The following is a 56237-nucleotide window of genomic DNA, read 5'->3' as shown; positions in this document are numbered from 1 at the left end:
AGCACATAGAAATAATTATAAGTGTATTATGTCTCATAGATCAGGGGAAAGTGAAGATACTTTTATAGCTGATTTTGCCGTAGGTTTAAATACAGGTCAAATTAAAACAGGAGCTTTAGCAAGAGGGGAAAGAACTGCTAAATATAATCGTCTATTAGAAATAGAGCTTCAAAATGATGAATATTTAGGAGAGAAACTCTGAGTGATTTATTAAAAGAATATGACGAAAGCACTAAGAAAAAGAGCCTTTATTTTCATATTTTTAAAATGGCCTTATGGGCGATTTTTGTAATTATTGGAGCAATTTATTTTGGTAATATGCTTTTTGGTCAATATTCTTTAGATACTATGTTGTCTTTAGAGACAACAAAAGAAAATTTAAATAAAAAAATTCTTTTATTAAAAGAGCAAAATGCTAAAGCCCAAAAAGAATATTTTGAGTTGAAAGGTTTGTATCCAAATGAAAATTAAATTATTATGTGTTTTATTATTTTTATGTGCTTTTGCAAATGCTAAAACAAATCCTTTTGATACAGAACAAAATTTAAGTAATAATATTATAATCCCAGAATCTTTTCAAAAAGAAGAAGTTAAATTTAATTCAAGTGCAAGAATTCTTAAAGCTATTACTTTTCATTATATTAATCTTGATGGAAGTGAGAGTGATTTAAATCTTGATATCAATAAAAGCATAGATTGGCACGATCGTTATGTATTAACAAGAGTAAAAGCTCCTGATCCTTCTAAAAATTTAGATGTTTCTGTAACTATACCTGAGAAAAATAATTCTAAATCAGATCTAAATACTTCTGTTAGCATAGAACTTCCTATACAAACAGATAAAATATATGATTTTATAGCTTATACAACTTATAAAAATAAGATTAAATTTAATACAAGTGATGAAATATTATCTGATTTTTCAATAGGAAATCCTAGTAAAATTGTTTTAGACTTTAAATCAGATGATATTCAGCCAACTAAAAATATCAGACTTAAAGATTCTTTGTTTAAAAGAATAGATTTTGGATCCCATAAAGGGTATTATCGTTTAGTGATTTATTTGGATGGAAAGTATAGTTATCAAATTCAAAAAGATTCTACTGGTTATATTATCAATTTATTATAAATGAGAAAAATTGTATTTTTAATATTTTTTATTTCTTATTCTAATGCAATTTTATTATTTGATACTTATGATGAAAATTTTTTTGATAAAGAAGATATAAAAACTTATGTAATGAGTGAAAAACTTGATGGTGTAAGAGGGATTTGGGATGGTAAGACATTTAAAACACGCAAAAATAATCCTATCTTTGCTCCTTTATTTTTTACTCAAAATTTTCCAAATTTTGCTCTTGATGGGGAATTATGGATACAAAGAAAAAGTTTTGATGAAATTTCAGCTCTTATACGAACAAATGAAGCCAATAATACACTTTGGAAACAAGTAACTTATAATGTTTTTGATGTTCCAAATGCTTGTGAAGAATTTAAGCTTAAAGAATGCACTTTATTAAATCGTTTAGAAATTTTGCAAGAGTATTTAAAAAAATATCCTAATGCTTACATAAGAATCATTCCTCAAGTTTTTATTAAAGATAAAAAGCATTTAAATGATTATTATAAAAATGTTTTAAAAAACGATGGAGAAGGACTTATCATAAGAAAAAACTCTATGCCTTATGAAAATAAAAGATCAAATTTTTCTTTAAAACTAAAGCCTTTTTTTTTGATGATGAATGTAAAGTTGTAGGCTATATAAAAGGAAAAGGTAAATATGAAAATAAGATCGGAGCTTTATTGTGTGAGCTATCTAGCACAAAAGTTATTAAAATTGGATCAGGGTTAAAAGATAGCGATAGAGAAAATCCTCCAAAAATAGGTTCTATTATCACTTATAAATTTAACGGATTAACAAAAAATTCTTTACCATGTTTTCCTGTATTTTTACGCGTTAGAGAATAATAAATTCTTGACTTGTATTATTTTTTATGCTAGAATGTTAGCTTTTAAATTCGGGGTGTAGCGCAGTCTGGTTAGCGCACTTGGTTTGGGACCAAGGGGCCGAAGGTTCGAATCCTTTCACCCCGACCATTTTTATAAATATTTATAAAAAATGGTGAGTGTAGCTCAGTCGGTTAGAGCATCAGATTGTGGTCCTGAGGGTCGTGGGTTCAATTCCCATCACTCACCCCACTAAGCGCTCGTAGCTCAACTGGATAGAGCGACAGACTTCGGATCTGTAGGTTATGGGTTCGATTCCTATCGGGCGCACCACCACTTCTTATATATGCGTTCATAGCTCAGCTGGATAGAGCAACGGCCTTCTAAGCCGTAGGTCAGAGGTTCGAATCCTCTTGAGCGTACCACTTTTGCGGATGTGGTGAAATTGGCAGACACGCCAGACTTAGGATCTGGTGCAGCAATGCGTGAAGGTTCAAGTCCTTTCATCCGCACCACTTATAATTCTTAAAATACAATCTAATTTCTGAATTTTATGATTAAAATTACTTTTTTAGCTTTGTTAAAAAGATTTGGAATTTAAAAATTTGTGCACAACTTTCATTGTTTTTAGTTTTATTTATTTTAAAAGTTTAAATATAAATTTATAAAATATTTTAGTTTGATAGTTAAATTTATATAATTTTAGATTTAAAATAATTATTCTAATAAATCTTTAATTGGAATTTTTAAGCTTTTAGAAATTTTATATAAATGTTCTAAATTAAAATGTTTATTATATCTATTGCATTCGCAATTTGAATAAAATGCAACTGATTTTATACCTATATCTAGAGCTAATTCAAGTTGTGAAATCCCTTTTTCTTCTCTAAGTTTTCTAATATTTGAAGATATCTTTTTATAAAAATTTAATATTTCTTCTTCACTTGCATTGCTAAAGTTTTCTTTCATTTTTTTATCCCATAGGATTAATATAAAATTAAACTTTACAAAGATATAATCTTTTTAAATATATCCTATAGGATAAATTACAAGGAGAAAAATTGAAAAAAATAATTATGTCAATTGTTTTAGGTTTATTTTTTTGTGCTTGTAGCAAAAATCTCTATAATCAAGAAGCAGATGAAAAAATTGTAGTATCTAAAGCACAAAAAGATATTAAAATAGGTATGAGCTCATCTGAAGTTATAGAAATATTAGGTTCTCCTAATATAATTTCTACTGATAACGAAAGAAGAGAAGTCTGGGTTTATGATAAAATCAGCTCTCAAAGAGCCTATCAAAATTCAGCAGGAGGAATTAGTATTATCATTGCAGGTGCTGGTGGAAATAGTGGAAGTAGTGTGAGTTCTCAAAGAACTTTAACCATCATAATAAAATTTGATAATAAACAAAAAGTTAGAGATGTAGCATATCATACATCAAGTTTTTAAAGGCTAGAAGATGAAGTATGTTGTATTGATTTTTTGTTTTTTATTTTTTTATGGTTGTTCTACGGCAAATGTTAAGGATATGATGAAAATTGAAACATCAACAGCGCAAGAAAGACAATTGCAAATAAAAAGATTTAATACTATCGATAGTGATAAAATATTATTATCTAGTATAGCTACTTTGCAAGATTTGGGATTTAATATTGATGAGATAAATAAAGATTTTGGGTTAGTAAGTGCTTCTAAGATAAGAGATGCTAGAGAGACAAAAACTCAAGTTGGTATTATATTTTTAACTTTATTATCTCCAAGTGCTGCTATTGCTGCATCAAGACAATCTGATAATACGCAAGAAATTAAAGCAAGTGTTGTTATCGCTACCAATAAAAAGAATAAAACAACATTTGTAAGACTTACAGCGCAAAGAATTGTGAAAAATCAAGAAGGTGCTATTAATGAAGTTGAGACTATTAAAGATAAAGAAATTTATCAACAATTTTATGAAAAATTATCTAAATCAGTATTTTTGGAGGCGAATGAATTATGAAAAAATTTTTGTTATTTGTAGTTGTATTTGGAATAATTGGTTGTGGAGTAAATTCAAGACAAATGCTAATAGAAGATACGCAGCAACTTAAAACAAGAACATATCAAACAAAACATTATGAATATTCTAAAGCAGTTATAGCAAAAGCTAGTGTTGCCGCTTTGCAAGATTTAGGGTTTGTTATAGATAAAGCGGATATGCAAACAGGAACTATAACTGCTACTAAGTTATTAAAAGGTGCAACTATGAGAATAACTTTGGTTATCAGATCTGATGATCAAAATAAATCTATTATAAGGACTAATGCTCAGTTTGGATCTAATAATCAAATTCCACAATCTGTAGAAGATCCTGAGGTTTATAATTCTTTTTTTCAGGTATTAGATAAAGCAATATTTTTTGAGAAGGAAAATATAAATTAAATTTTTAAATAATTAATCTTGTGATTTTGATTTAGAGCAAGATTAATTAATATTTTAATTTAAAATGAAATTATCTTCGTAAATTTAATTAAAAATATAATTAACTTAATAAATGTAAAAAACTTAAAATTTAACTAGATAAGAAGCTAAACAACATCAAAACAATTCTAAAGAGCAATTAAAATAAATTGCAATTTAATTAATAAACTATTAATTATTATTTAATTTTATTAAAAATATAATGATAATTCATTTAATGTTTAGGAGTAAAAATGAAAAATACAATTAAATTAGGTTTATTAAGTGCAATGATTATAGGCGTTTTTTCTGCTTGTTCTAGTGAGCCAAAATCACTAGATTACTATAAAGATCCAAAAAATGCTAAAGAATTAGAAGCCAAAATTAAAGAATGTGAAGAAAAATTCCCAAAAGGAAGCAAGAAACTTGATGAAGAGCAGTTAAAATATCTTAATGGTAATCCAAGTAAGGTGTATTTAGAATGTGAAAATGCCTATAAAGCAAATTATTCTAGATCATTTGATTATAAACCAACTACTAGTACAAAGGAATTAATGCAAAAGGCTAGAGAGCAAAATAAACAATGAGCAGTCTTTTCCAAATTCTAGTAAATTATTGGTGTGATTAGGTAAGTAAAGTCTAATATAAATACTGATAATTTTTAATATATAAAAAGATTTTAATACAATAAAAATCTTTTTATAAAATTTTATATTTTAATTTCCTTAGTTTTTAAAATCGCAATGTTTGTAAAAGCATTTTGATCTTTTTAGATATTTAGTTAATAAATATAGTTTTATCCGTTGTTTCTTACTATCAAAGATTTTGGGAGTTTGAAAAAATTTATTAATTCTTTTTCTTTTTCTCTCATCTCTCCTTTATCTGTTTCGTGATCAAGACCTATTAAGTGAAGCATAGCATGGATAAAAAGTAAGCTTATTTCTTCTTCGTAGCTATGATTTAATTCTTTTGCCTTTTCTTTGGCTAATTCAAAATTTATTACTATAGATCCTAGGGGTAAATTTTTAGCTATATCTACAAGTGGAAAAGAAAGCACATCGGTACTTTTATCAATCCCTCTTTGTTCTAAATTTAAATTACGCATTTGTTCATTGTCTAAAAAAATAAGTTCAACATCTTTAGAACTTATTTTTTGAGCAATTTTTTCTAAGAAATCAACATTTTCATCACAAATTATCATTTTAAAATCCTTCTTTGATAATAGAATAAATTTTTTCTATTTCATCATCATTAAAAATGCTAGAATTTTTATATTTGTAAAATTCTTTGAGTTTTGTTTGGTTAAATGTATAACCTAAAGCACAATGATGATGAGAGGGTAAAAAAGCTCTTAGAAGTGTAACTTCATCTTTTATGGCTTCTTCACAGGAAAAACAAATAAAATTTTGATGAAGTCTGCCCTCAAATTCTAAGATTTTTACATAAGCATCTATAATAACACGTTTTGGATTTTGCTTTAAAAATTTTATAGCACTTTCATTTAAAAGTTCAAAATAAAAAGGATCAAGTTCCTCTATGCCTTTTAAATGCTGGTAAAAAAGACGTATAAATTCTTGCCATAGAAACATTTTTTCTCTTTGCAAGATCCAAGTAAAACTAAGATGCATAACATCTTTAAGACGTGGCAAAAAATTAGGATTTTCATCTAGAGCAAAATCAATTTTGTATCCATTCAAAATACTTGAATGTCTAAGCCCATAAAAGCGATAAGTTTTAATTAAAGCTTTGGAGCTTAGGATATAAACGATTAAATCTTCATCTTTGATTTTTTGAGTATGTAAAATAAAACCTTGCATAAGTTAAATTAAGTCTTTGCATTTTAAATAAAGTGAATTTGCAATTTTTTTAATTTCTTTTTTTAGTTTTAAATCATCAATAAAGCAAGAATTATCTTGATAAACTTGGGCTCCTTCTAAAGTATAAAAGTGAAGTTTTGCTTTTAAAATCGCTTCTTTTTTGATTTCATCATTTTTTTTAATTTTTTCTACTTGAGCGATATTTGATTTATCTCCATAATGCCCTCCGCCTTGAAATTCTAAAATGGCAAATGGTTTTGTAGATTTATTTTTAAAATCTTTAATAACAAATAAAAAATCAACTACTAAATCAGAATATGCTTTCCAAACTTCATTCTCTTCACTATTTTCTAAAAAACTTTTTAAAGAAATTTGCGGAAAAACTATAAAATTATTTTTAATATCTTCACAAAAAATTAATTCTTTATAAATTAGAAATTCTCCAATGCCCATAAGCCTATCTTTGCTTAAGATATTAGATTTTTTAACTAAATTAAGCTTATATTCTTTGCTTTTTTTGTATTCTAATATTTTTTCTTCTTGTTTTTTTTTCTCTAAAAAAATTTGATTTTTAATTTTTTTATCTTCTTCTTTTTGGATCTGTTTTAAAATGCTTTGATTTAATTTTTTATTAACTTTGCTTTGATTATATATTTTAAAAACCAAAACAAAAATAATCACAATTAAAGCTATTATAAATATAATCATTAACTAAGCCTATATTATTTTAATTCCATATGCTTTTAAAAGATTATAAGAAGACTCTTCTAAATTTACATCAAAACTAGCACTAGCTTCTTGATATAAAAAAAGTTTCGCATCAGGCTTTGCGCTAAAAGCTAAAATAATATTACAAAAAACACAAATATGCGAAACAAGTCCGCAAAAATAAAGTTCTTTATAAGTACTTTTGTTAATAAAATTTGCAAGCTCTAAACTTCCAAAAGTATTTTTGTAAAATATTTTTTTAGCCTTTGGTATATATTTTTGTAAATTTTTAGGCATTTGCCATCCCAGTGTATTTTGAATGCAATGTTTTATAGGTAGTAATTTTCCTTCATTGGAATTTAAGTAATCATTATCGTGTGTATCAAAAGTAATAAGTAAATCTGTATCATTAAAATTAATATTATTTAATAAATTTAAAATTTTATTTTCTATTTTTAAAGCTTTTTCAAATCCTAAACTTCCTGTAATAAAGTCATTTTGGTAATCTATAAGCACAAAAGCTTTTTTCATATATTTTTAAGCCAAAAACTCTCTGTATGTAGATTTTCAAATGCAGTTTTTAAGCTCGTAAAAAGCTTGGGATAATCTTTTTCTAGATTGGCTAAAATTTGTTTTGCTTCCTCTCTAGCATGTGGAAATTTAACATTTTTTTCACTTAGCTTCATACCTGGACAAAATTCATTACCAATAACTTCAAGCTCATTTTGTAAAGCATTATCTCTAAGTTGTCTTTCTCTTACAAAAATCAAAGGACGTATTACTATAACACCGCGTTTGCTTTTATAAATTGGAGCTAAAGTTCTTAAAGCTCCATTGTGGATAAAATTCATAAAAAAACTTTCAGCCGCGTCATCTAAATGGTGAGCTATGGCAAGCTTATTGAAATTATTTTCTAAAGCATAAGTATATAAAGCCCCTCGACGCATTCTTGAAAAATAACTACAAAAACTAGAATTTTTTCTTATAGTATCTTCAGAAACTTCATAAATATTAGAATCAAGTACGCTATGATCAATGCCGTTTTCTTTGCAATGATGATTTAAGCTAGAATAATCTTCGCCCATACCATAGCTTAGAGTGACAGCCTTAAGTTCAAATTTAAAAGGAGCGTGAGCTTGCATACGTTTTAAAAGATGAGCTAAGGCTAAAGAGTCTTTCCCGCCACTTAATCCCAAAAGAACTCTATCTCCTTCTTTTATAAGATTAAATTGAGCATTAGCTTTAGCTACTTGACGGATAAGTTTTTTACTAAGATTTATCATAGTTTATCGCACATTTTAAGCACAAAATTAGCTGAAATTTTAGCAGAATTAACAACAAATTCGTCAAAATCAAATTCAGCTTTTTCTCCAGCTTTATCACTCATTGCTCTTAAAATAAAACAAGGTATATTTAAAGCATCACAAACCAAAGCTACGCTTGCTCCTTCCATTTCACAAGCATCAGCATTGAAAATTTCTTTAATTTTTGCTTTTTTTATCTCATCGCAAATAAATTCATCTCCAGTTGCAATAATACCTGCTTTAAGTTTTATGTTTAATTCTTTGGCTACTTCTAGAGCAATATTGTTTAATTTTTCATTGGTTTGAATAAAAATTTCATTTCCTGGAACAAAACCTAAAGGATGACCAAAAGCAGTAATATCTAAATCATATTGGACAAGTTTTGTAGCATAAAGCAAATCGCCTATTTCAAGTTCAGGATTAAAAGCACCAGCAACTCCTGTAAAAAGTAAAGCTTGAGCTTTAAATTTCTCTATCATTATACTTGCACTTAGGGTTGAATTTACTTTACCTATTTTAGAATAAGCTAAAATCAATTCGTGATTTTTATAATTTGCTGTATAGTAAGTATTATTAGCATATTTTATGCTTTTATAATCTTTTAAAATTTCAAGCAAAGGAGTTATTTCCTCTTCCATTGCACCTAAAATCGCTATTTTCATAGTTTAATTTCCTTTAAAAAAGATTCTATATCATTGAAATTAGTTAAAGAATAAGTTGTTTTGGTAGTAATTTTTTTATTAAGTCCTTGTAAAATTTTAGAGCCAAATTCTACAAAATAGGAAGTTTCATTTTCTATTGCTTTTATGCTTTGTTTATAAAGCACAGGAGATACAAGCTGAGCTTTTAATAAATTTAAAGCTTCTTCTTTACTTGAATAAGCTTTAGCATTTACATTTGAAATAACTATTCCAAAATTTGGTTTTAAAACATTTTGAAGCTCTTTATAAAGTTTTAAAGAGGCATTTTCTAAAAGAGGGCAATGACTTGCTACACTCATATTTAAAAGCATAACTCTTTTAGCTCCTGTATTTTTAAATTCATTTTCATAAGCTAATAAATCAGCTTTTAAACCAGCAATAACAATTTGTCCTTCACAATTATAATTTGCTGCAAAAATTTGTTTATTTTCTTCTCTTGCTTGTTTGCATAATTTTTCTATTTTATCATCATCAAGTCCTAGAATAACCATCATTCCAGCTTCAACTTTAGAACAATCTTCTTGCATAAAAAGTCCTCTTTGATGTACAAGTTTAAGTGCTTCTAAAAAATCAAGACCTCCGCTTATTGCTATAGCGGAAAACTCACCCAAAGAATGTCCTAAAGAAATTTTAGCCTTTAAATTTGGTTCCAGTTCATTTAAAGCATTATAAGCCATTAAAGAAGTTAAAAGTATTGCAGGTTGAGTAAATTGACTTTTATTTAAATCATCGTTTTCTTCAAATAAAAGATGCTTAAAATCAATTTTTAAAAAATCACTTGCATGTTCTAAGAGTTCTTTAGCACTTTTAGAATTTTCATAGAAATCTTTACCCATACCAAGGCTTTGAGAGCCCTGGCCTGGAAAAATAAATGTATAGTTCATATTAATGGCAGCCACATCCACCGCTATGACCCCCACAACATCCACCGCTTCTGTCGTGCTCATGATGATGTTTATGTTCGTGGTTGTGACCACAGCCACAACTATGACTTCCTGCAATAATGCCTGTAAGAATTTCATCTTCACTTGCTGGTCTTACATCAACAAGGTTAAGAGAAAAAAGCAAATCACGTCCAGCGTATGGATGATTATAATCGATAGTTACACTATCTTCTTTTATATCTTTAACGCTAACGCGAACGCTTTCTCCATTTTCACCTTCTCCAAATAGCTCCATTCCTATTTTAAGATCAATTCCTGCAAATTGTTCTTTTGGTAAAGTTTGAATAGCATTTGTATCATATTCTCCTAAGGCTTTATCTTTTTTGATAAGAATCTCAGTGTTTGAAGGGCAGTCTAATTTTGCAATTTCTTCTTCTAAAGAGTCTAAAATCTGTCCTTTTCCAAGTATAAAAGAAATAGGTTGAGCATAAAGATTTGACTCTAAAATTTCATTTGTATTAGCATCTTTTAGTTCATAAAACATGGAAACAACATTATTTTTTTCAATAGCCATTATTTTCTCCTTATTTGCGATTTGGTGAAGCTTTTGCCTCAGGTGAATTAGGGTAATTAGTCTTTAAAGCTTTATAAAAACCATTTGCTGTTTTAGGATCTCCTATCTTATCTAAAGATATTGCAGTATGATAAAGCAATTTTGGAAAATAATCCCCTTTGGTGCTTATGGCTGAACTTTTTTTATAAAAAACAATTGCATTATTATAATTTTTTTGTTTATATTCTATTTCTCCAAAATAAAAATTAACTCTAGCTGGTTTATAATGTTTTTGAAGAAGATAATTTAATTTAAGTTTCATTTCTTCAAATTTATTTTGATTTAAATCTAAAATAGCAAGATCTAAAATTTTATTATTATTTTCTTTTTTCCAGCTTTCATCATATGCTATTTCTTTTTGTTCTTCTGGAGTTATTTTAGAACTTTGATTATTCTCTATGGTGCTAGTAGTATTTATATCTTTTTGTGGTATAACATTTATATTGTTATAGTTTTTTTCCATTTCTTTTTTTGAAACGTAATCTGTATTTATAGAATCAACTAAAGTGCTTAATTCTGCTAAAACTTTTTTAAATTGTTTATTGTTGTTTTCTTGGATTTTTCTACTTTCTTCTACATAAGATTTTAAATTATTTATTTCTTGTGTAAGATTATTTTCTAAATTTTCATAATTTTCTTCTGATTGATTAAGGCGTGAATTTATTTTTGTATATTGTGAATTAATGCCCTCAATAGCACTTTGTAAACCTTCTATCCTTTCATTTGCTTCATTTATTCTTGCGTTAATTTCAGAATAGTTATTGTTTAAGGTATCAAGTTTTTGCTTGATTGTCTTTTCATTTTGTGTTAGACCATAAGAATTATTTGTTAAATCACCTGCACCAAAAGCAGAATTTTCTGCATAAACAAAAGTAGCTCCTATTAAAAGAGCTACTGATAATATTTTTTTCATTGATTTTATTTTGCTAATTTAAATTCTGCACGTCTATTTTGTGCATCGCAAGCTTTTGTTTTTTCTGTACATACAGGATTAGTTTCTCCATAGCTTTTAATAGAAATTCTATCTGCATTTACACCTTGAGAAACTAAAGCTTCTTTCACAGCTTTTGCTCTTTTTAAGCCTAAAGCTTGATTATATTCATCTGTTCCCCATTCATCACAGTTTCCTTCAACTGTTATACTAACTCCGCTTACTTCAGTATTAAAAATATTTGCATTATCTTGAACTACTGATTGCATATCAGGTCTGATATTAAATTTATCAAAATCAAAATAAACTTTATTTAAAGTATCATTTAATCTATTGATTTTACTGTCAATACTTTCAAAAGTATCGTTACTTCCACTACCCGGTCTAGAATCAACAGAACTATCACTCTCTACAGTGGTACTTTTTGTACTACAACCAGTAATGATTACTGCAAAAGCGGCAATCGAAGTTAAAAGAATTTTTTTCATTTTGCAACCTTTCAAAAATTAATGAATTCTTTAGATTATATCTAAAATTTTAAATTATTTCAACACTATATTTACCAGTCTATCGACTGAATTTTACCTAGTTTTAATGGAAAATAAAAAGCTTTATTAGCATTTACTCTTATAACTCCTAAAGCACTTTGAGAGCCTAAATATTTAATAAAAACGATACTTCCTCCATCATTTGAAAATCTTGGAAATAAATTTTTACCATTAGCGGTTAATTGTCTAATATAATCACTTTTAATTGACATAAGATAAATGTTAAAAACACCAAATTGATTTGCTTCTCTGCTTGAATAAACTAAAAAATCTTTATAAGTTGAAACTGATGAATTATTTTTTCCATGAAAAACTACTTGTTCTGCAACATTGCTACCTAGTGTTTGCATAAAGATATTTGGATATCCTAAGCGATCTGAAACATAAACAATTTTAGAATCATCATCCCCGATGAAATTTCCATTAACATCAATTCCTGAATAGTTTGTTAATTTTTCTAATTTTTTAGTATTTAGTTCATATAGATAAACATCAGGCTGATCTTTAGGAGCCATAGTGATAAGAAGTTTGTTTCCATCTTCGCTTACATCACTTGCTACAACCATTCCTCCACTTGATAGTATTTTTGTTGCACGATTGTTTTTTAAATTATAAGAATAAAGGGTTGGCATTTCTGAATCATATGCTGTATAGTAAAATAATGTTTGCTCTTTATCTCCCCATTTTGGAAATAAATTTAACCCCCCGTCTATAATAACTTTTTGATAAGTTAGCGTATAATCTGCCATAATGATTTGGCTTTTTTTAGAGCTATTTGTTCTTGAGATTAAAATTTTATGATCCATCCAATCAACAGGTGCAAGGCCTAAAGCATTAACAGAATCTTTAACACTTTTATGCGCTAAAAATGGATATTGCTCTATAGATGATGAATAATTTTTATTTGATTTTTCAATATTGCCAGCCTTAATTTTAACATTAAGTTCTAAACTATTCGTATTTTTTGATAAAGAATATTCAAAAGTATAATTTGTTGATTCATTTCCGTTATTTGCAATTTCAAAATTTGAACTTACTTTTAAGTCATTAACAAGAATATTATAAAAATTTCTTTTTAAATTTTCATCACTTAAATTTGATGTATCTTTTACGATGATTTTTGGTAAAGCAATATCTTTATTGATTACATCAATAATTGGATCTTCTGCCCAAAGCGAGGTAAAAAAAATTAAAAAAATTAAAAAAAGTTTATTCATTTTATTTTCTCCATCTATTGTTTAATTTCAATTAGCTCATCACTTAAATTCATTGTAATATTGATACTTTGATTTTTAGGAGGATAAGCTATAAATTTACCTTGTAAATTTTCTAAAAAATCCATTACTTTTTTATCAAATGCTATATCATTACTTTTTTCTACAGAAGTATAACCAAATTTTCCATTACTATCTATAAAAATTTTTACCCTAACACTAAGATTTCCTTGTGATTTGTTTAATTTCCAACGTTCTTCTATAATACGTGTAATTTTGCCTAAAAACTCATCATAAATTCCTGTGCGTTGAGTTTGTTGTATATTGTTAGTATTGCTATTTTGGGTAAGAAGAGTATTGTCTAAATTTTGCACCAATTGTGAAGCATTTTGATCATTTGGCAATCTACTTTGTTCATTTGATTTAGTCGATGATTGAATTTTTGTTGTTTTTTCAGTTTGAATATCTTTAACATTTCCAAATAAATCATTAAAATTAGTTTCTTTTTGATCAATATTTTCAGTTTTAACAAATTGATTTGTTGTTTTTTCGAAGAGTTTAGCAATATCTATTTCTTCTTTAGTATCTGGATTTGCTATTTTATCTGAGTTTTGAGCTAATTCTATATCGATAAAACTATCTTCTAAATCAGTATATTTGATAGCAGGATCTTTAAAAACTACTATTCTAAAAAAAACAATTAAAACAATTAGAAAATAAACTACTAAAGCTAATAAAAAAGAATTAAGATTGCTAAAACCGCTATTTTTCATAGTTTATTCAGTTTGTAGAGCAACTTTATTAAAACCAAGATTTTTTATATTTTTTAATACAAAAATCACATCATCATATTTTAAGCTTTTGTCTGCTCTTATAAAAACTGGGTCTTGAATATTAAATTCATTTCTTATTTGAGCTAGATTGTCTGCAAAACTTATAAAATCAAATTTTTTTTGATTAATGATAATTTCTCTTTTTGCATTAATACTTACAATTAAACTTTTAATAGTTGGAGAACTAGTTGTTTTTTGAGAGCCTTGTGGTAAATTTATCTTTTCTTCATAACTTATAGAAGGAGCAGTTACCATTAAAATGGCCAGCAAAACAAGCATAATATCAACCAAGGGAGTAATATTAAGTTCTGGTTTATCATCATCAAAATTCATTTTAATCTCTATTTGAATTTAAAATTTTAATTTCACTATCAATAGTATTTATAACTTCATAAGCTCTTCTTTTAATGATTAAGTGAAAAGTATAAGCAGGGATAGCTACTAAGATCCCACATCCTGTTGCAATTAAAGCTTCACTAATTTTAGGGGCAATGATGCTAAGTGAATTTTGAGTACCAAGACCACCAAAAGTTTCAAGTATAGAAATTACAGTTCCAAAAAGTCCTATAAAAGGTGAAGTAGAAGCTATAATACTAAGCCAAGTCAATCCTATAGAAGACTTTTTTTGGGCTAAATTTTTATAAATTTCTAAATGATTTTGGCTATATTCAGTGCATTTTCTTAATATAGAATCTGTTTTACTAAGATCTTTTTCTCCAGATAAAAGTATTTCTAAGCTTTTTTGTTCTTTAGTTTTCCAAATATTTAAATTAGTAATTCTTGAAAAAAGTATAGAAAAAGATAAAATAAAATATAAAGAAAGCCATATTAAAACAATATAAGTAATCATACTAGAGTTATTAAAAAAATGAAAAATAGATTCAAGATTCATAGTTAGTAGCCTTTATTATCTAATTTTGATAATGTTGCGGCTAAAGCAGCATTATCCGAGCTTACTGATTTTATAAGTTCTTTAGCCTTTGTAAGATTTTTTTCAATTTCACTTTGATTGTCTCCACTTATCCAGATGGCTTCTTTGGCTAAAACGCAAACTTTATTTTCATTTACTTCACTATATCCTTCATTAATAGCTATTAGTTCGTGATTTAAGTCTTTTTTTTCAATATCAATTATTCCAGATTTTAATGACGAAATTAAACAAGCATGCCCTTTTAAAACACCAAATTCACCCTCACTTCCAGGGAGAGTGACTGATTTAATTTGATCTTTATAAATTAGACCAAGCGGAGTTACAATTTCAAAATTGATTAAATCATCCATAATTAACCTTTAAGCTTATCTGCTTTTGCAATTGCTTCTTCTATATTTCCAACCATATAAAAAGCATTTTCTGGTAAATGATCATATTTGCCTTCTAGAATTCCTTTAAATCCTAGGATGGTTTCTTCGAGAGAAACATATTTTCCAGGACTTCCTGTAAAAACTTCGGCGACAAAGAATGGCTGAGATAAGAATTTTTCAATTTTTCTTGCTCTTTCAACGATAAGTTTATCTTCTTCACTAAGCTCATCCATACCCAAAATAGCAATAATATCTTGTAGATCTTTATATTTTTGAAGAACAGATTGAACGCCACGTGCAACTTCATAATGCTCTTTTCCTATAATTTGAGGATCTAGCATTCTAGAAGTAGAGTCAAGAGGATCAACAGCAGGATAAATTCCTTTTTCAGCTATAGCTCTATTTAGAACAGTTGTAGCATCTAAATGTGCGAAAACAGTTGCAGGGGCAGGATCTGTTAAGTCATCAGCTGGTACATAAACAGCTTGAACTGAAGTAATAGATCCTTTTTTAGTTGAGGTAATTCTTTCTTGGAATTTTCCCATCTCGCTTGCTAAAGTTGGCTGATAACCCACAGCAGAAGGAATTCTTCCTAAAAGAGCTGACATTTCAGAGCCTGATTGAGAAAATCTAAAAATATTATCAATAAACATTAAAACATCAAGACCCATTTCATCTCTAAAATATTCTGCCATAGTAAGACCTGTTAAAGCAATACGATTTCTTGCTCCTGGTGGTTCATTCATTTGTCCATAACATAAAGCAACTTTATCTAATACGTTGCTTTCTTTCATTTCGTTGTATAAGTCATTTCCTTCACGCGTTCTTTCTCCAACTCCTGCAAATACAGAATAACCACTATGTTTAAAAGCAACATTATGAATAAGTTCCATAATAATAACGGTTTTCCCTACTCCTGCTCCTCCAAAAAGTCCTACTTTTCCACCCTTAGCATAAGGAGCTAATAAATCAACAACTTTAATTCCTGTTTCAAAAATTTCGCTTTTTGTGCTTTGTTCTTCAAAAGCTGGTGGATCTCTATGTATAGACCATTTTTTATCAAAATTGATTTCTTCTCCTTCATCAATTAGATCACCAGTTACGTTAAAAATTCTTCCTAAAACTTTTTCTCCAACAGGAACACTAATAGGACTTCCTAAAGCTTTAACTTCAAGTCCTCTTGTGAGTCCATCTGTCATATCCATAGCAATAGTTCTTACTCTATTATCTCCTAAATGTGCAGCAACTTCTAAAATAAGTTTTTGTTTTTTACCTTCATTTTCAAAATCAACTAATATTGCTTCATTAATTTTAGGTAAGTATTCATTAAAATCAATATCAACAACAGGTCCTAAAACTTGTGAAATAAATCCTTGCATTATATTAATTCTCCTTCAATTCTATTTCATTGACTCAACACCACTGATAATTTCAATCAGTTCTGTAGTAATTGATTCTTGTCTTGCTTTATTGTAAGCTAAATTAAGCTGTTTTACTTTGATTTTTGCATTATTTGTTGCATTATCCATTGCTTGCATTCTAGCACTATGTTCTGCTGCTAAAGAATCAATTAGTGCATAATACATATTGTATTCAAAATAAGTTTTTAATAAATCTTCTAAAAGATCTGTATTTTCTGGTTCTAAATCTATGAGCGAATTAGAACCTATATCAAGATCTTTTGAAGGCTCAACAGGTATAAGATGATTGATGAATAATTCTTGAGTAATCATATTTTTATATCCATTATGAATCAATATAACTTCATCAGTCAATCCATTTAAATAATCTTCTACAATATCTTTAATTACAAGCGATGCTTTTTCATAATTAGGGCTTGAACTTAATCCAAGGTATTCTTTAAAAAGTTTTTTTCCTTGAAAATTAAAATATTCAATTCCAGTTTTACCAATAGCTCTTAATCTAACATTAATATTTTTATTTTTATAATCATTTAAAATCTGATTTACAGCTTTAATGGTTTTAATATTAAAACCACCGCAAAGTCCTTTATCTGCTGTTATAAAAACTATATCAGAAGTTTTTATTTGATCTTTTTTATGGAAAAATTTAAATCTTGAATCATTTTCATCATATGTAATTTTATTAATTTCAAATGATATTTCACTTAACATTTGTTCAATTTTTTGAGCATAAATTTTTGCTCTACTTGCAACTTCTTCAGCTTTTTTAAGTTTAGCAGTAGAAACAAGCTTCATTGCATTTGTAGTTTTTTGAGTGTTATTAACACTCTTAATTTTTCTTTTTATTTCTTTTAAGCTAGACATTAAGAACCTTATAAGTTATTTGATTTAAATTCATTAATAGCTTTGATTATTTTTTCTTCTAATTCTTTATCTAAAGCTTTTTTTGAACGAATTTCTTCAAAAATTTCTGGATATTTTGATTCAATGAATGTATAAATTCCTTCTTCGAAATTTTTAATCTCAGAAACAGCAATATCATCTAAAAATCCTTTAGTTCCAGCAAAAATAATAATAATTTGTTTTTCGATAGCTAAAGGAGAATAAGGGGGTTGTTTTAAAACTTCTACCATTCTTTGACCACGTTCAAGCTGTTTTCTACTTGATTCATCTAGATCACTTGCAAATTGTGCAAAAGCTTGTAATTCTCTATATTGAGCAAGATCAAGTCTTAAAGTTCCTGAAACTTGCTTAGTTGCTTTAATTTGTGCAGCACCACCAACCCTAGAAACTGATAATCCAACGTTAATAGCTGGACGAATTCCTGAGTTAAAAAGATCTGTTTCAAGGAAAATTTGTCCATCAGTAATTGAAATAACATTAGTAGGAATATAAGCTGAAACATCTCCTGCTTGAGTTTCTATAATTGGCAAAGCTGTTAATGAACCTGCACCTAATTCATCATTTAATTTACTTGCTCTTTCAAGTAGTCTTGAGTGGAGATAGAAAACATCACCTGGATAAGCTTCACGTCCTGGAGGTCTTCGTAAAATCAAAGACATTTCACGATAAGCTACGGCATGTTTGCTAAGATCATCATAAATAATTAAAGCATGTTTAGAATTATCTCTAAAATATTCTCCCATTGTTACACCTGAATAAGGAGCAAGATATTGTAATGCTGCTGGATCAGAGGCGCCAGCATTTACAACAATAGTATATTCCATTGCGCCATGTTCTTCTAGTTTTTTAACTACTTGAGCTACATTACTTTGCTTTTGACCTATAGCTACATAGATACAAATAACATTTTGTCCTTTTTGGTTTATAATAGCATCTACTGCAACCGTTGTTTTTCCCGTTTGTCTATCTCCTATGATAAGCTCTCTTTGACCACGGCCAATTGGAACAAGGGCATCAATAGCTTTAATACCTGTTTGTAAAGGCTCATGCACGCTTTTTCTAGCCATAATTCCTTTTGCTTTTTCTTCTACAAAACGTGATTCATTGCTAGAAATAGAACCTTTACCATCAATTGGTTCTCCTAAAGCATTGACTACACGACCTATTAGAGCTTCTCCTACAGGAACTTTTAAAAGTTTTTTTAGTCTCTTAACACTACTTCCTTCTTTTAAGGTTTCACCTTTACCAAGAATAACAATACCAACACTACTTTCTTCAAGGTTTAAAGCCATTCCTTTTTCGCCATTTTCAAACTCAACCATTTCTCCGGCCATAATATTTTTAAGCCCATAAACTTTAGCAACCCCATCTGCAATAGAAATAATTTTTCCAGTTTCTTCAATTTCAAGGTTTAAATCAAAGTTTTCAATTTTTTCTTTAATTATTGAGCTGATTTCATCGGCTTTAAATTTCATTCATTCTCCTTAAATAGTTTTCAATATAAATTCACTTATTTTATTTTGGAAAGTTTTTATAGAAAAAGATATTTCATAATTTAAATCTTCTATATCAATTTTAATTTCATTGTTATTTGTAATTTTATTTTCTAGTTTAATTTGAGCTTCTAGTTTAGATTTAAGTTTTTCTTCAATTTCTTTTAAAATTTCTGTATCAAGTTTTTTTTCAGAATAAATAATTCCTTTATAGGTATTATTTTGAAAAGATTTTTGTTTTTGAAGCTCTTCGATAATCTCAGGAATAAATAAAAGTCTAGAATTATCTGCTAAAAGTTTTATAAAATTTTCAAAATAAGTATTTTTTTGATCAAGAAAAGAAAGTATAAAATTAACTTTTTTTTCTTTATGTATTTGTGTATTTTCCAATATATTTATAAAACGAGGAATGCAAAAAGCTTGGTAAATTATACATAAATTTTTATAAAATTTATCGAAATCTTTTCTTGATACAATAGCTTTTGCATATTTTTTAGCTATAAGTTTATCAGCCATTAAGATACCTTTTTCATAACAATATCAATCATATCATTTTGTTTTAAAATAGTATTTGACTCTTTAAAGAGTTCAGATAATATTTGAGATATAATTTCTTTTTCTATTTTTTTAGTTTCATAATTTTTTTGTTCTTCAAAATATTTATTAAGCAAATCAATTTCGTTTTGAGTTTCATTTTTGATTTTTTGAACTAAAAGTTCTGCTTCTTTTTTTGCATGATTTAATGCATTAACTGCTTCAGCTTTTGTTTCTTCAAGTTTTTTAGTCATTTCAAATTTTTTAGTTTTACTTTCTAATAGTTTTCTTTGAATTTCATCTAATTTTGAAGAAATTTGAAAAATACGATTTTTATAGAAATTTTTAAGTGGAGTAGCAATAAAATAATACAATATGGCAATAAATATTAAGAAATTAATCACTCTTGGTATTATGTCATAATCCCCATTATTAGAGCTTGCTAATGCATAGACTGGGAGTAAAAAAAATAAAAATTTTAACTTTTGCATTATTATCCTTAGATTCTTTTGATACTATTTTGTAGACTTTGTTTTAACTCTGGTAAATGTTCTAGTAAGCTTTCTTTTAATTGCTGTTTTTGATTTTCTAAATCTTTATAAAATTCTTGCATTTTATTTTCTATTTTTTCTTTCTCAAGTTTTATAAGCTCATTAGCTTCTTCTTTAGCTTTGTTTAGAGCTTCTTGTTTAATTTTATAAATTTCTTCCCTTGTATTTTTATGAATTTCTTCTACTTCTTTATTAACATCTAAAATTTCTTGTGAGTTTTCTTTTACTTTATTTTCATCATTTTTTATAGAACTGTTTCTTTCATCTATAAATTTTAAAAGGGGTTTATAAAGCATAGAATTCAAAATAACTATCATAGCTAAAAATATAAAAATAGTTGCTAATATTATGGAAAGATGGACATCATCAAACATAAAGCTCCTTGATTATTTTAATTTTTAAGCTTTTTATTATATCTTAGAAAAAATAATTTTTCAACTAATTTTTTCAATCATTTGTCTTAGTTTTTTTATTATATCGATATTTTTTAAATGTATGATAAGGTTTTTTTTATTTTTTTCACATCTAAAACCTTTGTTATTTAATGATTTTATAAGTTCTTTAAGCTCATTTTCAAATTCAGTATTATTTTCTAAATTAGCATTTTCTTGATTTTTGATTTTTTTAACAATTTTTTCAGTATCATGAACGCTTAGTTGTTGCCCAATAATGCTACTTGCAATCATTTTTTCATCTTTTTTGTTTAATCCTACAAGAATTTTAGCATGTCCTTGTGAAATTTTTCCTTCGATAATAAGATTTTGCGTACTTGGATCTAAATTTAGAAGTCTTAAAGTATTAGTGATTTGCGTGCGACTTTTATTAACAAGTGATGCAAGATTTTCTTGGGTAATTTTGTGAATTTCTATTAGATCTTTATATGAATTTGCAAGTTCAATAGGATTTAAATTTTCTCTTTGAATATTTTCTATAAGTGCCAATTCTCTTAACTTTTCTTCTTTGGCATCAGAAACTAAAGCAAGTATATTTTCATATCCTAATATTTTATAAGCTCTAAGTCTTCTTTCTCCTGCAACAAGAATATAATGATTTTCTTGTTTTAAAACTATAATAGGTTGGATAAGTCCATATTGTTTAATAGAATTTGCTAATTCATTTAAAGCTTCTTTGTCAAAATATTTTCTTGGCTGAAAAGGATTGACTTTAATTTTTTCAACCGGAATTTGAATGGTTTTGTTTTTATCAAGCCCTAATTCTTTGCTATAAACTTCATCTATATCGCCGATAAGTGTTGCTAAACCTTTATTTTTATTTAATCCCATTTATTTATCCTAAAATTGAATAAGCTAAATTCTGATATGCTAAAGAACCAGGAGATTTAATATCATAAAGTATGATAGGTTTACCAAAACTAGGACTTTCAGCAAGTTTTACATTTCTTGGTATAACTATGAAATCATCTTCGTTTCCATTGATTGTAAAAAGTTGTTTTTTAAAATTTTGTTTTAAATCTTCAACTACATCTTTAGAGAGATTATTTTGAGAACTATACATTGTTGGTAAAAATCCTCTCACTTTTAATTTAGGGTTGATTGTTTTTTTGATTACTTTAATAGTGTTTAAAACCATTGCAACACCCTCTAGAGCATAAAATTCACATTGTATAGGGATGATTACACTATCACTTGCAGCAAATGCATTGATAGTAATACTTCCTAAAGCAGGAGGAGAATCTATAATAATAAAATCATATTCATTTTCTACTTCTTTAAGTTGGTTTTTAAGAACAATTTTTTTTTCATTACTTTCACCTTTAGCAAGTTCTTGTTCTATGCCAACTAATCCTATATTAGAAGGGGCAAGATGAAGTTGATTGAGTTCGGTTTTTAAAATAATATCAGAAAGCTTTTTTTTGCCTATAAAAACATGATAGATATTATATTCATAATTATTTCTATTAAATCCCAGTCCAGTGGTTGCATTTGCTTGAGGATCAACATCTATTAATAAAACCTTTTTTTCAGCAACAGCCAAAGAAGCAGCTAAATTAACGGCGGTTGTTGTTTTTCCTACTCCACCTTTTTGGTTTGCAATTGTTATAACTTCGCTCATCTTAAACTATATACCCTTTTATTATTTAATAATATCGATCCATCTTCATATAAGAAAGCATCTTTTAAAGAAAAGATTTTTCCTTCATAATGGACATTAAATTGTTTTGATTTTTCAAATTCTATCATATACTTGCTAAAAATATTCTTCCATAATTTTTTTTGCATTAAAGTTTCTATAAATTTTAAAACTAATTCATCTAATTTTATATCAATATCCAATAAGGAGCTATTTTCAGGGCAATATTTTAAATTTAGTCCTATCCCGCCTATAATAAAATTTTTAATTTTTGTGCTTATTATTCCTCCAATTTTTTTATTTTCTATGTATAAATCATTAGGCCATTTAAGCCAAGTTTTTGATCCTTTTTGAGCTAAGATTTCTTTTAATAAATAAGCAAAATAAATACTTATAGAAGCTAAAGGTAAGTCTTTAGGAAGATCTTGCTTATCAATACAAAAGGAAAGATGTAAATTTCCTTTAGAGCTTTGCCAAGAATTTTCTCTACTCCCAATACCATTTGTTTGTTCAAGTGCATAAATAGCTAGATTTTTTTCTATTTTATTTTTACGAATTTCATCACATAAAAAAAGATGAGTTGAGGCTATTTTGTCAATACAAATAATTTCCACATTTTAACCTTTTTCCATTAAGGTAAGTGCGTCCATCTAAGATCTTTTTACCATTTTCTTGGATTTTTTTAATACGCAAAATTCCTTGTTTGCAAGTAAGTAAAAAACTTTCTTTTTCTAATTCTAAAATTTGTCCCTCTTTAGTGTGCTGTGTTGATTCATCTATAAGTTCAAGTTCTAGAAATTTTAAACCTTTATCTAAAAAAATTCCAGGCCAAGACATAAAGGCTAAATATTTTTGATAAATTTTTTTTGCATTATCTAGAGTGATTAAACCATCTTCTTTTTTAATTTTTTTACAATATGTTGCTAAATTTTCATCTTGCACTATAGGAACAATAGAGTTATAATTTTTTAAAGTGCTAACACAAAGTTTTGCCGCCAAATGAGCCAAAAGTTCAAAAACTTCTACAGCATTTTTATCTTTTATATCACACTCTATGCTTTCAAGTATAGCTCCAGTATCAAGTCCAGCATCCATTAACATTGTGCAAACTCCGCTTTTTTCATCTCCATTTAAAATGGCACTTTGTATAGGAGAAGCACCACGGTATTTTGGTAAAAGCGAAGCGTGTAGATTAATACAAGGTGCAATATCTAGGATATTTTTAGGCAAGATTTTTCCATAAGCAGCAACGACTATAAAATCAGGTTTTAAATCTTTTATCTCATCAATAATTTTTTCATCTTTTAAGCTTTTTGGTGTAAAAATAGGAATATGCGGTGCATTTTGACTTAAAAATATTTTTGTATCACTAGGTGTTAAAATTTGTTTTCTTCCTACTGCTTTATCAGGTTGAGTAAAAAGAGCTAAGATATTAAATTTTTTATCTATTAATTCTTTTAAAATACAAGTTGCATAAGAAGGTGTTCCCATAAAAATAATGTTTTTCATATTTAATTTACCTATATTAAAATACTTTGAATTATAATAAATATAGGTAAATTATATATTTAGTTAAAATTAAAATTCCATGTTCCTTGATTTGTTTCGATTTCAACTTCTAAAATTTTATTACAGCCTGAAAGTGGAACTTGCCAACTTTGACCATAAGATAGAGTTTTTTCTATTTTTATATCTTTTTATCCAATAATCCACCCGCTCTGCAATCTCCCTTTCCTCTATTAGGTATTATCTTTGTAATTTCTATAGTATTTACCAAAGAAGTGATCTCTAAATACTGGGTATTGTATTAAAAATAGGGTTATATCTTTCGCCTAGTGAAATTTCAATTGGAGCTTCTTTATCGCTACAAGCAATAAATAATAAAGCACAAAATAGGGCTAAAAACATTTTTTAATATATTTTCTCCTTTTTTAATCTATTATAATAGAGTGAAATAAAATTATAAAACAAATATACCTTAATCTATCATAATAGATTAAGGTATAAAATTTGGCTTATCAGTTTAATCAAAATGAAATAGATAATTTTTATAAAAAAATTGCAAAAAATGTTTCTAGATTAAGGAGAGAAAAAGGTTTGTCTCAACTTGAATTAAGTCTTGAAATAGGTTATAAGTCTTGCTCTTTAGTAGGTGGAGCTGAAGCAGGATATAAAAATATACATTTTAATCTTGAACATCTTTATAAAATTTCAAAAGTCTTAGATATAGAAATGGCAGAATTTTTTAAAGAGTTTTAAATCAACTTTTACTAATCATTGATAAAATCCTATTTAATAAAAAGTTATTTTACATTATAAGTTTTTATGATTTGAAGAGAAAACAAAATGTTGTTTTTGTTAATTTTCAAATAAAGTTCCGCCTATTTGTTTATTTTCAAGTAAAAATGCCTTAATAACACTTAAGTCAAAGCCACTTGCTAAAAACATTTTTTTATTATTTTCAAGTAAAAATTTAGCAGCTTTTAATTTGGTGATAATGCCTCCAGTTCCATGCTCGCTTCCAGTTTTTACTGACATATCAAGCCAAGAATCAAGAATTTTATCGACTTTATCTAATCTTTTAGCATCTTTAAATTCGCTAGGATTTTTATCATAAAAACCATCAATATCACTTAAGATTACAAGTAAGTTGGCTCCAAAATAATATGTTGCATAAGCACTTAAGCTATCATTATCTCCAAAAACTATTTCTTCTATGGCTGTGGCATCATTTTCGTTAATAATAGGCAAAATCCCTAAATTTATCATAGCATCAATAGCATTTTTAGCGTGTTTTGTGGCTTTTCTTGAATCAAAATCTTTAGCAGTTAGTAAAATTTGTCCGCCTATTTTATTGAATTTAGATAAAAATTCATTATAAACACTCATTAAATAAGGCTGTCCAATAGCAGCTAAAACTTGTTTATTGATTAAATTTTTCCTATCAATGTTAAGTTTTGTATATCCAGCTGATATAGCAGCTGAAGTTACTAAAATCACTTCATATTTTTTCATCAAAGTTGTTAAAAACTCAACTAAATTGCCTAAACGTTTAAGGCTTAAAGCATTATCTTCGCTAATAACGTGAGAACCTACTTTGATGATTATTCTTTGCATTTTTTTTCCTTATAAAAATCAGATAAAATCCATATAATTTTGTTTAAAAGTTCTAAATTTTCCACATCTAAAATATACCATTGTTTAGCTTTGGGAAAAGGAAATCCAAGCTCATTTTCTCTTAATAATTCTTCAAGACACGGAAGTTTTTTTGTATATAAAGTATTATTGCAAATTAAAAATGCTGAGTTAGAATTTATATATATACAGTATTCTCCAAACATTTTTTTTGCGTTAAAATTAAAAGGCGTATCGCAAGCTTTTAAACATTCTAAAACAAAATCTTTAAAATCATTACTACTTGACACATTTTAATCCTAAAATTTTATAAAATTTACCATTTTATTTTTAAGTTTTAAAAATTTATTTTATTTAATCATTTAAATTTTTATCTTTTCTTAAATTTTTGATTTCTTTTAAAAGAATAAATTTAAGCTCTTTAAGCCCTGTTTTTTCAAGACTTGAAACGTTAATCAAAAAGCTTTGGATATTGTTTATTTCTTTTAAATAATTTTTTAAATTTTCTAAATTTAGGGTTATTTGCTTAGCAAATTCTTCTCCTAAATTTACACTATCACTTTTTGAAATCATTATGCCAAATTTTCTTTCATAAAGTTTAGATGAAAATTGTTTAAGTTCATTTCTTAAGATGATAAATTGTTCCTTTAAACTCATTTCTCTCATAGGATCAAGCACAAAAAGTAAAAAACTTGTTCTTTCAATATGTTTTAAAAATTCAAGTCCTAAGCCTTTTCCATTGCTTGCCCCTTCAATAATACCTGGAATATCCGCCATTACAAAAGAATTGTATTCATCTACATCTACAAGCCCTAATTTTGGAGTAAGTGTTGTAAATTCATAATTTGCAATCTCAGGTTTGGCATTAGATACTACGCTTATAAGGGTCGATTTTCCTACATTTGGAAAGCCAACAAGTCCTACATCTGCAATAAGTTTTAATTCAAGTCTTACAAAACGACTTTCCCCTTTTATGCCTGGTTGTGCATAATCAGGTCTTTGGTTGGTTGCGTGTTTAAAATGTGTATTCCCAAGCCCGCCTTTTCCACCTTTTAAAAATAATTCTTTTTGTCCTTCTTTGGTTAAATCAAGCAAAACTTCATTTGTGTTTGCATCAATAATTTGAGTTCCTTCGGGCACTATAAGATTTAAATCTTCACCTTTTTTACCATTTTTATTGCGTCCCATTCCTGCAGATCCATTTTGAGCACGTAATTCTTTTTTTCCTTTAAAATTAGCTAAAGTATGTGTATTGTTATCACATATAAAATAAATATTTCCACCATTTCCACCATCGCCACCATCAGGACCACCTAAAGGCACGTGTTTTTCACGTCGAAAGCTTACAGCTCCTTTGCCTCCATTACCAGAGGTTAGGGTAATTTTAACACTATCAATAAACATTTATAACCTTAAAAATTTTTGAAAAAGTATATCAAAATAAAATAAAATTCAAAAATTTAACTTTTATAATGTTAATTATTTAAATTTTAAACCTTTATTTGTATTTATATTTAAGGTATTATTTTTTATTATTAAATATTATTAAAATGTAATATTAATAATAAAGAATTTAAATAAAAAATTATAAAATATTTTATGGTTTAATATCAATTCTTATAAGTTTTTGTTTAATGATAAATTTGAAGTGAAATTTTAAAAAATACAAAAATTGAATTTTTGTTACATTTATATTAATATCTAAAAGATTTTTTTGATATTTTAATTATATTTTGTTTCTCTTATTTTAAAAAATAAATAAAAGAGTATTTTTTATTTATATGATTAAAAATAATTTCTATTAAATTTTTAAAATACCAAATAAACTATTTATAATTAAAATTATAAATTATTATTAGTTTTTTTAATTTCGTTTTTATTGTTTTGCTTGGCAAGTTGTTATTTTAGGTCTTATTTAGAATTTTAAAATTTGATTTATATAAGTAATTTCTAGACTTTAGTCTAGAAATTAAGCAGGATAAACAGAAACTTTTTTTCTGTCTTTATCTTTTCTTTCAAATTTTACAAAGCCATCAATTAAGGCAAAAAGAGTATGATCTTTTCCCATACCTACATTATTTCCAGCGTGAGTTGCAGTTCCTCTTTGACGAATGATGATATTTCCAGCTCTAACAAATTCGCCACCAAATTTTTTAACACCTAAACGACGTCCTATAGAATCGCGATTATTTTGAGTTGAACCTTGACCTTTCTTGTGTGCCATTCTTTTACTCCTTAAGCTTTAATATCTATAACTTTAACACGGGTAAATTGTCTTCTAAAACCGCGTTTGAGTTTAGAGTCTTTTCTACGTCTTTTTTTATAAATAATAACTTTTTTATCTTTTCCGTGGCATATAACTTCTAAGACAACTTTTGCACCTGCTATAAAAGGCGCACCTACCTTTAAATCCTTATCGTTGATAGCTAAAACTTCATTAATTTCTACGCTTGATTTAATTTCTGCTTCAAAATGATCAAGCTTTAACTCATCTCCAATACTAACTTTATATTGTTTTCCACTATGTTTAATAATAGCATACATATTACTTTTCCTTTTTAAGGTAAGTTACCATAAAGCACCAAATTTTTGGTTTAAAAGCTTTATTGGCCGATTAAAAGTTTTAATTCTAGCTAATTTTTCTTTAATTTTTAATGAATTTAAAAACCTAAATTTACTCCACCACCTTGTTCTATTTTATAATTTGCATCACGTCCTATTGTATAACCATTTCCATTATTTCCACTATTTAAAGGTCTGCAAATATCGCCTACTTTTACACTTCCTTCTATAATTTTTGCATAAGAAAGCTTTGGGCTGGTGCGTGTGATTTCAATATTTCCTGTTTTAGTTTCTACTCTTGCTGTATTTTCTTTGGTATAGGCATCTTTTATAACTTTTCCAAGTGAAAAACACTCATAAGTATCACCTTGATTTAAACTTTGAGAAAATACAACTTCATTGTTTTCAACGCTAGCAACTTTTAAAGGATAAATAGCATTTAAAATATCTCCTGAAATACGATTTGCTATTTGTTTAAGAACAGATTCATTGGCACTTAGACTATTATCTTTAAGATTTACTTTCATGCTTAAAGTATTGGAAAATTTAATTTGTCTTGTAGCAAATAAAAGCACACGATAATCTATTACTACTTCAACTTCTGTTTTAGTTTTTCCTGTAAGATTACTTGTTTTTTGTTTGCCATCAAGCCCTGAAATAGAAAATAATAAAATATAATCTGTGGCTAATACATTTTTAAGTTTATAAATTTCATCACTTGCTGTATCGCTACTTTTGATAATAGCTTTTTCCATTTCATAATATCCATTTGAGTCACGATCTAAAACGTTAAATTTACGACTTTGCAATAAATCAGAAATAATTTTTTGTTGCAAGCTTGCACCTATGCCACGTTTTATAGGATCTGGCGTTGAGTCAAATACTACTATGCTTCTTCTATTATCCGCACTGAGTCCAGGGGTTTGGTATTTTTTGGTTGTTGTGGTTTTTTTGATTATAACTTTAACATTAAATCCATTATCAGTTTGGGTTTTAGAAATAACTTCATAAGAATCAAAATTTCCTTTTGTTACACGACGAATTTCACCATTATAAGTTTTTTCTAAATTCTGTCCATTTTTATCTTTTTTGCTATGGGTTTTAAAATTTGTACTCTGACTTAAAGTGCCACCATACATACGAGATATAGCATCAGCTAAAGCTTTACCTATAGCTTGTTCATAAGTGCTACCATAGCCTTCGCCTTGTGTTTGTTTTGTTGTGCTAGTTGTAACAACTTTGGCATCTAAAAATGCCAAAAAAGTTAATAATATAAATAAAACTCTCATAAATTTCCTTTAAAAATCATCTACATCAAGGTTTGATGAATGTTTTACACTAGGTTTAACTTGCTTTGGGGTATTGTTAGATTTTATTGTCTCATAATTTGAATCAAATCTTTTATTAGCAGCTTCTATGCTATCCATAGAATAATATCGTATCACACCTACTATTCTATAATCACCCTTATCTATATCCCATATTCTTGCATCTTCAATTCCTCTTAAACTCATACTTGAATCAGCACTAAAATCTTTTGACATTTCTTTTATTAGTGAGGTTTGGGGTCCTGTTTTTTTAGCATTATAATTAGTAGTATCTCCTTGAGAAACAGCTTTCATCATAGCTTTTTTTACTTTTTCTTTTGTTGAACTATCTTTTATATTTGCCGATATACTTGAAGATAGAAATGCTGATATAAAAGCATCTGCTCTATTTCTAGCGCGATCTTCGGATTCATTTTGATACTCTGTATTCATTCCCTCTTCTTTTATAAAAGAGTCCATACCATAAGCTAAAATTGAAGGGCGACAATTTTCATTATAAAAATATTTTATACCTAAATGTGAAAGTAGATCTTCATCTTCTAAAGCATCTGCTATTTCATCAGGATTTTTACATTGTTCTTTTTTTTCTGTAGGTTTTGATTGATGACCTTGTTTTAAATCCCTAGCAAGTTGTAAAGAATTTGGTGTAGTATAAGCTAAAACACCCACTTGATATCCATCTTCATCATTTACTATAAAAGTTTCATAAGGAATTAAACCTGTAATTTCATCCATAGCAGTTTTTGAAAAAGCTTGATTATAAGTATTTTCAAAAATTTTATCTTCTATTTCTGCTATAAATTTAGGATCTTTTTTTTCAGGTGGTAATTTTTGCGTAAATGTAGATATAAGATTTTCTAAAACTTTAAAAATTTTATCTGCATTTTCTTGTGCATCTTTTAATTTTTTCAATTCTTTATCTGCTTCAGCTTGTAATTGTTGATTTAACTTATCATCTGGAATAGTTTTGTGAAAATAAGATAAAGTTTCTTTAATGGCAATAGTTCCTGCTTTTGATAAAACCATATTTGCTTTAAGATTTAAAACCGCTTCAGAATAAGACATAGCTAAATAATCATAATATTGTGGATCTTCAGGTCCTACGCCAATAGATGCTTTTGCAGTATAAACCATAGCTTGTGGATTTTTCTTTTTAAGAGCTTTGGCTGATTTATTCATAAGATCTGACAAATTTATCTTTTTTGGTTTTGTAACCGGTGTTTGTTCTGATTTATCCGGCTCGATAATTTCGACAGGTTGCGAACCTTGTCCATAAAGCAAACTTGCCACAACTAAAGAGCTAATTAATAATAATTTTTTCATTTTTTTCCTTTATAAATGTTATAAAAAAAGCCCAAGTTTGTTTTTGCAAACTCAGGCTAAAATTTTTTAAATAAATTTATTTTTACCAAGTAACTGATTTGCTTGAACCTGTTTTGTCAATAGTTTTTTCATCTTCCCAATATACAAGACCTGAATTTAAGTCAGTAACTCTTAATAAAAAGAAATATTCTACTTGAGTTTTACCATTGCTAAGTTTAACATTGTCTTGTCTTATTTTGCCTGCTAATGAAAAATCAGGTGAAACAAGTGTTCCTTTTTTGGCTATGGTGCTTTGATTAAATTCATCATTATCTCTTAATTCTCTAACATCTTCGCTCATACTATCAAGCGCTCCACCTGCTGCAACAGCTGAAGTTAATACAAATTTGCCTGAACGTCTTAATGCTGAGGTGATTTTTGCAGTAAGTTTTTCTGTATCAATTCTTTGAGGAGTATCATTTACTACTCTACCAATAGCAATAACTTTTCTTTGACCTGCTTTAATATTTGCAAAAGCTGGATCGCTAAGCATACTATTTATCATAGTTTCAGCTGCATTTTCAAAATCTTCTCTATCAAGACCTAAAGTAAGCGCGTCACCTTTTTTTACTTGACTTGCTTTTCCATCTGTATAAGTTGTTTGCACACAACCACTGAAAAATAATGCTCCTGCAAGAGCTGTAACTAAAATTTTTGTTTTTTTCATTTTTTATCCTTTAATTTTTTGTTTTAATATTAATTCTAAAATCTTTTGCTCTAAGATCAGCTGAAATTTTATGAATAATTACCTCTTGTTTGGCTGGAATTCTTAAATATTGGTATTCTTCATTTAAGACATCACGCAACACAAAGCCATTGCTATCTAACCAATCCACCTTATACATAATATCTTTAGAAAAAGTACTATATAAAATTACTTCAAATTCTAAATAACCATTATTGTTGATACGTTTATTAAATTGTTTTACCAAGCTTTTTGGTAAATTTGAATTTATTATTGCATTGTTAGAAGTGCTTGTATCAGCTTTGTAAGAAGCACAAGCACTAAAAAGCATTACTATAATAAGTAAAAGCCATTTTTTCATTTTTTAACCTTATTTTTGGATCAAATCTACACTAGTTGGTAAATAAGGTGCAAAAGAACGCACTATAATTAGAGCATTTTTATTTTTATCAATATTATTTTGATAAATTTCTTGCCTTTGTGGATCTTTTATGCTAATACTGCCTGAATTTTCAATCATAGCCACAGAAATACTTTTAGGCAAACCTCTCCAAGAACGCACATCAGCTTTATTTGTCGCTGCAGTTGCAACTGAGCTTGCTAAAGAAAACCAACCGCCGCTTGAGTCATTATTTGCCACAGCTGCATTTAAAGTAATTTTAATAATAGTTTGAGCTAAGGCTTTGCTAATCATTGCTGGCATATTGATTTTAAATTCAGTTGCTACAATATCATCTAAATCTACAACTTCAGTAGTATTAATACCATTGATATTTAAATTTTCAAAAGAAGCTTCTCTTTTTTTCAAAGTTTGCAAAGCAAGACTTGTACTAATGATATTTTTATTTACTATAAAAGGTAAAGTTATGCTAAATTCATCTTTTACTACACCCATACCATTTTCATAAACAACAAAAATATATTTTTTATTATTTTTAGAATTGATTTTTTTTGCATAATTGTTAAAAATTTTAGCTTCTTTTTGAATTTCTTTATTTTTAGGATTGATGATTGCTACTTCTCTAAATAAATCAGCCGCTTTTCTATAATCTTGATCCATAAAGAAAAATACAGAAGCAATATAAGTTGCATAAGGATTTACAAATTTTTTGGTTGTATCAAATTCTTTAAATAAACTATTATATTGTTCTTCGATAACTTTTGAGTTTTCATTCATATTTTTAGTATAATTTGGATCTTCTTTTTTAGCTTTTTCTAAATCTTCTCTATTTTGTGCAATTTGAGCTGCAAAATATTCTTTAGCCTTATCTTGACGCATTAAAGCACGATTAAATTCAACTCTAGCATTGGTATAATCATTTAAATTCATAAAATTAAGCCCTTTATAGACATTTACCATAATTCTTTCATATAAAGAACCATCATAATCAACAATACTATCATTTATTAAAGTAGTAGCTGCGAGTTTTGCACCCTTTTTTCCAACACTTTCTAAATCTACATCATATTTGTAAGCATCTTCTGCTGCATCGAAAAATTCATTGCTTTTGTTAAATTCTTTACAATTTCTTGCGATTAAACCTGTATTGATGCCTGTATAAATAATATCATCATTTTTTTGGATTTTTTCTAAATTTTCATTAAAAAAATCAGCACCGCAATATTTTTGAACTAAAGCATTTTCGAAATTTGAATTTACTTTAGCTTGATTAGCACAAGCTCCTAAAAATAAACAACTTAAACCTATTAAGGTAGTTTTTAAAGGTATTTTTGTCATAAGATTCCTTGAAAAGTAAATTAAATTAAACGAAACATTATAAAAAAATAAAAATACATTGAAAACAATCTTTAAATTTTTAACAAATTTTATTTACAAGATCAATACAATAAAAAAAAGGGGGAAATCCCCTTAAATTAAATAAGTAAAGGCGCGATAAAAAATCCTAAAGTAACAGCAATTACGATAGCTAAAACGCCTGGAATGAAAAAAGAGTGATTGAAAATAAATTTTCCAATTTTTGTTGATCCTGTATCATCCATTTGCACTGCACCCAAAAGAGTTGGATAGGTTGGAAGAACAAAAAGAGCAGAAACAGCCGCAAAACAAGCTACTAACATATAAGAATCGTGTGGATTAGTAGCTGAAATTCCTAAAGCAGCCATAATAACTGGCACAATAGCTTTTGCAGTAGCTGCTTGAGAGTATAAAAGCATACTAGCAAAGAAAAATGCAACTGCAAGCATAGCTGGAGTTTGTTTAACCCAATCACCTGCTATTTCTTTAATCCCTGCTTCGTGAGCACTTACAAAAGTATTGCCAAGCCAAGCTACGCCAAATACACAAACACAAGCTGTCATACCTGATTTAAAAACGCTTGTTTCAATTATTTTAGATGGTTCAACTTTGCAAAGCCAAGTGATTAAAGTTGCTGCAGTAAGTAAGAAACTCATAATAGCTGCATCTCTTGGTATAATCACTGGATCGATCCATTTGATATTATTTGATATTGCTGTGGCATAAAGAACTACAGCTAATACAGCGATTAAAAAGATTGCCACAGAAAGTTTAGCACCCGGTTTATTTTCAGCATGTAAAACCTCATTTGGATCTTTAACAAGACCTGCTTTTAATCTTTCTTGATAGATTGAACATTTGCTTAAATCTAGAGGTGTTATAAGACTTATTATTAAAGCTGTAACCATACAAGCAATAAAAGTTGTTGCAATCCAAATTCCTAATAAAGTAGGGTAATTCCAACCTAGTGGTTCTAATACCCCACTCATATAAACAACAGCAGCACTTACAGGACTTGCGGTAATTCCAATTTGAGATGAAACAACCATTAATGATAAAGGAACACTTGGTTTTATGTTTTGAGATTTTGCTACGTCTATAACCACAGGCATTAAAGAAAATACAGCATTTCCAGTTCCTGCAAGAATGGTTAATAACCAACCGCAAGCTGGAGAAAGATAGTTTATAAATTTAGGGTTAGCTCTTAAAAGCCTTTCTGTCATTTTTACCATGTAATCAAGACCGCCTGCTTGTTGCATAGCAGAGATTGCTGCAATAGCAGCAGCAATAATTAAAATAACATCCCAAGGAATACTTCCTGGTTTAAGCCCTAGGAAAAGTCCTAAAATCACAACTCCTAATCCACCAGCATAGCCTATGGCGATTCCACCTAAGCGAATACCAATAAATATTGCACCAAGAAGAACAACTATTTGCAAGATTATATCTAAGCCCATAGAAATCCTTTATTTCTCTATACTTGGATTTAACATATGTTCAGGAGTTAGATATTCATCTAACTTTTCTTTGGTTAAAAGTTTTCTTTCTAAAACAATATCAGCTACTTTTTTTCCAGTTTGCAAAGCTTCTTTAGCAACTGATGCTGAGTTTTCATAACCTATATAAGGATTTAAAGCTGTTACTAAACATACAGAATTTAGCATAGTTTCTTTGCAATTTTCTGGATTAGCTGTTAAATGTTTTATAGCTTTATTTGCTAAAGTTAGCATTGCATTTTCTAATAAAACCAAAGAATTAAATAAAGCATAAGCAATTCCTGGTTCAAAGGCGTTAAGTTCGAATTCTCCTCTTTCTGAGCAAAGCGAAATTGTAACATCATTTCCTATTACTTCATAGCAAGCTTCTCCAACAACTTCAGGAATAACTGGATTTACTTTTCCTGGCATAATAGAACTTCCTGGTTGTAATTGAGGTAAGTTAATTTCACTTAAACCACATCTTGGACCAGAATTCATAAGTCTTAAATCATTCACAAGTTTAGAAAGTCTAACTGCAGCAGTTTTTAAAGCACCACTAACATGAACAAAATCACCTGTATCTTGAGTGGCTGCTATAAAATCTTCAGCGGGTTTAAAAGTAGTTCCTGTAATTTCGCTAAGATATTTTTCAACTAAATTTTTATAGTCTGGATGACAGCAAATTCCAGTTCCTATAGCAGTTGCGCCTAGATTAAGATAAGTCATTGACTCTCTTGCTTTTGTTATTTTTTCTATATCACTTTTTATATAAGTTGCAAAAGCGTTAAAAGTATTTCCTAAAGTAGTTGGAACCGCATCTTCAAGCTCTGTTCTTCCTATTTTTAAAATATTTTTATATTCTTTAGCTTTGATTTCTAATTCATTTTTTAAAATTTCCATAGCTTTTAATAAATCACCCATTTTAGCATGAACTGCAACTTTAATAGAGCTTGGATAAGTATCATTTGTTGATTGTCCGAAATTTGTATTATCATTTGGATGAAGATATTGATATTCTCCTTTTTTATGTCCCATCATTTCAAGAGCAACATTTGTTATAACTTCATTTACATTCATATTGGTGCTTGTTCCAGCTCCACCTTGTATCATATCAACAACAAATTGATCTAAAAATTCTCCATTGATAATTCTATCACAAGCCTTTGCTATAAAATCAGCTCTATTGGCTTCAATCATTCCTAAATCTTTATTAGCTAAAGCAGCTGCTTTTTTAACTTGTGCAAAAGCTTTAACAAAATAAGGATATTCTTTTAGTTTTCTTCCGCTCATTTGGAAATTTTCCAAAGCTCTATAAGTTTGAATTCCATAATAAACATCATTAGGAATTTCTAGTTCTCCGATAAAATCATGTTCTTTTCTTAAACTCATTGTCAAGCCTTTCTTTTGGAATAATTTATTATAAAAAATAGATTTATAATAAATATTATAATAGAATCATAGTTAATAATTAATTAATAAAAAATTAATTATTAATTTTTTATTGTATTAATAAAAAAATAATTTAATAATAAATATTTTTTTTACAGATATAAAAACTATTTTTATTTTGCTACAATTTTATTAAATTTTTCAAAGTATTTTTTAAGGATAATAATGGAAAATTTAAATATTAAACTCCACCAAATTAAAATGAATGATGATTGGAAAGAATTTTTAAAAGATGAATTTTATAAACCATATTTTTTAGAGCTTAAAAGAAAATATATAGAAGCTATAAAAGAAAATAAAATTATATATCCACCATCTAATTTAACTTTTAATGCTTTTAATCTTACTCCTTTGCATTCTTTAAAAGTTATTTTAATCGGACAAGATCCTTATCATCAACCAAATCAGGCTATGGGTCTTAGTTTTTCTGTTCCAAATGGGGTTAGAATTCCTCCAAGTTTAATAAATATTTATAAAGAATTAAATAATGATTTAGGTATAAGTATCCCAAAAAGTGGCGATTTAAGTTCTTGGGCTAAACAAGGAGTTTTGTTATTAAATTCTATTCTTAGTGTAGAAGCAGGAAAAGCAGCAAGTCATAGTCAGTGGGGATGGCAAGAATTTAGTGATGCTGTAATTTCTAATTTAAATGATAGAAGAGAAAATCTTATATTTTTACTTTGGGGTAATTTTGCTAAAAGCAAGAAAAGATTAATTGATTCACAAAAACATTTTATACTAGAAGCTGCTCATCCTAGTCCTTTGGCTGGAAATAAATTTTTAGGATGTAAGCATTTTTCTAAAGTTAATGAAATTTTAAAAAAACTAGGAAAAACACCTATAAACTGGGATTTAAATTTCTAAAAATTATTTTAAAAAATTCTTAATAGAATTTCTATTAAGAATTTATCTAAATAAATTTTTAAAATCTGTAGTTTGTGTATTGTAGATTGTATTATTACCTATAGATCCAGTAGCTATAATACTTGCTAGTTGTGCGAGAATGGTTTTAATCTCATCTCTTTTATCTTCTATATAAGATAAAATTCCTTCATATCCGTTATTTTCGAGCATTAATAAAGGATTTGTGATTTCAAATTCAAACAATTGTTCTCCAGCATAGACATTAAAAATATTTCCAAATAAAGTCACACTCATAAAAGAGCAATTTTGAATTAAAGATGCAACATTAGCATCTAAGGTTCTTTTTTGTATGTCGTCAAGATGATTAAGCTCTAATCTTTGATTTATATTTTGAGAAACTTTTTTTAAGGTTAGATCTAAAACTTGCAAAGCCCCGATAAAATCATTAGCATCATTAATTTGAGAGCAAATTCGTTTTGCTTCAAAACGACTCATTTCTTTTACTTCACCTAGATGTTTTTTAAGTGTATTTAATCCATCCATTTTTGTCCTTCAATTAATATTTCTAAAAATAGAAAGCAAATACTATTCCTTTATTTGTATAGAATCATTAATCCATATAATTACTTCATTGCTTAATTTATTACAACCTATTTCAAAGGCTTTAAGAATTTCTCTTGGAGTATTATTTGTAATTTTTTCTTTGATGGTAAAATACTTATGAGATATTAAAGCATTATTTTTTACATCAATTAAATTAAGACTTATATTTATTTTTGCGTAATTATCATTTTCTTTTAGAATTTGTTCAAAAGAGTCTATACGTCCTTCTAGTACAATATCAGCATTTATTTTGCTATGTTTTCCAATTAAAGTTTTAAAAAGATGACTTCTTTCTAATTTATCTAATAACATAAAACGTAATAAATTATTAGGAGTATCCGCCCAAAAATGATAAGCATAAATGTCACTTATATCATCTTTTATATAAGTTATATTTTTTGAATTTAAATATAAAGGAAGATCAAGATCTAAAATTTTTAGGGTTTTATCTGTGGTTTTAAAACTTTGATTAAAATCTTGTTCATTGCTTTTTAGTATAAATTCTTGAGATATATCTGTAGTTTTAATTGAGCAAGCACTTAAAAATACCAATATAAATAATAATATAGCTTTCATTTATTCTCCTGGTCCCAATTTTGGTTTATTGTTTTTAAATATCAAATCTGATGGACTTCTTCTTAAATCTTTTAAGAGTTGATTACTTTCTAAAAGTAAGATTTTAAAAAGTTCTAAATTAGAGAGCAAAGAAAAACGTAGATCATCAAAGTTTTCAAGTTTATCATCGGTTTTTTTAATAAGATTATTAAACAAAGTAGAACTATTATTGATATTTTCAAGACTTAATCTAGCATTTTTAGATAAAATACTCACTTCATCTGCCATTATCCCTAGTTTTTTGCTTGTGGTTATGAGATTTTCATTTAAAAGATCAAAATTTTGATTGATATTTGAGCTTAGTGTAGCTAAATTTTGCAAAATAAGTTCTACGTTTTTTAAATTTTTATCACTCAGTAAAATTTTTGATTTATTATCGGCTGTTTTTACAAGAGAAAAAATATGCTCACTTTGTTTATCGATCGCTGTAAAAAAGCTTTCTTTAAATTTTATAATAGGAATGTATGTTTTTGTACTTATTAATTTTTTAGAATTTTTACTTCCGCCTTGAAGTTGGATAAATTTAAGCCCTGTTATGCCTTGAAGTTGTAAAGTAGCGAAAGTGTCTTCTTTTATAGGAGTATTTTTTCTCACTTTAATAAGTATATTAACACTTAAATTATCTTTTTCATCAATACTAATTTTTTCAACATTTCCTATCTCAACCCCTAAAAGTCTTACAGGTGCTTTTACGCTTAATCCTGCCACAGATTCTTGAGTGTGAATTTCATAAAAGCTAAATTCTTCATCTTTTGAATATCCTTCAAACCATATTATAAAAATAAAACTAAAAAAGAATACACCAAAGACAAAAAATCCTATCCAAAAATAACTTGCCTTATTTTCCATAATTACTCCATAAATCTTTGATAAAGCTTTTTATTTTGGGTTTTAAGTTCTTCACAAGTTCCCATAAAAGCGACTTTTTTATCTTCTAAAATGATAAAGCGATCAAGTAGGGTTTTCATACTATCTTTATCGTGGGTTACTAAAATAATATTTAAATTAAAACTTTTTTTCAAATTTAAGATGAGTTCATCAAAAGCACGGCTACTATAAGGATCTAATCCTGAAGTTGGTTCATCTAAAAATAAAAGTTTAGAATCAAGTGCTAAAGCTCTGGCAATAGCTACTCTTTTTTGCATACCTCCACTTAATTCGCTAGGGTAAAGATTTAAAACATTTTCATCAAGACCTACCATTTTAATTTTCATATGAACAATTTCTTCAATTGCATTATAATCAAGCTTTGTGTATTCTCTTAAAGGAGTAGCTATATTTTCAAAAACAGAAAAAAAACTAAAAAGTGCAGCAAATTGAAAAACAACTCCCCATTTTTTTTGTAAAATTAGAGCATTTTTTTCACTAATACCTTTTAATTTGAAGCCTAAAATTTCGTATTCTCCCCCATCAAAATGCTCTAAAAGAAGCATTTGTTTTAAAAGAACTGACTTTCCGCTTCCACTTCCGCCCAAAATTCCAAAAATTTCATTTTCTTTAATTTCAAAATTAACTTTATCGTGGATAAGTTTTGTTCCAAAATAGGTTGTGATATTATGAGCTTTTATTATCATTAAAATCCAATTTTAGTTAAAAATACAGAAAATAGAGCATTAAATGCTATAATCCAAAAAATAGTATCAACAACACTTTTTGTTGTAAAAATTCCAATACTTTGAGTTGTTTTTGCTACATTAAATCCCCTAAAATTAGAAATAATCCCTATTAAAAATCCAAATATAGGAGCTTTAATAATCCCTATAAGTATATTTTTAAAATCAATAGCTTCTCTAAAGCGTCTTAAAAATTCTCCTGCATTTATATCAAGACTAAGTTTTGCAACAATTATACCTCCTAAAACACTTACAATATCGCTTATAATAACTATTAAGGGCATAGCGCAGACTAAAGCCATAACTCTTGGAATAACAATAAATTCAAAAGAATTAAATCCCATGGTATTCATAGCAGCAATTTCATCTGTAATCTTCATAACACCAATTTGTGCTGTATAAGAGCTTGCACTGCGTCCTGCTATAATAATTGCTGCTATAAGGGGTGCTAATTCTCTTGTAGCTGAAATTCCTATTAAATCAACAATAAAAATATTAGCTCCAAATTGAGCAAGTTGATAAGCAGCTTGATAAGCTAAAACAACTCCTACTAAAAAAGCGGTTAAAATTACAATAGGGAGAGCTTTTAATATAGAATCTTCTATGTGATATAAAAAGGCAATAAATCTAAATTTTTTAGGCTTAGCAATACAAAAGGCTAAAGAGCTAAAAAATGCACCTAGGAAATAAAAGAATTGTTTAAACGTCTTAAATAAATTTACACTTAATCTGCCAATATTTATAAAATAGTCTTTATAAGAGAATTTGTTTTGTTCTTTTGGGTAAATTCTTTTATAATTTTTTTCGCACAAATTAAAAAAATGAGAAAAATTAGAACTTAAGTTGAGTCTTTGAACTTTTATATTTTTTTGTGCTAAATCATATTCTAAAGCAAGAAAAAATCTTACTCCAGCAGTATCTATAAATTCTAAATGCGTAAAATCAATGATAATATTTTTTTGACCTAATTGTTTATGAAGTTTAATTTTTGGAAGATTTGTTTTATCCCAAATTCCAAAAATTAAAAGTCTATCTAAATTTTCTTCTTCTTTAAGTTTAAAATAACAAGACATTTTATAATTTAAGTAAAAAGTCACAAAGCTTTGAAACGCTAAAACCAAAATGTTCAAATACTTCTTTTTCTTTACCGCTTTCTCCAAAATCTTTTATGGTGTAAAGTTCATCACAAAATTCGTAAAGCTCATTAGAATTAGCTGCTTCTACGCCTATAACTTTACCTTTTAAAAGTCTTTCTTGATAATCTTTGTTTTGTTTTTTAAAAAGTTCATAGCAAGGCATAGAAATAACATTGCACGCGATCCCATTTTTTTCAAGCTCATTTGCACTTTCTAAACAAAGACTAACTTCACTACCACTTGCTAAAAGGGTAAATTTAGCATTTTCATTTTCTTTAATTAAATAAGCTCCATTTTCTACATCTCCAAAAACAGGTTCTTTTAATGCTTTTAATTTTTGACGCGATAATACAAAAGCACTTGGAGTATCAGCTTTTAAAGCAATTTTCCAAGCTTTTACATTTTCAACTCCATCTGCAGGACGAAAAGTTAAAAAATTTGGCATAGCTCTAAAGGTGCTAAGTTGTTCTATAGGCTGGTGAGTTGGGCCATCTTCTCCAACTCCTATACTATCGTGAGTAAAGATAAAAAAATGTTTTATTTTCATTAAAGCTGCTATTCTTGCAGCAGGTTTTAGATATTCGCTAAAGATAAAAAATGTAGCAGAAAAAGGTAAAAATAATCCATATCTTGCAAAAGCGTTATTAATTGCTGCCATTGCGTGTTCTCTTATACCAAAATGGATATTTTTACCTTCTACAAAATCTCCCATATTGTGAAGTTCTGTTTTATTTGAAGGACCTAAATCTGCACTTCCGCCTAAAAATCCTTTTAAATTTTTAGCTAAGATATTTAAAATTTCTCCATTACTATCTCTTGTGGCTAAGTCTTTATCTTTGAAATCAGGAAAAGTAATTTTTGAAAAATCTGGATTTAAAAGTTTTTCTAATAATTCTTTTTTATCGCTATTTTTTAATTTTGCTTTCCATTTAGCTTCTTCTAAATCTCCAAGTTCTATAGCCCCTTCAAAACGAATTTTTACTTCTTGTGGAATTTCAAAACTAAGTTCAGGATTAAAACCTGAATTTATTTTAGCTCTTTTAATAATATCTATTCCTAAAGGAGCTCCGTGACTTTTATGCGATCCTTCAAGTTCTAAGGCTTTTTTTGCTATTTTTGTATTGGCTATGATAAGACTTGGTTTTTTACAATTTTTAGCCCAAATTAAAGCTTCATTAATAGCATTAAAATCGTGTCCGTCTATTTCTTGGACTTCAAAATTTTGTGCTTTAAAACGCATTTTTACATTTTCGTTAAAAGCCAAAGCAGTATCACCTTCTATGGATATATTATTGCTATCATAAATTAAAATAAGATTGTCTAGTTTATGCACTCCTGCCAAAGAACAAGCTTCATAAGAAATTCCTTCTTGTAAATCCCCATCTCCTAAAAAGCAATAAATTTTATGATCAATAAGATCTTCTCCTAGCAAAAAAGCTGCTTTTTTTGCTGCCATTGCAAAACCTACAGCATTAGCCACTCCTTGTCCTAATGGACCTGTGGCAATTTCTATACCTGGAGTTGAGATTTCTGGATGTCCTGGTGTTTTAGAATGAATTTGTCTAAAATTTTTAAGATCTTTTAAGCTTAAATCATAGCCACAAAGATGAAGGAAGCTATAAATTAAAGCACTTGCGTGTCCACCTGAAAAAATAAGTCTATCGCGATTAAGCCAATTAGGATTTTTAGGATTATGTTTTAGATGAAGACTAAGAGTTGTTAAAATATCAGCTAAACCTAAGGCTACTCCTGGATGCCCTGAGTTGGCTTTTTCTATCATATCAGCACTTAAAAATCTTAAAGTATCTGCTTGTTTTTGAAGAATTTGTATATCCATATTTTACCTTTATTGCAAATATTGCGTAATTAAATTAAATAGTAATTTTGCTAAATTTTTATCTAGAGTTTGAAGATTGTTTTTACATTCTTTGATTAGTTTTTCTTTATGTGAAATAGCTTGTTCAAGCCCTAATAAATTAACAAAAGAATTTTTATTAATATCAGATTTTGAAGATTTTCCACTTTCTTTTTCATTCATTATAACATCAATAATATCATCATTAATTTGAAAGATAAGACCAAGTTTTAAACCTATATTATAAATTTGTTCTGTTTCTTGTGGATCTAATTCACAAATTTCACAACCCATTTTTAAACTAGCGGCTATTAATCTAGCAGTTTTGTGTATATGTAAAAATTCAAGTTCTTCTAAATTTAGTTTTTGATTTTCAAAAAAACAATCAATAGCCTGTCCTATAATCATACCATTAATTCCTGCATTAAAGGCTAGGGTTTGTATTAGATTAATTTTAATGCTATCTTTTAATTTTAAACGCGAGAGCAATAAAAAGGCTTCTGTGTTTAAAGCATCGCCTACTAAAATAGCTGTAGCTTCATCATAGGCTTTATGCAAAGTTTTAAGATTGCGACGTAAATCAGCATTATCCATAGCAGGTAGATCATCGTGGATCAAAGAATAAGTATGCATAAATTCTAAAGCCAAAGCAGCATCTAGTGCATCAGATAAAAGTTTTGGATTTTTAGCTTCTACTACTCCTAAAAGGAGTTGGGCACGAAAATGTTTTCCTCCCGCTTTAAGCATTGAAGCTAGGGCTTCATTGAAAAAAGGATGGAAACTTTTTACATTTGGAAGATGGTTATTTAAGTGTTTTGTAAAAAGTTCTTTCACTTCCTAAGCCTTATGAAAAATTGAAATTCTCCATCTGCTCTAGAGTTAATATCGGTTGCTAAATTATCATAAAAGCGACTTAAAGGCAGTTTATCACTTTTTCTTTGGATTAAAACATTAAAATCATTTCCTTTTATAAGAATATCTTGTAAATTTTTAAAGTCTTTAATAATTTGATTATTAACACGTAAAATTTGATCGCCAACCATAAATCCTGCTGTTGCTGCTTTAGAATTTGGTTCAACTTTTGTTATGATAAGAGCTTTATTAACACTTAGGCCTAAATTACTTTTAAAACTTGTTGGAGCTGGTTTTGGTTTATTGCTTGGAAGATTAAAATGACTTATATCTTTTTCAAAGACAACGCTTGAGATATTAAGTTCTTGATTATCTCTTAAAACATTAAAATAAAGTGTACTTCCCCTGTCGGCAAAAAGAATTTTTTCATTAAGTTTTCTTAAATCTTTTATGTTTTCTCCATCAACGCTAAGGATCTGATCATTGATTAAAAATTGACCATTTTTTCTTACATTTTGAACATATATTTTATTTTCTCTAAGATCAAAATCTACCCCAATATCTCCCCAATAAACATCATTATATTTCATAAAATGTTTTAAATAACGATTTCCAATAAAAGCATTGTTATTGAGTGCAATACCTAGCATATTACAACAAGGAGTGCTTAAAATTCCAATTTTTGAGTTAAAATCAAGTTGATCTCTTTCATTTAGATTTTGTGCTAAATATTTAATATGCCCTATGTAAGCTTTATCTGGATCTAAAATTCCTACCCAATCATTACGTGTTAAATTTTGTTCATCTACCATTTTTGTAGGGATAAGACTAAAATCTGTTCTTACAAGATATAAATTTAAAAATGGATCATATTTTACATATTTGTTAAGCTTTGTATCAGGTTTTTTTATAACAGCAAGTAAATTTTCACCTAAAACAAAAGCATCCATACCTTCATAATTTAATTTACTTGCTTTATTTCTTTCGTAACAAGCTACAAAATCTTCAAATCTTGGTCTTTCTATCGCAAAAGATAAAGAAAGCAAAATAAAAAAACTTAATAAAATTTTAATCATAATTTTAACCCTCCTAAAACATCTGTGGCTAAAGAATTACGATTTCTTGCAACCATAGATAAAACATCGTTAGTGGCAGAAATAAGTAAAATTTGCAAAGATTCTTTATCTTCAAGTAAAGAATCATCTATATTAATGTCAATAATTTCACCTTTTCCATTTGCACTGACCTTAACAAGTCCTGCACCACTTTTTGCACAAAATTCTTTTTTATCAAGTTCTGATTCCATGGCTTTTGCTTTTTCTTGAACCTTGTTTAAAAGTTCTCCCATTTTTGAAAGATCTAAATTATCAAACATTTATTTTCCTTGATTTTTATAAAATTCTTGAATAATAATTTTATCACTAAAAGGATATTTTATACCTTTAATCTCTTGGTAGTTCTCATCTCCTTTGCCTAAAATTAAAACCAAATCATCTTGTTCTTTTAGTTTTAAAGCTTTATAAATAGCTTCTTTGCGATCTGTTATTGTTAAAACTTTTGATTTATTTTCAAATCCTTGCAAAATATCTTCTATAATTTTATTGGGCTCTTCATCTCTTGGATTATCACTTGTAATAATAGCTAATTTAGCATAGTGTTCAACAATTTTTCCCATTAAAGGACGTTTGCTTTTGTCTCTATTTCCTCCCGCACCAAAAACAACAATCATTTTTTTATCTTTAAAGGTATCAAGGATTTTTTCAATTCCATCTGGAGTATGAGCAAAATCGACAATTACATTTTTTTCTATCTCTTCAACTCTTCCACAAACTCCTCCAAAATTTGAAATAGCAGCTTCTAGTTTTTTTATATCAGGTTTTAAAAGTTCATTAATAAGAGCACTTGCAGCTAAAAGATTATAAAGATTAAAAAGACCAAGCAAAGAAGAGTTGATATGGAAACTTTTTTGATTTCCGGCCATTACAATAGCTGAAACACCTTCATTTAAAGAATAAGCTTTAATATGATAATAAGAAGGACTTTCTATGCCATAAGTAAAAGAATTTTTTACATTAAAACGAATAGTTTTTGCATCTTTATTGATAAATTTTATACTTTCATCTGTAAAAAAACTTTCTTTGGCTAAAAGATAATTGTTAAAATTTTGATGAAAATCTAGATGATCTATTGTGATATTGGTAAAAATTTTTGCTTTAAATTTTAAACCTTCAATGCGATTTTGAACTAAAGCATGTGAGCTTACTTCCATCACAAAAAAATCACATCTTTCTTTACTTGCCTTGCTTAAATATTCTAAAGTTTTTAATATAGGCTCTGTGGTAAGAGATTTTTCATTAATTTGTTTATCATTTATAAAAGCACCTCTTGTTCCACAAAGAGCACATTTATATCCTAAATCTAGTAAAATAGAATAAATAGCAGCTGCAGTTGTTGTTTTGCCATTTGTTCCTGTTATACCTATAATTTGAATATTTTCATCAATATCTAAAAGTTTTTTACATTCCTCTACATTGATGATTTTTGCACCTTGTTTTTTAGCTTGATCAATAAATTGTTTGTTTTGACTATTGCATAAGAAAAAACAATCTTTTTGACATTCTAAAGAATTATCGGTTATAAAAGTGTCTTTAAATTTTAGAATCATTTTTCATCTTTAATAATTTTTTTTGAATTTTAATAAATTTTTTATTTGCCCAAAAATGTAAGAAAACATCTTCTATATAATTTAAAGTAAAATCTTTATAACCATTATCAAGAAGCTTTTCTAAAAATTCTAAAAAATCTTCTTTATCATTGATGACTAATTTTCCAGAATAAATAATATTTTCAAAAGATTTTTTAAAGCCAATTTTTTCTTCGCTTATTAAAAAATCTTTATAATTAAGGGCATAACCATCTTCAAATTCACTTTCTTTTGGTAATGCATTTTTAAATTCAATAGAGTTCAAAATTTGATCAAAATCTTTATCGATGAATTTTAAGCGATAATTGTCTATATAGAATTCAAAAAGCAAAAGAGCTTCTTGAGGATGATTTAAGGCTAAATCACAAAGATTTATGAAATTTAATAAACGTTTATTTTTTCTTTTTTCATAAGCTAAAGAAAAATAAGTTTTTGCAGTTTTAAAATCTTTCCTATAAAAATGATCAATGCCAAGCTGTTTATAATTTTGCAAATTCTTGTGCTCCACCATCTAAATTAATAAGAGTTATATCAGGATGAATGTCAATTTTTAATTGTCTTTCAAGCCCATATTTTAAAGTTGTTCCACTTGCTGAACAACCTTTACAAGCACCAATTAGATGAACATAAACTACGCCTTTTTTTATTCCTAAAAATTCTAACCCCCCGCCATCTCTTTCTAAAATGTGTATATTTTTTTCCAAACAAGCTTTAACAGGATTTACAAGCTCTTCATCACTAAAAGGCATCATGCTTTTACCCTTTTATTTGAAATTTTTAAAAATACTTTAGCACGATTGTATTTAAAAAAAGGTAAATTAAACCTTATTTTATTCTTCTTCCCTAGCAAGATTTTCAAGACTTTTTAATCCTTCTTCTCCTATAAGATTTTTTCCTTTTAAAGTTCCAAATATAGCATTTAAAGAGCCTACGATAGAATGAGAATTAAAACTCAAACTTTCTATAGCTCTTGCTCTTTTTTTCCATATGTTTTGCATAGCTCTCATTTCACTTTCTAAATCTTCTTTCATATTTTGATAAGTTTTTAAAATCAAAGTCATTTGAGTGCTAAATTCTTTAGAATTTAAATATTCGTATAAAAGATGATTTTTTTCTTCTTTATTTTCTAAAGAATTTTTAAGTCTATGAAAATTTATAATGCTTTCTCTAATAACGCAAATTGCACTTTTAAATTCATTGAAAGTGCAAATTAAAATTCCTTCTTTAAAATGAATTTTTTGTTGATCTTTTGGCATAGTTTTTGTGAGCAAAACAGCAATATCTACTTTTGTTTTAATACTATCTTGTTTAAGTTTATCAAGCCATTCTTTATTAAATTCTTTAGTTCTTTTACTTTCATATAAAATACTTCCACAAATATTTCCAAAATGATCTTTAACAATATGCAAGCAATCTGCTCCATTGATGCCTTTTGGAACCTCTTTAATTTCATCTGTTAAAAATTCATTTTTTAAAAATTCTTCTATAAGAAGTTCTTGTGCTTCTCCTTGAAGTTGTTGCGATCCTTGTTCTGCTTTTCTTTTTGCGGCATCAAGTTCTTTTTTGATGCTTTCTAGTTGTAGCTTTAGTTCTTGTTGCTTTAATTCTTCTTCGTTTTTTTTATGTTCAAATTCAATACGTAAACGTTCTTTTTCAAATTCTAAATTTTTCTTTTCTTGTTCTTTAAATTCTTTAAAAGCTTCTTGTTTAGCTAAAAATTTGATTTTTTCTTCATTTTCTTTTTGTTCTCTTTTTAATTGTTCATTTTCAGCCTTTAGAAAAATTAATTCACTTAATTCTTTACTTTTTTTCTCTAATTCATCTTGCATTAATTGTTTTTCTTTCTCGTGTTCTTTAATAAAATTTTGAATGAATTGCTTTTTAAAGTTGTCTTGTTCTTTTTGTATTGACTTTTCTATTTGATCTATTTGATTTTTCAAACCCTCTTGAATTTTTTGCTTAATAATTTCTTCTTGTTTTACCTTTTCTTCTTCAAGTTTGGCTAAATGTTTTTTATACTCCAATCTTTTTTCTTCTACTTCTTTATTAAATTCTTGTTTTTGTTTTTGAATTTCTAAATTTGCTTGATTTAAAACTTGAGTATAAAGTGCTTGATTGATATTTATAAATTCATTACATTTTGGACATTGAATTTGTTTTTCATAAATTTGCATAATATTTCCTTTATGGTATTTTAAATATTTTAACATATAATAAAAGCTTTGTTTTAGGAATATAGTTTGTATTGATAGAATTTATGTTAAATTTTTGTTTTAAGGAAAATTAATGCAAAAACCTACTTCAATTCAAGGATTTAAAAAATTTAAACTCATTATAATTTTAGCTTTAATGTCTAGTATAGCCCCACTTTCTACAGATATGTATTTACCAGCTTTAACTCACGTAGAACAAAGTTTTAAAACAAGTACTTTTTTAACACAACTTTCTTTAGCAAGTTTTTTTATAGCCTTTTCTTTAGGACAGCTTATATATGGTCCTTTAAGTGATATTTTTGGGCGTAAAAAACCTGTTATTTTTGGAATTTTACTTTTTATGATTTCTAGTTTTGCTTGTGTTATGGTGGATAATATTTTTCTTTTTATTTTATTAAGATTTTTACAAGCTCTTGGTGGGTGTGCAGGTATTGTGATAGCAAGAGCTATTGTTAATGATTTATTTGAAATCAAAGAAGCAACGGGGATTTTTGCATTAATGATGGTTTTTTCATCTTTAGCTCCTATGATTTCTCCTACTTTTGGAGGAATACTTCTTGATTATTTTTCTTGGCATAGTATTTTTATCACCTTATTTATTCTTGGGATCATTTTATTTTTTATGATAATTTTTGGACTTCAAGAAAGTGCAAATTTAACCCAAAGTCAAAAATTTTCATTTAGGCAAACTTTAAGTGCTTATAGTATTGTTTTGAAAGATAAGATTTTTTTAACTTATGTATTGTCTGCTTCATTAGCTCTTAGTGCTATGTTTGCATATATTACAGGATCTAGTTTTATTTTTACAAAATTTTTTGATTTAAGTGAGCAAAAATTCGCAATACTTTTTGGTTTAAATGCCTTTGGTTTTGTTCTTTGCGCAAATATTAATGCAAGATTAGTTTTAAAATTTAATTCTGAGAAAATTTTATCTTATGCATTATTTTTAATGCTTGTTGCAACTTTAATTTTATTTTTAAGTGCTTTTTTAAATCCTAATTTTTATCTTTTTGAGATATTGATTTTTATAAGCATAGCTTGTTTAGGTTTTATAGCGCCAAATACTACAACTTTAGCTATGGCGAGATTTAAGCAATGTTCTGGCACAGCTTCTGCTATACTTGGAACTATGCAGTTTGCTTTGGCTGGATTTATTTCATTTTTTGTTGGAATTATGAATGCAAATACTCCTATAGTTTTGGCATTTTTAATGTGTATATGTGTTTTTTTGGCAAATATGGTTTATTTTATTACAAAATTAAAAAATTATTCTGTTACGAAAATACTCAATTAAATTTAAATATATATTAAAACTCCTACTTTAATTTATCGTTTTGCTAAAATCTAAAAAGATAAAATCAAAAAGGATGAAAATATGTGGGAACAAGTTTATGATCCGCTAGGAAATATTTGGCTTAGTGCTTTATTTGCCTTTTTGCCTATATTTTGTTTTTTAATATGTTTAGTCTTTTTTAAACTTAAAGGCTATCAGGCAGGATTTTTAACAGTTGTGTTGGCTTCTTTAGTAGCTTTAATAATTTATAAAATGCCTTGGAATTTAGTTGGAGCTAGTTTTATACAAGGTTTTATAAATGGAATGTGGCCTATTGCTTGGATTATTATTGCAGCAATTTTTCTTTATAAGCTTTCAATTAAATCAGGTTCTTTTGAAATCATTAAACAAAGTGTTATGAGCATTACTCCTGATCATAGAATACAAGTTATTTTAATAGGTTTTTGTTTTGGCTCTTTTTTAGAGGGGGCCATTGGTTTTGGTGGTCCCATTGCTATTACGGCTGCACTTTTAGTAGGGCTTGGTTTTAAACCTTTACAAGCTGCTGGGCTTTGTTTGATAGCAAATACTGCTCCTGTTGCTTTTGGAGCAGTAGGAATCCCAGTAACTGCTATGTGTGATCTTTTAGGAATTCAAGGAGGAGCTATTTCTGCTATGATAGGGCGTATGCTTGTGCCACTTTCTTTTATAGTTCCTTTTTTTGTAGTTTTTTTAATGGATGGATTTAAAGGTATTAAAGAAACTTTTGCACCTGTTTTAGTAGCGTCAATTAGTTTTACTTTAACTCAATTTTTGAGTTCAAATTATTTGGGTGCTGAGCTTCCGAGTATTATTTCGGCAGTTGTTTCTCTTGCTCTTACTATAGTTTTTCTAAAATTTTATAAAATTAAAAATATATATCGTGTAGATGGAAAAACAGATTTTAAAAATGATTTAAATTTGAATATGGGTTTAATAATCAAAGCTTGGACTCCTTTTATTTTACTTATTGTATGTATAATTTTTTGGACTCAGCCATTTTTTAAAGAACTTTTTACAAAAGATGGAATTTTAGCTTTTACAAGTATTAGTTTGGCTTTTAATAATATAAGTGGAGGAATCCTGAGTCCTTCTATAGTGGATAATACAATATTAAAACCTATAAATTTAGGACTTGGAATAGATTTAATTAATGGAAAAAATGTTGCTCAGGCTGGAACAGCTATACTTTTTGCGGCTTTTTTAACTATTGTTATATTAAAAATTAAAGCAAATGATGCTGTTGAATGTTTTAATACAACTTTAAAAGAAATGGCTATACCTTGTCTTACCATAGGTCTTGTTGTGGCTTTTGCTTTTGTGTCTAAAAATAGTGGCATGAGTTCAACTTTAGGACTTGCTTTTGCACATACAGGAGGAGCCTTTTCTTTCTTTTCTCCTATTATTGGTTGGATAGGAGTTTTCTTAACAGGATCGGATACTAGTGCAAATTTACTTTTTGGAGCCCTTCAGCAAATTAGTGCACAAAAACTTGGAGTAAGCGAAGCTTTATTTTTAGCAGCTAACTCAGTTGGTGGAGTAGTTGGAAAAATGATTAGTCCTCAAAGTATAGCTGTTGCTTGTGCTGCAGTAGGCCTTGTAGGAAGAGAATCAGAGCTTTTTAAATTCACTCTTAAGTATTCTATAGCTTTTGTTATTTTGGTAGGAATTTGGACTTGTATAATAGCTTTCTTTTTGCAAGGTATCATTCCTCCTGTAGTTTTAAAATAGAAAGGTTAAAATATGAAAAAAGTATATTTTTATGCGACTTGTTTAGGAACAGCTGCTATGCAAGATACAATTTTAAATGCTTTAAAGCTTTTGCGTAGAGAAGGTGTTGAGGTAATATTTAAGAAAAAACAAACTTGTTGTTCTCAGCCTTCATTTAATTCAGGATATTTTAAAGAAAGTAAAGAAATAGCCCTTTATAATGTAAATTTATTTGATGAACCTTATCCTATAGTGGTTCCAAGTGGATCTTGTGCAGGAATGATGAGCCATGATTATTTAGAACTTTTTAAAGATGATGTGCATTTTGAAAAAGTAAAAGATTTTTCTCAAAGAGTTATAGAGCTTTCGCAATATTTAGATGAAGTTTTAAATGTTGATTATGAAGATAAAGGAGAGCCTATAAAAATTACTTGGCATTCTAATTGTCACGCTTTAAGAGTTCAAAAAAGTATTGATGCTAATAAAAATTTAATTAAAAGACTTAAAAATGTAGAACTTGTTCCTTTAGAATATGAAGAAGAATGTTGTGGTTTTGGAGGAACTTTTTGCGTAAAAGAACCAGAAATTTCAAATGCTATGGCTAGAAGTAAGATTAAAGATATACAAAACTCAGGAGTTAAATATTTAGTTAGTGCAGATGGGGGTTGTCTTTTAAATATTAGTGGAACGATGCAAAAAATGGGACTTGATATAAAGGCTATTCATTTGTACGATTTTCTAAATAAACGCTTACAAGGAGAGAGTCTATGAATAAAATTCCTCATGAAGAAATGGTTAAAATCAAACTTAATGATAAACAAATGCAAGAAAATCTCATAAATGCTATGCATACTTTGCAAAGAAATCGTCTTAAGGTAATTGATGATAAATTTAAAGATTGGCAAGGCTTGAGATCTAAAGCCAAACAAGCTAAAAACAATGCTTTAATGAATTTGGAAGATAGACTTTTAGAATTTGAAAAAAATGCTAGTGCAAATGGCATGATAGTGCATTGGGCTGATACCAAAGAAGAAGCTTGTGAATTAATTTATGAACTAATGATGCAAAAAAATATCACAAAGATTCTTAAGGGAAAGTCTATGGCAAGTGAGGAAATAGGCTTAAATCATTACTTAGAAAATAAAGGCTTTAAAGCAATTGAAACAGATTTAGGAGAACTTATTTTACAATTAAATGGTGAAAATCCTGTTCATATAGTTGTTCCTGCAATTCACAGAAATCGTTATGAGATTGGAAAAATTTTTGAAGAAAAATTAGGCGCTACTTTAGAGAGTGAGCCTGAAAAACTTAATGCTATAGCAAGAAAACATTTAAGAAATGAATTTGAGGGATTAAAACTGGGTTTAAGTGGAGTAAATTTTGCTATGTCTAAAGAAGGAGCTTTTTGGCTTATAGAAAATGAAGGAAATGGTAGAATGTGTACCACAGCTCCTGATATCCATATAGCACTTTGCGGAATTGAAAAAGTAATGGAAAGTTTTGAAGATGCTGCTACTATGGTATCTTTACTCACCCCTTCTGCAACAGGACAATTTATTCCAACTTATAATAATATCATTACGGGTCCTAGAAAAAATGGGGAATTAGATGGGCCTAAAGAAGTACATATAATACTTTTTAATAACAACCGCACCAATATGCTTTCAAATGAAGATTATTATGAAGCGCTAAGATGTATAAGATGTGGAGCTTGTATGAATTTTTGTCCTGTTTATGATCAAATAGGAGGACATACTTATCAAACAACTTATCCAGGACCCATAGGAGAAGTAATTAGTCCTAATATTTTTGGTATTGATTATACAGGAGATATTTTAACATTCTGTTCGCTTTGTGGACGTTGCTCTGAAGTTTGTCCTGTTAAAATTCCTTTAGCAGATTTGATTAGAAAATTAAGAAGAGATAAGGTGGGACAAGGAGATAATCCGCCAATAGGTGCAAATTTAGTTAAACACAATAAAGCAGAAGCTTTTACTTTTGCAAGATTTAAGGATCTAGCTACAAATGGAAATTTATGGAGATTTTCTTTATCAAAGGCCCATTATTTTAATTCTTTATTGCATAGTTTTAAAGATTCTTTACCTGTGATTAAAAATTGGAGTACTTTTAAAGAGTTGCCACAAATTAAGAAAGATTTATATAAAGAGATAGAAAAGCTTGAAGGAGTGATTTATGAGTAATAGAATTTTAGAACTTTCTTCAAAAAGCAAAGAGAGTATTTTAAATAAAATTAAAAATGCTTATAGCAAAAAAGATTTTACTTTTATTCCAAGTATTGATCCAATAGATCATATAAATACTAAAGATGATATGCTTAGTGAATTAAAACAAAAAATGAGTGATAATAAATACATAGTAGAAGAATGCTCCAAAGATAAGCTTGAAGAAAAGATCAATGAAATTGTAGCAAAGTATGATTATCAAAAAATGATTTATGGAAAAAGCTTAAATTTAGATTTATCAAAAATAAAAGCTAATGAAAAAATTTGTTTTGATAAAAATATAGAAGAGTTAAGAACTGAAGTTTTTCAAAGTGATTTTTCTGTAATACACGCAAGAGTAGGGGTTAGTTCCCATGGGGTAGCCTTAGTGCTTTCAAGCAAAGATCAACCTAGAATGCTTTCTTTAGCTCCAAAACTTTGCATAGTTTTACTTCAAAAGCAAAATATAGTAAAAAGTCTTAGTGAAGCTTTAAATTTAGCAAAAGAAGAAAATAAAACTTTACCAAGTAATATTTTATTTATTGCAGGACCATCAAGAACAGCTGATATAGAACTTATAACTGTTTTTGGAGTGCATGGGCCTCAGCAAGCTCATATTATCTTGTATTGATTTTTTTAAAATCAATACAAGATTTAAATCGCAATAGCTTTAATTTAAAATCTTTTTTAAATAAACGAAACATTATTTTAAATCTTAGTCTAAGATTTAACTTTTGAAGTAGTTCTTTTGTATGCAAATAAGAAAGAGGATAAAATTCAAGCATGTAAAAATCTGTGTAATAAGAACAAGCTTTAATCAAAAAACGATCTTTTTTATATTTTTGGTTTTGGCAAATGAAGTTAAAAATATTAACGGCAATAACACATAAACAATGTGCCTTAAAATAAGATCTTAAATCATTGTAATTATTAAAATATTCTCTTAAAAATTCTTGATTTTTGGGTAATTTCTTTGGAAATTTAGTATCTTGTTGGCTTTGAGTGATGGAATTTTCTCTAATTCTATAAACCATTAATTTTATATTTTCATAATAAATATTTTTGGCATTTAAAAACAAAATCGTTCCAAAGTCATGATCTTCATGATAAATACCATAAGTAAAACGAAGTTTATAAGAATTTAACATTTCGCTTTTAAAACTTCCTTGCCAAGCAAAATAAAAAAGATATAATGAATTATCTTTTAACAAATCAAGGCCATTTTTGTAAAAATTCTTCTTAGTATTTTTTAAAATATCAGTATCTGGATGAGTGATAAAAGTTTTTTTGTGTTCTAAGAATTCTTTAAAGGAATGTATAAAAATATCTAGTTTTAATTCAAGCATTTTTTTAACACAAGTTTCAATGCAATCTTTTTCTAAATAATCATCAGAGTCTAAAAAATGTATAATTCTTTTAGGTAGTCTTTGTATGATTAATTCATTAATATTTTTTAAAGAAGTTTTAATATAGCGCGATTGAGCTGTGTTTGTAAAAAGAAAATTAATTTTTTCATTTTTTATGATTGTTTGATCATAATTAAAAGAATTTGTGTTTAAATAGCTTTTAATTTTAATTTTCTTATTGCTTTGAAAATATGTTCTTAAAGGGCTTTGCTTAATAAATTCTAATCCCATATTTCTTGCAGAACTCAAACCGCCATTCTTTTTGGAAATAAGAAAAAACCTTTTATCTTTTTTTACATAATTTTGTGCTATTTCTAAGCTTCCATCATCACTTCCATCATCAACTAAAATAATATCTAAATGAGTATAAGTTTGATTTATCACACTTTTTAGACATTGTTCTAAATAGTTTTTTGTATTATAAATAGGAATTATAATTGAAACTAAAGGTTGCATAAAACACCTTTTTTAATTTTTCTTTTAATTTTCAAATAAAATATATAAAAGTTTATTTTATTTTTAAGAAATTTATATTTAAAGTATGAAATTTTATTTAAATTATAATAATATTTAAAAATTTCTTTTTTAAGATGAAAAGAAAAGTATCTAATGATAAATTGATTTAAATTAGAATTTTGAAGTAGGATTAAAATTTTTTCACAATCTTTCAAATTACTTTGCAGTTGTTTTTTGATTCTTCTTTTCATAATGGAATTTTCATTAGTATTATAAAAATATCCTATGAAATTAGCAGTTTTTATACTAGGATCTATAAGAAATGCAAAAACTAAAAGATCCTCTGCCATAGTTAGCTTTAAAGAAAGATCAAGTTTTTGAAGATTTTTAAAATAAAAGTCTTTTTGTATGAGACAAAAACAAACATTCCAAGAAATCCCCTTATGATACATCATTTTATTTTTTAATTCTTCATAATTTTGATAATTTGGTAAATTTTCTTCTATACCCCCCTCCATTTCATCAATTTTAGCAAAGCCAAATCTTAATAAATTGGCTTCTTTAATCTCTTTTAAAGCTAACTCACAAGCATTTAAAGCTAAAGTATCATCAGGGTCTAAAAACATTATATAAGCTGAGCTTGAGTTTAATACTCCTACATTTCTACTTGCAAAGGTTCCTAAAT

The 56237-nt window shown here is 27.6% G+C and carries 67 protein-coding genes, 5 tRNA genes and 1 pseudogene (1 of these 73 running past the window's edge); 20 read left to right on the top strand and 53 right to left on the bottom strand.

The features are described from left to right. From eno to JG676_RS00325, 9 genes and pseudogenes are all read left to right on the top strand, one after another. Positions 1–202, top strand: the end of a protein-coding gene (eno, locus tag JG676_RS00365) for a phosphopyruvate hydratase (RefSeq protein WP_200216985.1). Its footprint begins 1043 nt before the window's first position; 202 of the gene's 1245 nt are visible here — the last part of the coding sequence; its start codon lies beyond the left edge, outside the window; it ends in the stop codon at positions 200–202. Between the two features lie 65 nt (positions 203–267). Continuing rightward, the gene (locus JG676_RS00360) at positions 268–471 is read left to right on the top strand and encodes a hypothetical protein (protein WP_200169234.1); all 204 of its coding nucleotides are present in this window, start codon (positions 268–270) and stop codon (positions 469–471) included. Further along, the gene (locus tag JG676_RS00355; protein ID WP_200216984.1) at positions 461–1129 is read left to right on the top strand and encodes an AMIN domain-containing protein; all 669 of its coding nucleotides are present in this window, start codon (positions 461–463) and stop codon (positions 1127–1129) included. The genes JG676_RS00360 and JG676_RS00355 overlap by 11 nt, the downstream gene beginning before the upstream one ends. Continuing rightward, positions 1130–1968: pseudogene (locus tag JG676_RS00350) on the top strand (DNA ligase). It begins immediately after the preceding gene. A 51-nt stretch (positions 1969–2019) separates the two neighbouring features. Further along, positions 2020–2097, top strand: a tRNA-Pro gene (locus tag JG676_RS00345). 25 nt (positions 2098–2122) lie between these two features. Beyond that, positions 2123–2199: transfer RNA gene (locus tag JG676_RS00340), tRNA-His, on the top strand. A gap of 4 nt (positions 2200–2203) precedes the next feature. After that, a tRNA-Arg gene (locus JG676_RS00335) sits at positions 2204–2280 on the top strand. 15 nt (positions 2281–2295) lie between these two features. Continuing rightward, positions 2296–2372 (top strand) — tRNA-Arg (locus tag JG676_RS00330). 5 nt (positions 2373–2377) lie between these two features. Then, positions 2378–2462, top strand: a tRNA-Leu gene (locus JG676_RS00325). Positions 2463–2664: 202 nt separating this feature from the next. On the opposite strand, the gene JG676_RS00320 is transcribed toward JG676_RS00325, so the two are convergent. Further along, a complete protein-coding gene (locus JG676_RS00320; RefSeq protein ID WP_200216983.1) occupies positions 2665–2916 on the bottom strand; it encodes a helix-turn-helix domain-containing protein in 252 nt (83 codons plus the stop codon). 92 nt (positions 2917–3008) lie between these two features. On the opposite strand from JG676_RS00320, the gene bamE reads away from it, so the two are divergent. The 4 genes from bamE (at position 3009) to JG676_RS00300 (ending at position 4972) form a co-directional block, all read left to right on the top strand. Then, positions 3009–3398, top strand: a complete 390-nt coding sequence (bamE, locus tag JG676_RS00315) for an outer membrane protein assembly factor BamE (RefSeq protein WP_200216982.1) — start codon at positions 3009–3011, stop codon at positions 3396–3398. A 10-nt stretch (positions 3399–3408) separates the two neighbouring features. Continuing rightward, on the top strand, positions 3409–3945 hold the full coding sequence (locus JG676_RS00310) for a hypothetical protein (protein ID WP_200216981.1): 537 nt from the start codon (positions 3409–3411) through the stop codon (positions 3943–3945). Then, positions 3942–4367: a hypothetical protein gene (locus tag JG676_RS00305; protein WP_200216980.1), complete on the top strand. Its 426-nt coding sequence runs from the start codon at positions 3942–3944 to the stop codon at positions 4365–4367. Before JG676_RS00310 ends, JG676_RS00305 begins: the two co-directional genes overlap by 4 nt. Before the next feature lie 272 nt (positions 4368–4639). Beyond that, positions 4640–4972, top strand: coding sequence for an EexN family lipoprotein (locus tag JG676_RS00300; RefSeq protein WP_200216979.1), 333 nt, complete (start codon positions 4640–4642; stop codon positions 4970–4972). Between the two features lie 209 nt (positions 4973–5181). Here JG676_RS00300 and ybeY read toward each other — a convergent pair whose 3' ends face one another. From ybeY to fmt, 25 genes are all read right to left on the bottom strand, one after another. After that, positions 5182–5586, bottom strand: a complete 405-nt coding sequence (ybeY, locus tag JG676_RS00295; protein ID WP_200216978.1) for an rRNA maturation RNase YbeY — start codon at positions 5584–5586, stop codon at positions 5182–5184. 1 nt (position 5587) lies between these two features. After that, positions 5588–6202, bottom strand: a complete 615-nt coding sequence (gene recO / locus JG676_RS00290; RefSeq protein ID WP_200169241.1) for a recombination protein RecO — start codon at positions 6200–6202, stop codon at positions 5588–5590. A 3-nt stretch (positions 6203–6205) separates the two neighbouring features. Continuing rightward, a complete protein-coding gene (locus tag JG676_RS00285) occupies positions 6206–6910 on the bottom strand; it encodes a DUF2726 domain-containing protein (RefSeq protein ID WP_200216977.1) in 705 nt (234 codons plus the stop codon). Between the two features lie 9 nt (positions 6911–6919). Further along, a complete protein-coding gene (locus JG676_RS00280) occupies positions 6920–7441 on the bottom strand; it encodes an isochorismatase family protein (RefSeq protein WP_200169243.1) in 522 nt (173 codons plus the stop codon). Further along, positions 7438–8193: a tRNA 2-thiocytidine biosynthesis TtcA family protein gene (locus JG676_RS00275; protein WP_200216976.1), complete on the bottom strand. Its 756-nt coding sequence runs from the start codon at positions 8191–8193 to the stop codon at positions 7438–7440. Before JG676_RS00275 ends, JG676_RS00280 begins: the two co-directional genes overlap by 4 nt. Then, positions 8190–8876: a 5'-methylthioadenosine/adenosylhomocysteine nucleosidase gene (locus tag JG676_RS00270; RefSeq protein WP_200169245.1), complete on the bottom strand. Its 687-nt coding sequence runs from the start codon at positions 8874–8876 to the stop codon at positions 8190–8192. Before JG676_RS00270 ends, JG676_RS00275 begins: the two co-directional genes overlap by 4 nt. Beyond that, complete coding sequence (gene fabD / locus JG676_RS00265; protein WP_200216975.1) at positions 8873–9799, bottom strand: ACP S-malonyltransferase; 927 nt, start codon at positions 9797–9799, stop codon at positions 8873–8875. Before fabD ends, JG676_RS00270 begins: the two co-directional genes overlap by 4 nt. A gap of 1 nt (position 9800) precedes the next feature. Then, positions 9801–10373, bottom strand: a complete 573-nt coding sequence (locus JG676_RS00260; RefSeq protein WP_200216974.1) for a peptidylprolyl isomerase — start codon at positions 10371–10373, stop codon at positions 9801–9803. A 10-nt stretch (positions 10374–10383) separates the two neighbouring features. Beyond that, entirely contained in the window at positions 10384–11325 is a 942-nt protein-coding gene (locus tag JG676_RS00255; protein WP_200216973.1) for a tetratricopeptide repeat protein, read from the bottom strand. Between the two features lie 5 nt (positions 11326–11330). Continuing rightward, the gene (gene pal / locus JG676_RS00250; protein WP_200169248.1) at positions 11331–11831 is read right to left on the bottom strand and encodes a peptidoglycan-associated lipoprotein Pal; all 501 of its coding nucleotides are present in this window, start codon (positions 11829–11831) and stop codon (positions 11331–11333) included. A 71-nt stretch (positions 11832–11902) separates the two neighbouring features. Continuing rightward, positions 11903–13108 (bottom strand): Tol-Pal system protein TolB, encoded by a 1206-nt coding sequence (gene tolB / locus JG676_RS00245; protein WP_200216972.1) that lies wholly within the window; start codon positions 13106–13108, stop codon positions 11903–11905. Between the two features lie 14 nt (positions 13109–13122). Next, the gene (locus JG676_RS00240; protein ID WP_200216971.1) at positions 13123–13878 is read right to left on the bottom strand and encodes a TonB C-terminal domain-containing protein; all 756 of its coding nucleotides are present in this window, start codon (positions 13876–13878) and stop codon (positions 13123–13125) included. Between the two features lie 3 nt (positions 13879–13881). Continuing rightward, positions 13882–14271 carry an ExbD/TolR family protein gene (locus JG676_RS00235; RefSeq protein WP_200216970.1) on the bottom strand — a complete coding sequence of 130 codons (390 nt, stop codon included), beginning with the start codon at positions 14269–14271 and terminating at the stop codon, positions 13882–13884. Between the two features lies 1 nt (position 14272). Continuing rightward, on the bottom strand, positions 14273–14830 hold the full coding sequence (locus tag JG676_RS00230) for a MotA/TolQ/ExbB proton channel family protein (protein ID WP_200169252.1): 558 nt from the start codon (positions 14828–14830) through the stop codon (positions 14273–14275). 2 nt (positions 14831–14832) lie between these two features. Continuing rightward, positions 14833–15219: an ATP synthase F1 subunit epsilon gene (atpC, locus tag JG676_RS00225; protein WP_200169253.1), complete on the bottom strand. Its 387-nt coding sequence runs from the start codon at positions 15217–15219 to the stop codon at positions 14833–14835. Positions 15220–15221: 2 nt separating this feature from the next. Next, positions 15222–16619: a F0F1 ATP synthase subunit beta gene (gene atpD / locus JG676_RS00220; protein WP_200216969.1), complete on the bottom strand. Its 1398-nt coding sequence runs from the start codon at positions 16617–16619 to the stop codon at positions 15222–15224. A gap of 21 nt (positions 16620–16640) precedes the next feature. Continuing rightward, positions 16641–17528: an ATP synthase F1 subunit gamma gene (gene atpG, locus JG676_RS00215; protein WP_200216968.1), complete on the bottom strand. Its 888-nt coding sequence runs from the start codon at positions 17526–17528 to the stop codon at positions 16641–16643. Between the two features lie 8 nt (positions 17529–17536). Beyond that, complete coding sequence (gene atpA, locus JG676_RS00210) at positions 17537–19042, bottom strand: F0F1 ATP synthase subunit alpha (RefSeq protein WP_200169256.1); 1506 nt, start codon at positions 19040–19042, stop codon at positions 17537–17539. Positions 19043–19051: 9 nt separating this feature from the next. Further along, positions 19052–19576, bottom strand: a complete 525-nt coding sequence (locus JG676_RS00205; RefSeq protein WP_200216967.1) for a F0F1 ATP synthase subunit delta — start codon at positions 19574–19576, stop codon at positions 19052–19054. Next, a complete protein-coding gene (locus JG676_RS00200) occupies positions 19576–20085 on the bottom strand; it encodes a F0F1 ATP synthase subunit B (RefSeq protein ID WP_200169258.1) in 510 nt (169 codons plus the stop codon). Before JG676_RS00200 ends, JG676_RS00205 begins: the two co-directional genes overlap by 1 nt. A gap of 8 nt (positions 20086–20093) precedes the next feature. After that, positions 20094–20519 (bottom strand): FoF1 ATP synthase subunit B', encoded by a 426-nt coding sequence (locus tag JG676_RS00195; protein WP_200169259.1) that lies wholly within the window; start codon positions 20517–20519, stop codon positions 20094–20096. Between the two features lie 60 nt (positions 20520–20579). Further along, complete coding sequence (locus tag JG676_RS00190) at positions 20580–21428, bottom strand: ParB/RepB/Spo0J family partition protein (RefSeq protein WP_200169260.1); 849 nt, start codon at positions 21426–21428, stop codon at positions 20580–20582. A gap of 4 nt (positions 21429–21432) precedes the next feature. After that, positions 21433–22218, bottom strand: coding sequence for a ParA family protein (locus tag JG676_RS00185; RefSeq protein ID WP_200169261.1), 786 nt, complete (start codon positions 22216–22218; stop codon positions 21433–21435). Continuing rightward, positions 22215–22850: a biotin--[acetyl-CoA-carboxylase] ligase gene (locus JG676_RS00180; RefSeq protein WP_200169262.1), complete on the bottom strand. Its 636-nt coding sequence runs from the start codon at positions 22848–22850 to the stop codon at positions 22215–22217. The genes JG676_RS00185 and JG676_RS00180 overlap by 4 nt, the downstream gene beginning before the upstream one ends. Continuing rightward, complete coding sequence (gene fmt / locus JG676_RS00175; RefSeq protein ID WP_200216966.1) at positions 22831–23745, bottom strand: methionyl-tRNA formyltransferase; 915 nt, start codon at positions 23743–23745, stop codon at positions 22831–22833. The genes JG676_RS00180 and fmt overlap by 20 nt, the downstream gene beginning before the upstream one ends. Positions 23746–24246: 501 nt before the next feature. On the opposite strand from fmt, the gene JG676_RS00170 reads away from it, so the two are divergent. Next, positions 24247–24495, top strand: a complete 249-nt coding sequence (locus tag JG676_RS00170; RefSeq protein ID WP_200169265.1) for a helix-turn-helix domain-containing protein — start codon at positions 24247–24249, stop codon at positions 24493–24495. Between the two features lie 99 nt (positions 24496–24594). Here JG676_RS00170 and proB read toward each other — a convergent pair whose 3' ends face one another. The 12 genes from proB to JG676_RS00110 all read right to left on the bottom strand — a co-directional run bounded on the left by proB (position 24595) and on the right by JG676_RS00110 (position 35931). Further along, positions 24595–25353 carry a glutamate 5-kinase gene (gene proB, locus JG676_RS00165; protein WP_200216965.1) on the bottom strand — a complete coding sequence of 253 codons (759 nt, stop codon included), beginning with the start codon at positions 25351–25353 and terminating at the stop codon, positions 24595–24597. Then, positions 25341–25661, bottom strand: a complete 321-nt coding sequence (locus JG676_RS00160) for a hypothetical protein (protein WP_200216964.1) — start codon at positions 25659–25661, stop codon at positions 25341–25343. The genes proB and JG676_RS00160 overlap by 13 nt, the downstream gene beginning before the upstream one ends. A gap of 64 nt (positions 25662–25725) precedes the next feature. Next, positions 25726–26775 (bottom strand): GTPase ObgE, encoded by a 1050-nt coding sequence (gene obgE / locus JG676_RS00155; RefSeq protein ID WP_200216963.1) that lies wholly within the window; start codon positions 26773–26775, stop codon positions 25726–25728. A 565-nt stretch (positions 26776–27340) separates the two neighbouring features. Next, a complete protein-coding gene (rpmA, locus tag JG676_RS00150; protein WP_066778460.1) occupies positions 27341–27595 on the bottom strand; it encodes a 50S ribosomal protein L27 in 255 nt (84 codons plus the stop codon). Positions 27596–27606: 11 nt separating this feature from the next. After that, positions 27607–27915 carry a 50S ribosomal protein L21 gene (rplU, locus tag JG676_RS00145; RefSeq protein WP_200169269.1) on the bottom strand — a complete coding sequence of 103 codons (309 nt, stop codon included), beginning with the start codon at positions 27913–27915 and terminating at the stop codon, positions 27607–27609. Positions 27916–28031: 116 nt separating this feature from the next. Further along, positions 28032–29222 (bottom strand): CsgG/HfaB family protein, encoded by a 1191-nt coding sequence (locus JG676_RS00140; RefSeq protein ID WP_200216962.1) that lies wholly within the window; start codon positions 29220–29222, stop codon positions 28032–28034. Between the two features lie 9 nt (positions 29223–29231). Beyond that, positions 29232–30584, bottom strand: coding sequence for a hypothetical protein (locus JG676_RS00135; protein WP_200216961.1), 1353 nt, complete (start codon positions 30582–30584; stop codon positions 29232–29234). An 82-nt stretch (positions 30585–30666) separates the two neighbouring features. Continuing rightward, positions 30667–31290 (bottom strand): penicillin-binding protein activator LpoB, encoded by a 624-nt coding sequence (gene lpoB, locus JG676_RS00130; protein WP_200169272.1) that lies wholly within the window; start codon positions 31288–31290, stop codon positions 30667–30669. 10 nt (positions 31291–31300) lie between these two features. Beyond that, complete coding sequence (locus JG676_RS00125; RefSeq protein WP_200169273.1) at positions 31301–31669, bottom strand: YcfL family protein; 369 nt, start codon at positions 31667–31669, stop codon at positions 31301–31303. Between the two features lie 9 nt (positions 31670–31678). Further along, entirely contained in the window at positions 31679–33046 is a 1368-nt protein-coding gene (locus tag JG676_RS00120) for a hypothetical protein (protein WP_200216960.1), read from the bottom strand. Positions 33047–33183: 137 nt separating this feature from the next. Beyond that, complete coding sequence (locus tag JG676_RS00115) at positions 33184–34521, bottom strand: anaerobic C4-dicarboxylate transporter (protein ID WP_200169275.1); 1338 nt, start codon at positions 34519–34521, stop codon at positions 33184–33186. A 9-nt stretch (positions 34522–34530) separates the two neighbouring features. Continuing rightward, positions 34531–35931, bottom strand: a complete 1401-nt coding sequence (locus JG676_RS00110; protein WP_200216959.1) for an aspartate ammonia-lyase — start codon at positions 35929–35931, stop codon at positions 34531–34533. Between the two features lie 225 nt (positions 35932–36156). Here JG676_RS00110 and ung point away from each other — a divergent pair, with 225 nt between their 5' ends. After that, positions 36157–36855, top strand: a complete 699-nt coding sequence (gene ung, locus JG676_RS00105; protein WP_200216958.1) for a uracil-DNA glycosylase — start codon at positions 36157–36159, stop codon at positions 36853–36855. A gap of 42 nt (positions 36856–36897) precedes the next feature. Here the strand turns inward: ung and JG676_RS00100 are convergent, their stop codons facing one another. From JG676_RS00100 to JG676_RS00040, 13 genes are all read right to left on the bottom strand, one after another. Then, positions 36898–37398 (bottom strand): flagellar FLiS export co-chaperone, encoded by a 501-nt coding sequence (locus tag JG676_RS00100; protein ID WP_200169278.1) that lies wholly within the window; start codon positions 37396–37398, stop codon positions 36898–36900. Between the two features lie 42 nt (positions 37399–37440). Beyond that, positions 37441–38034 carry an ABC-type transport auxiliary lipoprotein family protein gene (locus JG676_RS00095; RefSeq protein ID WP_200169279.1) on the bottom strand — a complete coding sequence of 198 codons (594 nt, stop codon included), beginning with the start codon at positions 38032–38034 and terminating at the stop codon, positions 37441–37443. Then, the gene (locus tag JG676_RS00090) at positions 38035–38922 is read right to left on the bottom strand and encodes an MlaD family protein (RefSeq protein ID WP_200216957.1); all 888 of its coding nucleotides are present in this window, start codon (positions 38920–38922) and stop codon (positions 38035–38037) included. A 2-nt stretch (positions 38923–38924) separates the two neighbouring features. Then, the gene (locus JG676_RS00085; protein ID WP_200169281.1) at positions 38925–39647 is read right to left on the bottom strand and encodes an ABC transporter ATP-binding protein; all 723 of its coding nucleotides are present in this window, start codon (positions 39645–39647) and stop codon (positions 38925–38927) included. Next, positions 39647–40759 (bottom strand): ABC transporter permease, encoded by a 1113-nt coding sequence (locus JG676_RS00080; RefSeq protein WP_234126292.1) that lies wholly within the window; start codon positions 40757–40759, stop codon positions 39647–39649. The genes JG676_RS00085 and JG676_RS00080 overlap by 1 nt, the downstream gene beginning before the upstream one ends. 1 nt (position 40760) lies before the next feature. Beyond that, positions 40761–42659: a transketolase gene (gene tkt, locus JG676_RS00075; RefSeq protein WP_200216956.1), complete on the bottom strand. Its 1899-nt coding sequence runs from the start codon at positions 42657–42659 to the stop codon at positions 40761–40763. 9 nt (positions 42660–42668) lie between these two features. Next, positions 42669–43511, bottom strand: coding sequence for a polyprenyl synthetase family protein (locus JG676_RS00070; protein WP_200216955.1), 843 nt, complete (start codon positions 43509–43511; stop codon positions 42669–42671). Next, entirely contained in the window at positions 43508–44605 is a 1098-nt protein-coding gene (locus JG676_RS00065) for a PDZ domain-containing protein (protein WP_210328592.1), read from the bottom strand. The genes JG676_RS00070 and JG676_RS00065 overlap by 4 nt, the downstream gene beginning before the upstream one ends. After that, positions 44602–44904: a YbaB/EbfC family nucleoid-associated protein gene (locus JG676_RS00060; RefSeq protein WP_200169284.1), complete on the bottom strand. Its 303-nt coding sequence runs from the start codon at positions 44902–44904 to the stop codon at positions 44602–44604. Before JG676_RS00060 ends, JG676_RS00065 begins: the two co-directional genes overlap by 4 nt. Next, complete coding sequence (locus JG676_RS00055) at positions 44905–46194, bottom strand: UDP-N-acetylmuramoyl-L-alanyl-D-glutamate--2,6-diaminopimelate ligase (RefSeq protein ID WP_200216954.1); 1290 nt, start codon at positions 46192–46194, stop codon at positions 44905–44907. Next, entirely contained in the window at positions 46178–46726 is a 549-nt protein-coding gene (locus JG676_RS00050) for a histidine kinase (protein WP_200169286.1), read from the bottom strand. Before JG676_RS00050 ends, JG676_RS00055 begins: the two co-directional genes overlap by 17 nt. Next, positions 46713–46985: a NifU family protein gene (locus tag JG676_RS00045; RefSeq protein ID WP_200169287.1), complete on the bottom strand. Its 273-nt coding sequence runs from the start codon at positions 46983–46985 to the stop codon at positions 46713–46715. Before JG676_RS00045 ends, JG676_RS00050 begins: the two co-directional genes overlap by 14 nt. Positions 46986–47063: 78 nt before the next feature. Then, positions 47064–48407, bottom strand: a complete 1344-nt coding sequence (locus tag JG676_RS00040) for a DUF2130 domain-containing protein (protein WP_200216953.1) — start codon at positions 48405–48407, stop codon at positions 47064–47066. 112 nt (positions 48408–48519) lie between these two features. Here JG676_RS00040 and JG676_RS00035 point away from each other — a divergent pair, with 112 nt between their 5' ends. The 5 genes from JG676_RS00035 (at position 48520) to JG676_RS00015 (ending at position 54321) form a co-directional block, all read left to right on the top strand. After that, the gene (locus JG676_RS00035) at positions 48520–49740 is read left to right on the top strand and encodes a multidrug effflux MFS transporter (RefSeq protein WP_200216952.1); all 1221 of its coding nucleotides are present in this window, start codon (positions 48520–48522) and stop codon (positions 49738–49740) included. An 81-nt stretch (positions 49741–49821) separates the two neighbouring features. Further along, positions 49822–51489, top strand: coding sequence for an L-lactate permease (locus tag JG676_RS00030; protein ID WP_200216951.1), 1668 nt, complete (start codon positions 49822–49824; stop codon positions 51487–51489). 12 nt (positions 51490–51501) lie between these two features. Further along, the gene (locus JG676_RS00025; RefSeq protein ID WP_200216950.1) at positions 51502–52239 is read left to right on the top strand and encodes a (Fe-S)-binding protein; all 738 of its coding nucleotides are present in this window, start codon (positions 51502–51504) and stop codon (positions 52237–52239) included. Next, a complete protein-coding gene (locus JG676_RS00020) occupies positions 52236–53669 on the top strand; it encodes a LutB/LldF family L-lactate oxidation iron-sulfur protein (protein WP_200216949.1) in 1434 nt (477 codons plus the stop codon). Before JG676_RS00025 ends, JG676_RS00020 begins: the two co-directional genes overlap by 4 nt. Then, a complete protein-coding gene (locus tag JG676_RS00015; protein ID WP_200169293.1) occupies positions 53662–54321 on the top strand; it encodes a lactate utilization protein C in 660 nt (219 codons plus the stop codon). The genes JG676_RS00020 and JG676_RS00015 overlap by 8 nt, the downstream gene beginning before the upstream one ends. Here the strand turns inward: JG676_RS00015 and JG676_RS00010 are convergent. Further along, complete coding sequence (locus JG676_RS00010) at positions 54308–55552, bottom strand: glycosyltransferase family 2 protein (protein WP_200169294.1); 1245 nt, start codon at positions 55550–55552, stop codon at positions 54308–54310. The two genes, JG676_RS00015 and JG676_RS00010, sit on opposite strands and share 14 nt — an antisense overlap. Continuing rightward, the coding region (locus tag JG676_RS00005; protein WP_200216948.1) for a hypothetical protein at positions 55540–56237 on the bottom strand (698 nt) is incomplete at its 5' end. The genes JG676_RS00005 and JG676_RS00010, both read right to left, overlap by 13 nt.

The sequence above is a fragment of the Campylobacter sp. 2018MI34 genome, from assembly GCF_016598975.1.
Taxonomy (GTDB): Bacteria; Campylobacterota; Campylobacteria; order Campylobacterales; family Campylobacteraceae; genus Campylobacter_D.
Note: the sequence above shows the minus strand (reverse complement) of the source record. Positions and strands in the feature narration are given on the sequence as shown.

What these genes read in the sequence shown, in the direction of transcription:
- JG676_RS00360 (WP_200169234.1), top strand. Translation starts at nt 268, where the DNA reads ATGGCCTTATGGGCGATTTTTGTAATTATTGGAGCAATTTATTTTGGT.
- JG676_RS00355 (WP_200216984.1), top strand. Translation starts at nt 461, where the DNA reads ATGAAAATTAAATTATTATGTGTTTTATTATTTTTATGTGCTTTTGCA.
- JG676_RS00320 (WP_200216983.1), bottom strand. Translation starts at nt 2,916, where the DNA reads ATGAAAGAAAACTTTAGCAATGCAAGTGAAGAAGAAATATTAAATTTT.
- JG676_RS00310 (WP_200216981.1), top strand. Translation starts at nt 3,409, where the DNA reads ATGAAGTATGTTGTATTGATTTTTTGTTTTTTATTTTTTTATGGTTGT.
- JG676_RS00305 (WP_200216980.1), top strand. Translation starts at nt 3,942, where the DNA reads ATGAAAAAATTTTTGTTATTTGTAGTTGTATTTGGAATAATTGGTTGT.
- JG676_RS00300 (WP_200216979.1), top strand. Translation starts at nt 4,640, where the DNA reads ATGAAAAATACAATTAAATTAGGTTTATTAAGTGCAATGATTATAGGC.
- ybeY (WP_200216978.1), bottom strand. Translation starts at nt 5,586, where the DNA reads ATGATAATTTGTGATGAAAATGTTGATTTCTTAGAAAAAATTGCTCAA.
- recO (WP_200169241.1), bottom strand. Translation starts at nt 6,202, where the DNA reads ATGCAAGGTTTTATTTTACATACTCAAAAAATCAAAGATGAAGATTTA.
- JG676_RS00285 (WP_200216977.1), bottom strand. Translation starts at nt 6,910, where the DNA reads ATGATTATATTTATAATAGCTTTAATTGTGATTATTTTTGTTTTGGTT.
- JG676_RS00280 (WP_200169243.1), bottom strand. Translation starts at nt 7,441, where the DNA reads ATGAAAAAAGCTTTTGTGCTTATAGATTACCAAAATGACTTTATTACA.
- JG676_RS00275 (WP_200216976.1), bottom strand. Translation starts at nt 8,193, where the DNA reads ATGATAAATCTTAGTAAAAAACTTATCCGTCAAGTAGCTAAAGCTAAT.
- JG676_RS00270 (WP_200169245.1), bottom strand. Translation starts at nt 8,876, where the DNA reads ATGAAAATAGCGATTTTAGGTGCAATGGAAGAGGAAATAACTCCTTTG.
- fabD (WP_200216975.1), bottom strand. Translation starts at nt 9,799, where the DNA reads ATGAACTATACATTTATTTTTCCAGGCCAGGGCTCTCAAAGCCTTGGT.
- JG676_RS00260 (WP_200216974.1), bottom strand. Translation starts at nt 10,373, where the DNA reads ATGGCTATTGAAAAAAATAATGTTGTTTCCATGTTTTATGAACTAAAA.
- JG676_RS00255 (WP_200216973.1), bottom strand. Translation starts at nt 11,325, where the DNA reads ATGAAAAAAATATTATCAGTAGCTCTTTTAATAGGAGCTACTTTTGTT.
- pal (WP_200169248.1), bottom strand. Translation starts at nt 11,831, where the DNA reads ATGAAAAAAATTCTTTTAACTTCGATTGCCGCTTTTGCAGTAATCATT.
- tolB (WP_200216972.1), bottom strand. Translation starts at nt 13,108, where the DNA reads ATGAATAAACTTTTTTTAATTTTTTTAATTTTTTTTACCTCGCTTTGG.
- JG676_RS00240 (WP_200216971.1), bottom strand. Translation starts at nt 13,878, where the DNA reads ATGAAAAATAGCGGTTTTAGCAATCTTAATTCTTTTTTATTAGCTTTA.
- JG676_RS00235 (WP_200216970.1), bottom strand. Translation starts at nt 14,271, where the DNA reads ATGAATTTTGATGATGATAAACCAGAACTTAATATTACTCCCTTGGTT.
- JG676_RS00230 (WP_200169252.1), bottom strand. Translation starts at nt 14,830, where the DNA reads ATGAATCTTGAATCTATTTTTCATTTTTTTAATAACTCTAGTATGATT.
- atpC (WP_200169253.1), bottom strand. Translation starts at nt 15,219, where the DNA reads ATGGATGATTTAATCAATTTTGAAATTGTAACTCCGCTTGGTCTAATT.
- atpD (WP_200216969.1), bottom strand. Translation starts at nt 16,619, where the DNA reads ATGCAAGGATTTATTTCACAAGTTTTAGGACCTGTTGTTGATATTGAT.
- atpG (WP_200216968.1), bottom strand. Translation starts at nt 17,528, where the DNA reads ATGTCTAGCTTAAAAGAAATAAAAAGAAAAATTAAGAGTGTTAATAAC.
- atpA (WP_200169256.1), bottom strand. Translation starts at nt 19,042, where the DNA reads ATGAAATTTAAAGCCGATGAAATCAGCTCAATAATTAAAGAAAAAATT.
- JG676_RS00205 (WP_200216967.1), bottom strand. Translation starts at nt 19,576, where the DNA reads ATGGCTGATAAACTTATAGCTAAAAAATATGCAAAAGCTATTGTATCA.
- JG676_RS00200 (WP_200169258.1), bottom strand. Translation starts at nt 20,085, where the DNA reads ATGCAAAAGTTAAAATTTTTATTTTTTTTACTCCCAGTCTATGCATTA.
- JG676_RS00195 (WP_200169259.1), bottom strand. Translation starts at nt 20,519, where the DNA reads ATGTTTGATGATGTCCATCTTTCCATAATATTAGCAACTATTTTTATA.
- JG676_RS00190 (WP_200169260.1), bottom strand. Translation starts at nt 21,428, where the DNA reads ATGGGATTAAATAAAAATAAAGGTTTAGCAACACTTATCGGCGATATA.
- JG676_RS00185 (WP_200169261.1), bottom strand. Translation starts at nt 22,218, where the DNA reads ATGAGCGAAGTTATAACAATTGCAAACCAAAAAGGTGGAGTAGGAAAA.
- fmt (WP_200216966.1), bottom strand. Translation starts at nt 23,745, where the DNA reads ATGAAAAACATTATTTTTATGGGAACACCTTCTTATGCAACTTGTATT.
- proB (WP_200216965.1), bottom strand. Translation starts at nt 25,353, where the DNA reads ATGCAAAGAATAATCATCAAAGTAGGTTCTCACGTTATTAGCGAAGAT.
- obgE (WP_200216963.1), bottom strand. Translation starts at nt 26,775, where the DNA reads ATGTTTATTGATAGTGTTAAAATTACCCTAACCTCTGGTAATGGAGGC.
- rpmA (WP_066778460.1), bottom strand. Translation starts at nt 27,595, where the DNA reads ATGGCACACAAGAAAGGTCAAGGTTCAACTCAAAATAATCGCGATTCT.
- rplU (WP_200169269.1), bottom strand. Translation starts at nt 27,915, where the DNA reads ATGTATGCTATTATTAAACATAGTGGAAAACAATATAAAGTTAGTATT.
- JG676_RS00140 (WP_200216962.1), bottom strand. Translation starts at nt 29,222, where the DNA reads ATGAGAGTTTTATTTATATTATTAACTTTTTTGGCATTTTTAGATGCC.
- JG676_RS00135 (WP_200216961.1), bottom strand. Translation starts at nt 30,584, where the DNA reads ATGAAAAAATTATTATTAATTAGCTCTTTAGTTGTGGCAAGTTTGCTT.
- lpoB (WP_200169272.1), bottom strand. Translation starts at nt 31,290, where the DNA reads ATGAAAAAAACAAAAATTTTAGTTACAGCTCTTGCAGGAGCATTATTT.
- JG676_RS00125 (WP_200169273.1), bottom strand. Translation starts at nt 31,669, where the DNA reads ATGAAAAAATGGCTTTTACTTATTATAGTAATGCTTTTTAGTGCTTGT.
- JG676_RS00120 (WP_200216960.1), bottom strand. Translation starts at nt 33,046, where the DNA reads ATGACAAAAATACCTTTAAAAACTACCTTAATAGGTTTAAGTTGTTTA.
- JG676_RS00115 (WP_200169275.1), bottom strand. Translation starts at nt 34,521, where the DNA reads ATGGGCTTAGATATAATCTTGCAAATAGTTGTTCTTCTTGGTGCAATA.
- JG676_RS00110 (WP_200216959.1), bottom strand. Translation starts at nt 35,931, where the DNA reads ATGAGTTTAAGAAAAGAACATGATTTTATCGGAGAACTAGAAATTCCT.
- ung (WP_200216958.1), top strand. Translation starts at nt 36,157, where the DNA reads ATGGAAAATTTAAATATTAAACTCCACCAAATTAAAATGAATGATGAT.
- JG676_RS00100 (WP_200169278.1), bottom strand. Translation starts at nt 37,398, where the DNA reads ATGGATGGATTAAATACACTTAAAAAACATCTAGGTGAAGTAAAAGAA.
- JG676_RS00095 (WP_200169279.1), bottom strand. Translation starts at nt 38,034, where the DNA reads ATGAAAGCTATATTATTATTTATATTGGTATTTTTAAGTGCTTGCTCA.
- JG676_RS00090 (WP_200216957.1), bottom strand. Translation starts at nt 38,922, where the DNA reads ATGGAAAATAAGGCAAGTTATTTTTGGATAGGATTTTTTGTCTTTGGT.
- JG676_RS00085 (WP_200169281.1), bottom strand. Translation starts at nt 39,647, where the DNA reads ATGATAATAAAAGCTCATAATATCACAACCTATTTTGGAACAAAACTT.
- JG676_RS00080 (WP_234126292.1), bottom strand. Translation starts at nt 40,759, where the DNA reads ATGTCTTGTTATTTTAAACTTAAAGAAGAAGAAAATTTAGATAGACTT.
- tkt (WP_200216956.1), bottom strand. Translation starts at nt 42,659, where the DNA reads ATGGATATACAAATTCTTCAAAAACAAGCAGATACTTTAAGATTTTTA.
- JG676_RS00065 (WP_210328592.1), bottom strand. Translation starts at nt 44,605, where the DNA reads ATGATTAAAATTTTATTAAGTTTTTTTATTTTGCTTTCTTTATCTTTT.
- JG676_RS00060 (WP_200169284.1), bottom strand. Translation starts at nt 44,904, where the DNA reads ATGTTTGATAATTTAGATCTTTCAAAAATGGGAGAACTTTTAAACAAG.
- JG676_RS00055 (WP_200216954.1), bottom strand. Translation starts at nt 46,194, where the DNA reads ATGATTCTAAAATTTAAAGACACTTTTATAACCGATAATTCTTTAGAA.
- JG676_RS00045 (WP_200169287.1), bottom strand. Translation starts at nt 46,985, where the DNA reads ATGATGCCTTTTAGTGATGAAGAGCTTGTAAATCCTGTTAAAGCTTGT.
- JG676_RS00040 (WP_200216953.1), bottom strand. Translation starts at nt 48,407, where the DNA reads ATGCAAATTTATGAAAAACAAATTCAATGTCCAAAATGTAATGAATTT.
- JG676_RS00035 (WP_200216952.1), top strand. Translation starts at nt 48,520, where the DNA reads ATGCAAAAACCTACTTCAATTCAAGGATTTAAAAAATTTAAACTCATT.
- JG676_RS00030 (WP_200216951.1), top strand. Translation starts at nt 49,822, where the DNA reads ATGTGGGAACAAGTTTATGATCCGCTAGGAAATATTTGGCTTAGTGCT.
- JG676_RS00025 (WP_200216950.1), top strand. Translation starts at nt 51,502, where the DNA reads ATGAAAAAAGTATATTTTTATGCGACTTGTTTAGGAACAGCTGCTATG.
- JG676_RS00020 (WP_200216949.1), top strand. Translation starts at nt 52,236, where the DNA reads ATGAATAAAATTCCTCATGAAGAAATGGTTAAAATCAAACTTAATGAT.
- JG676_RS00015 (WP_200169293.1), top strand. Translation starts at nt 53,662, where the DNA reads ATGAGTAATAGAATTTTAGAACTTTCTTCAAAAAGCAAAGAGAGTATT.
- JG676_RS00010 (WP_200169294.1), bottom strand. Translation starts at nt 55,552, where the DNA reads ATGCAACCTTTAGTTTCAATTATAATTCCTATTTATAATACAAAAAAC.